Source organism: Amycolatopsis sp. w19 (assembly GCF_051373225.1).
GTDB classification, from domain to species: domain Bacteria; phylum Actinomycetota; class Actinomycetes; order Mycobacteriales; family Pseudonocardiaceae; genus Amycolatopsis; species Amycolatopsis japonica.
The window spans coordinates 56,454-112,854 of sequence record NZ_JBPQFM010000021.1 but is presented as its reverse complement, the minus strand read 5'-3'; the positions used below and the strand labels follow the sequence as shown (position 1 = coordinate 112,854).

At 70.5% G+C, this 56,401-nt stretch carries 53 protein-coding genes and 1 pseudogene (1 of these 54 running past the window's edge); 19 read left to right on the top strand and 35 right to left on the bottom strand.

Translation table 11 applies throughout. The annotated features are described in order from the left end of the window. Positions 1-137: 137 nt before the first annotated feature. Together ACSMFO_RS32250 and ACSMFO_RS32245 are read right to left on the bottom strand one after the other, a co-directional pair. Complete coding sequence (locus ACSMFO_RS32250; protein ID WP_436461599.1) at positions 138-1,823, bottom strand: DUF885 domain-containing protein; 1,686 nt, start codon at positions 1,821-1,823, stop codon at positions 138-140. A gap of 42 nt (positions 1,824-1,865) precedes the next feature. After that, a complete protein-coding gene (locus ACSMFO_RS32245; protein ID WP_436461598.1) occupies positions 1,866-2,750 on the bottom strand; it encodes a methylenetetrahydrofolate reductase in 885 nt (294 codons plus the stop codon). A gap of 137 nt (positions 2,751-2,887) precedes the next feature. Here ACSMFO_RS32245 and merB point away from each other — a divergent pair, with 137 nt between their 5' ends. Continuing rightward, positions 2,888-3,565, top strand: coding sequence for an organomercurial lyase (gene merB, locus ACSMFO_RS32240; protein WP_436461597.1), 678 nt, complete (start codon positions 2,888-2,890; stop codon positions 3,563-3,565). Here the strand turns inward: merB and ACSMFO_RS32235 are convergent. Both ACSMFO_RS32235 and ACSMFO_RS32230 read right to left on the bottom strand, forming a co-directional pair. Further along, a complete protein-coding gene (locus tag ACSMFO_RS32235; protein ID WP_378414728.1) occupies positions 3,562-3,867 on the bottom strand; it encodes an AzlD domain-containing protein in 306 nt (101 codons plus the stop codon). The two genes, merB and ACSMFO_RS32235, sit on opposite strands and share 4 nt — an antisense overlap. Then, entirely contained in the window at positions 3,864-4,541 is a 678-nt protein-coding gene (locus ACSMFO_RS32230; RefSeq protein WP_436461596.1) for an AzlC family ABC transporter permease, read from the bottom strand. Before ACSMFO_RS32230 ends, ACSMFO_RS32235 begins: the two co-directional genes overlap by 4 nt. A 47-nt stretch (positions 4,542-4,588) precedes the next feature. Here ACSMFO_RS32230 and ACSMFO_RS32225 point away from each other — a divergent pair, with 47 nt between their 5' ends. From ACSMFO_RS32225 to ACSMFO_RS32205, 5 genes are all read left to right on the top strand, one after another. Further along, a complete protein-coding gene (locus tag ACSMFO_RS32225; RefSeq protein WP_436461595.1) occupies positions 4,589-5,137 on the top strand; it encodes a CGNR zinc finger domain-containing protein in 549 nt (182 codons plus the stop codon). A gap of 122 nt (positions 5,138-5,259) precedes the next feature. Then, a complete protein-coding gene (locus ACSMFO_RS32220) occupies positions 5,260-6,351 on the top strand; it encodes a polyprenyl synthetase family protein (RefSeq protein ID WP_073846748.1) in 1,092 nt (363 codons plus the stop codon). Further along, positions 6,351-7,826, top strand: coding sequence for a phytoene desaturase family protein (gene crtI / locus ACSMFO_RS32215; RefSeq protein ID WP_436461594.1), 1,476 nt, complete (start codon positions 6,351-6,353; stop codon positions 7,824-7,826). Before ACSMFO_RS32220 ends, crtI begins: the two co-directional genes overlap by 1 nt. Then, on the top strand, positions 7,823-8,752 hold the full coding sequence (locus tag ACSMFO_RS32210; protein ID WP_436461593.1) for a phytoene/squalene synthase family protein: 930 nt from the start codon (positions 7,823-7,825) through the stop codon (positions 8,750-8,752). The genes crtI and ACSMFO_RS32210 overlap by 4 nt, the downstream gene beginning before the upstream one ends. Beyond that, on the top strand, positions 8,749-9,537 hold the full coding sequence (locus ACSMFO_RS32205) for an LLM class F420-dependent oxidoreductase (RefSeq protein WP_436461592.1): 789 nt from the start codon (positions 8,749-8,751) through the stop codon (positions 9,535-9,537). Before ACSMFO_RS32210 ends, ACSMFO_RS32205 begins: the two co-directional genes overlap by 4 nt. A 61-nt stretch (positions 9,538-9,598) precedes the next feature. Here the strand turns inward: ACSMFO_RS32205 and ACSMFO_RS32200 are convergent, their stop codons facing one another. Next, entirely contained in the window at positions 9,599-10,159 is a 561-nt protein-coding gene (locus tag ACSMFO_RS32200; protein WP_436461591.1) for a CGNR zinc finger domain-containing protein, read from the bottom strand. A 22-nt stretch (positions 10,160-10,181) separates the two neighbouring features. Between ACSMFO_RS32200 and ACSMFO_RS32195 the strand changes: the two genes are divergently transcribed. After that, positions 10,182-11,360 (top strand): MFS transporter, encoded by a 1,179-nt coding sequence (locus tag ACSMFO_RS32195; protein ID WP_436461590.1) that lies wholly within the window; start codon positions 10,182-10,184, stop codon positions 11,358-11,360. Here ACSMFO_RS32195 and ACSMFO_RS32190 read toward each other — a convergent pair. Continuing rightward, complete coding sequence (locus ACSMFO_RS32190) at positions 11,329-11,697, bottom strand: Rv2175c family DNA-binding protein (protein WP_038516415.1); 369 nt, start codon at positions 11,695-11,697, stop codon at positions 11,329-11,331. The genes ACSMFO_RS32195 and ACSMFO_RS32190 overlap by 32 nt on opposite strands. A gap of 186 nt (positions 11,698-11,883) precedes the next feature. Here ACSMFO_RS32190 and ACSMFO_RS32185 point away from each other — a divergent pair, with 186 nt between their 5' ends. Together ACSMFO_RS32185 and ACSMFO_RS32180 are read left to right on the top strand one after the other, a co-directional pair. After that, positions 11,884-13,941: a PASTA domain-containing protein gene (locus ACSMFO_RS32185; RefSeq protein WP_436461589.1), complete on the top strand. Its 2,058-nt coding sequence runs from the start codon at positions 11,884-11,886 to the stop codon at positions 13,939-13,941. 123 nt (positions 13,942-14,064) lie between these two features. Then, positions 14,065-14,830: pseudogene (locus tag ACSMFO_RS32180) on the top strand (hypothetical protein). A gap of 375 nt (positions 14,831-15,205) precedes the next feature. Here the strand turns inward: ACSMFO_RS32180 and ACSMFO_RS32175 are convergent. Beyond that, on the bottom strand, positions 15,206-16,039 hold the full coding sequence (locus ACSMFO_RS32175; protein WP_436461588.1) for an NAD(P)H-binding protein: 834 nt from the start codon (positions 16,037-16,039) through the stop codon (positions 15,206-15,208). 94 nt (positions 16,040-16,133) lie between these two features. Between ACSMFO_RS32175 and ACSMFO_RS32170 the strand changes: the two genes are divergently transcribed. Further along, complete coding sequence (locus ACSMFO_RS32170) at positions 16,134-16,883, top strand: TetR/AcrR family transcriptional regulator (RefSeq protein WP_436461587.1); 750 nt, start codon at positions 16,134-16,136, stop codon at positions 16,881-16,883. Between the two features lie 203 nt (positions 16,884-17,086). Here the strand turns inward: ACSMFO_RS32170 and ACSMFO_RS32165 are convergent, their stop codons facing one another. The 20 genes from ACSMFO_RS32165 to ACSMFO_RS32070 form a co-directional block, all read right to left on the bottom strand. Beyond that, positions 17,087-17,923, bottom strand: coding sequence for a cell division protein FtsQ/DivIB (locus ACSMFO_RS32165; protein ID WP_073846742.1), 837 nt, complete (start codon positions 17,921-17,923; stop codon positions 17,087-17,089). A 2-nt stretch (positions 17,924-17,925) separates the two neighbouring features. Next, positions 17,926-19,335 carry a UDP-N-acetylmuramate--L-alanine ligase gene (murC, locus tag ACSMFO_RS32160; RefSeq protein WP_436461586.1) on the bottom strand — a complete coding sequence of 470 codons (1,410 nt, stop codon included), beginning with the start codon at positions 19,333-19,335 and terminating at the stop codon, positions 17,926-17,928. Further along, a complete protein-coding gene (gene murG, locus ACSMFO_RS32155; RefSeq protein ID WP_436461585.1) occupies positions 19,328-20,455 on the bottom strand; it encodes an undecaprenyldiphospho-muramoylpentapeptide beta-N-acetylglucosaminyltransferase in 1,128 nt (375 codons plus the stop codon). Before murG ends, murC begins: the two co-directional genes overlap by 8 nt. Further along, a complete protein-coding gene (gene ftsW, locus ACSMFO_RS32150; RefSeq protein ID WP_037343198.1) occupies positions 20,452-21,930 on the bottom strand; it encodes a putative lipid II flippase FtsW in 1,479 nt (492 codons plus the stop codon). Before ftsW ends, murG begins: the two co-directional genes overlap by 4 nt. Then, positions 21,917-23,320, bottom strand: a complete 1,404-nt coding sequence (murD, locus tag ACSMFO_RS32145; RefSeq protein WP_038516436.1) for a UDP-N-acetylmuramoyl-L-alanine--D-glutamate ligase — start codon at positions 23,318-23,320, stop codon at positions 21,917-21,919. Before murD ends, ftsW begins: the two co-directional genes overlap by 14 nt. 3 nt (positions 23,321-23,323) lie before the next feature. Continuing rightward, positions 23,324-24,409, bottom strand: a complete 1,086-nt coding sequence (gene mraY, locus ACSMFO_RS32140; RefSeq protein ID WP_016332673.1) for a phospho-N-acetylmuramoyl-pentapeptide-transferase — start codon at positions 24,407-24,409, stop codon at positions 23,324-23,326. After that, positions 24,406-25,932, bottom strand: a complete 1,527-nt coding sequence (locus ACSMFO_RS32135; RefSeq protein WP_436461584.1) for a UDP-N-acetylmuramoyl-tripeptide--D-alanyl-D-alanine ligase — start codon at positions 25,930-25,932, stop codon at positions 24,406-24,408. The genes mraY and ACSMFO_RS32135 overlap by 4 nt, the downstream gene beginning before the upstream one ends. After that, positions 25,929-27,434 (bottom strand): UDP-N-acetylmuramoyl-L-alanyl-D-glutamate--2,6-diaminopimelate ligase, encoded by a 1,506-nt coding sequence (locus ACSMFO_RS32130; RefSeq protein ID WP_360133147.1) that lies wholly within the window; start codon positions 27,432-27,434, stop codon positions 25,929-25,931. Before ACSMFO_RS32130 ends, ACSMFO_RS32135 begins: the two co-directional genes overlap by 4 nt. A gap of 571 nt (positions 27,435-28,005) precedes the next feature. Then, positions 28,006-29,934 (bottom strand): peptidoglycan D,D-transpeptidase FtsI family protein, encoded by a 1,929-nt coding sequence (locus tag ACSMFO_RS32125; RefSeq protein ID WP_037343188.1) that lies wholly within the window; start codon positions 29,932-29,934, stop codon positions 28,006-28,008. Continuing rightward, positions 29,934-30,644 carry a hypothetical protein gene (locus ACSMFO_RS32120; protein ID WP_436461583.1) on the bottom strand — a complete coding sequence of 237 codons (711 nt, stop codon included), beginning with the start codon at positions 30,642-30,644 and terminating at the stop codon, positions 29,934-29,936. The genes ACSMFO_RS32125 and ACSMFO_RS32120 overlap by 1 nt, the downstream gene beginning before the upstream one ends. After that, the gene (gene rsmH, locus ACSMFO_RS32115) at positions 30,641-31,600 is read right to left on the bottom strand and encodes a 16S rRNA (cytosine(1402)-N(4))-methyltransferase RsmH (protein ID WP_038516446.1); all 960 of its coding nucleotides are present in this window, start codon (positions 31,598-31,600) and stop codon (positions 30,641-30,643) included. The genes ACSMFO_RS32120 and rsmH overlap by 4 nt, the downstream gene beginning before the upstream one ends. 204 nt (positions 31,601-31,804) lie before the next feature. Continuing rightward, on the bottom strand, positions 31,805-32,236 hold the full coding sequence (gene mraZ, locus ACSMFO_RS32110) for a division/cell wall cluster transcriptional repressor MraZ (protein ID WP_005156436.1): 432 nt from the start codon (positions 32,234-32,236) through the stop codon (positions 31,805-31,807). A gap of 698 nt (positions 32,237-32,934) precedes the next feature. After that, on the bottom strand, positions 32,935-33,528 hold the full coding sequence (locus tag ACSMFO_RS32105) for a hypothetical protein (protein ID WP_436461582.1): 594 nt from the start codon (positions 33,526-33,528) through the stop codon (positions 32,935-32,937). Then, positions 33,521-34,552 (bottom strand): WXG100 family type VII secretion target, encoded by a 1,032-nt coding sequence (locus ACSMFO_RS32100; RefSeq protein ID WP_436461581.1) that lies wholly within the window; start codon positions 34,550-34,552, stop codon positions 33,521-33,523. The genes ACSMFO_RS32105 and ACSMFO_RS32100 overlap by 8 nt, the downstream gene beginning before the upstream one ends. Continuing rightward, the gene (locus tag ACSMFO_RS32095; protein WP_038516452.1) at positions 34,549-34,872 is read right to left on the bottom strand and encodes a type VII secretion target; all 324 of its coding nucleotides are present in this window, start codon (positions 34,870-34,872) and stop codon (positions 34,549-34,551) included. Before ACSMFO_RS32095 ends, ACSMFO_RS32100 begins: the two co-directional genes overlap by 4 nt. Then, on the bottom strand, positions 34,869-35,387 hold the full coding sequence (locus ACSMFO_RS32090; protein WP_436461580.1) for a YbaB/EbfC family nucleoid-associated protein: 519 nt from the start codon (positions 35,385-35,387) through the stop codon (positions 34,869-34,871). Before ACSMFO_RS32090 ends, ACSMFO_RS32095 begins: the two co-directional genes overlap by 4 nt. Before the next feature lie 52 nt (positions 35,388-35,439). Next, positions 35,440-36,192 carry an ESX secretion-associated protein EspG gene (locus ACSMFO_RS32085; RefSeq protein ID WP_436461579.1) on the bottom strand — a complete coding sequence of 251 codons (753 nt, stop codon included), beginning with the start codon at positions 36,190-36,192 and terminating at the stop codon, positions 35,440-35,442. Continuing rightward, positions 36,189-36,767, bottom strand: coding sequence for a PPE domain-containing protein (locus ACSMFO_RS32080; protein WP_436461578.1), 579 nt, complete (start codon positions 36,765-36,767; stop codon positions 36,189-36,191). The genes ACSMFO_RS32085 and ACSMFO_RS32080 overlap by 4 nt, the downstream gene beginning before the upstream one ends. Positions 36,768-36,775: 8 nt before the next feature. After that, positions 36,776-37,312, bottom strand: coding sequence for a DUF3558 family protein (locus ACSMFO_RS32075; protein WP_084098351.1), 537 nt, complete (start codon positions 37,310-37,312; stop codon positions 36,776-36,778). 4 nt (positions 37,313-37,316) lie between these two features. Beyond that, a complete protein-coding gene (locus ACSMFO_RS32070; RefSeq protein WP_037343168.1) occupies positions 37,317-37,670 on the bottom strand; it encodes a hypothetical protein in 354 nt (117 codons plus the stop codon). Between the two features lie 271 nt (positions 37,671-37,941). Between ACSMFO_RS32070 and ACSMFO_RS32065 the strand changes: the two genes are divergently transcribed. The 3 genes from ACSMFO_RS32065 to ACSMFO_RS32055 are packed head-to-tail and all read left to right on the top strand — an operon-like array spanning position 37,942 to position 42,818. Then, entirely contained in the window at positions 37,942-39,018 is a 1,077-nt protein-coding gene (locus ACSMFO_RS32065; protein ID WP_436461577.1) for an AAA family ATPase, read from the top strand. A gap of 18 nt (positions 39,019-39,036) precedes the next feature. Then, the gene (locus ACSMFO_RS32060) at positions 39,037-40,311 is read left to right on the top strand and encodes a DUF58 domain-containing protein (RefSeq protein WP_436461576.1); all 1,275 of its coding nucleotides are present in this window, start codon (positions 39,037-39,039) and stop codon (positions 40,309-40,311) included. Further along, positions 40,308-42,818, top strand: a complete 2,511-nt coding sequence (locus ACSMFO_RS32055; protein WP_436461575.1) for a transglutaminaseTgpA domain-containing protein — start codon at positions 40,308-40,310, stop codon at positions 42,816-42,818. The genes ACSMFO_RS32060 and ACSMFO_RS32055 overlap by 4 nt, the downstream gene beginning before the upstream one ends. A 164-nt stretch (positions 42,819-42,982) precedes the next feature. On the opposite strand, the gene ACSMFO_RS32050 is transcribed toward ACSMFO_RS32055, so the two are convergent. From ACSMFO_RS32050 to ACSMFO_RS32040, 3 genes are all read right to left on the bottom strand, one after another. Then, complete coding sequence (locus ACSMFO_RS32050; protein WP_073846732.1) at positions 42,983-43,399, bottom strand: DUF3040 domain-containing protein; 417 nt, start codon at positions 43,397-43,399, stop codon at positions 42,983-42,985. Positions 43,400-43,596: 197 nt separating this feature from the next. Next, positions 43,597-44,814 (bottom strand): DNA polymerase IV, encoded by a 1,218-nt coding sequence (dinB, locus tag ACSMFO_RS32045; protein WP_436461619.1) that lies wholly within the window; start codon positions 44,812-44,814, stop codon positions 43,597-43,599. Between the two features lie 148 nt (positions 44,815-44,962). Further along, positions 44,963-45,697, bottom strand: a complete 735-nt coding sequence (locus ACSMFO_RS32040; RefSeq protein WP_436461574.1) for a methyltransferase domain-containing protein — start codon at positions 45,695-45,697, stop codon at positions 44,963-44,965. 109 nt (positions 45,698-45,806) lie between these two features. On the opposite strand from ACSMFO_RS32040, the gene ACSMFO_RS32035 reads away from it, so the two are divergent. From ACSMFO_RS32035 to ACSMFO_RS32015, 5 genes are all read left to right on the top strand, one after another. Further along, positions 45,807-46,673 (top strand): ParA family protein, encoded by an 867-nt coding sequence (locus ACSMFO_RS32035; protein WP_436461573.1) that lies wholly within the window; start codon positions 45,807-45,809, stop codon positions 46,671-46,673. 6 nt (positions 46,674-46,679) lie between these two features. After that, a complete protein-coding gene (locus tag ACSMFO_RS32030) occupies positions 46,680-47,483 on the top strand; it encodes a DNA-formamidopyrimidine glycosylase family protein (protein ID WP_436461572.1) in 804 nt (267 codons plus the stop codon). A 123-nt stretch (positions 47,484-47,606) separates the two neighbouring features. Continuing rightward, positions 47,607-48,656 (top strand): adenosine deaminase, encoded by a 1,050-nt coding sequence (gene add, locus ACSMFO_RS32025; RefSeq protein WP_436461571.1) that lies wholly within the window; start codon positions 47,607-47,609, stop codon positions 48,654-48,656. A gap of 355 nt (positions 48,657-49,011) precedes the next feature. Then, positions 49,012-49,572 (top strand): GNAT family N-acetyltransferase, encoded by a 561-nt coding sequence (locus ACSMFO_RS32020; RefSeq protein ID WP_038516475.1) that lies wholly within the window; start codon positions 49,012-49,014, stop codon positions 49,570-49,572. Between the two features lie 23 nt (positions 49,573-49,595). Next, positions 49,596-50,645, top strand: a complete 1,050-nt coding sequence (locus tag ACSMFO_RS32015; protein ID WP_436461570.1) for a quinone-dependent dihydroorotate dehydrogenase — start codon at positions 49,596-49,598, stop codon at positions 50,643-50,645. Here the strand turns inward: ACSMFO_RS32015 and ACSMFO_RS32010 are convergent. The 4 genes from ACSMFO_RS32010 to ACSMFO_RS31995 all read right to left on the bottom strand — a co-directional run bounded on the left by ACSMFO_RS32010 (position 50,605) and on the right by ACSMFO_RS31995 (position 55,610). Continuing rightward, a complete protein-coding gene (locus ACSMFO_RS32010; protein WP_436461569.1) occupies positions 50,605-52,239 on the bottom strand; it encodes an amidase family protein in 1,635 nt (544 codons plus the stop codon). The two genes, ACSMFO_RS32015 and ACSMFO_RS32010, sit on opposite strands and share 41 nt — an antisense overlap. Positions 52,240-52,605: 366 nt before the next feature. After that, positions 52,606-53,589, bottom strand: a complete 984-nt coding sequence (gene pspM / locus ACSMFO_RS32005) for a phage shock envelope stress response protein PspM (RefSeq protein ID WP_436461568.1) — start codon at positions 53,587-53,589, stop codon at positions 52,606-52,608. 73 nt (positions 53,590-53,662) lie between these two features. Beyond that, the gene (locus tag ACSMFO_RS32000) at positions 53,663-54,508 is read right to left on the bottom strand and encodes a PspA/IM30 family protein (protein ID WP_126737591.1); all 846 of its coding nucleotides are present in this window, start codon (positions 54,506-54,508) and stop codon (positions 53,663-53,665) included. 220 nt (positions 54,509-54,728) lie between these two features. Further along, positions 54,729-55,610: an RNA polymerase sigma-70 factor gene (locus ACSMFO_RS31995; protein ID WP_436461567.1), complete on the bottom strand. Its 882-nt coding sequence runs from the start codon at positions 55,608-55,610 to the stop codon at positions 54,729-54,731. Positions 55,611-55,780: 170 nt separating this feature from the next. On the opposite strand from ACSMFO_RS31995, the gene ACSMFO_RS31990 reads away from it, so the two are divergent. Continuing rightward, positions 55,781-56,260 carry a carboxymuconolactone decarboxylase family protein gene (locus ACSMFO_RS31990; protein ID WP_038516488.1) on the top strand — a complete coding sequence of 160 codons (480 nt, stop codon included), beginning with the start codon at positions 55,781-55,783 and terminating at the stop codon, positions 56,258-56,260. Positions 56,261-56,314: 54 nt separating this feature from the next. On the opposite strand, the gene ACSMFO_RS31985 is transcribed toward ACSMFO_RS31990, so the two are convergent. Further along, positions 56,315-56,401, bottom strand: partial view of a helix-turn-helix domain-containing protein gene (locus tag ACSMFO_RS31985; protein ID WP_038516491.1) — the 3' end only. The gene runs 363 nt beyond the window's last position; only the last 87 of its 450 coding nucleotides appear in the window; its start codon lies off the right edge, out of view; its stop codon occupies positions 56,315-56,317.

The following is a 56,401-nucleotide window of genomic DNA, read 5'->3' as shown; positions in this document are numbered from 1 at the left end:
GAGACACCCCGCTCAGGAGGCGGGGGGTGGGGTGACGAGAAAGATCCGGTGCACGAGGGGAACGTATCAAGGCGGGCAAGTGGATAAAGCTGAAGGACGCTTTCCCCGCGTGTGATGCGGGGAAAGCGTCCTTCGGCTCAGTCCAGCGCGGCCAGCATCTCCCGCAGGGTGTCCAGCCCCATCCCGCCGAGCGCCAGCGCCCGCGTGTGGAACTGCTTGATGTCGAACGCGTCGCCCTGCCGCGCGCGGGCCTCCTCGCGGGCGGTGAGCCAGAGCCGTTCGCCGAGCTTGTACGACGGCGCCTGCCCCGGCCAGCCCAGGTAGCGGTCGATCTCGTCGTGCACGTGGGCCGGGTCGGTGACGGTCCGGGTGAGCATGAACTCCAGGCCCAGCTCGGGTGTCCACCGTTCGCCCTCGTGGAAACCGGGGCCCGCCGGGATTTCCAGTTCCAGGTGCATGCCGATGTCGACGATCACCCGTGCGGCGCGGAACAGCTGCTCGGACAGCATGCCGAACAGTTCGCCGTCGTCGGCGAGGAACCCGAGGTCCTCCATGAGCCGCTCGGAGTACAGCGCCCAGCCCTCGGCGTGCCCGGAGGTGAACGCGAGCAGCCGCTGGTACTTGTTCAGCGACTCCGACTGGTCGACCGCGGTCGCGATCTGCAGATGGTGACCCGGCGCGCCCTCGTGGTAGACGGTGCTGACCTCGCGCCAGGTGGTGAACTCGTCCCGGCCCTGCGGCAGCGACCACCACATGCGGCCGGGGCGGGAGAAGTCCTCGCTCGGACCGGTGTAGTACGCGCCGACGGTGCCGCCGGGCGGGGCGATCTTGCACTCCAGCGCCATCACTCGGTCGGAGATGTCGAAGTGCTTGCCGCGCAACGACTTCAGCGCGTTGTCGGACAGGTTCTGCATCCAGGCCTGGAATTCCGCCCGGCCACGCACGGTGTACTTGGGGTCGGCGTCGAGGGCGGCGGCCGCCTCGGCGAGGGAGGCGCCGGGTTTGATCCGGCCGGCGACCTCGCGCATCTCCGTTTCGAGGCGGGTGAACTCGGCCCAGCCCCAGGCGTAGGCCTCGTCCAGGTCGAGGGTGGCTCCGGTGAACACCCGGGACCACAGCTGGTAGACCTCGGCGCCGACGGCGTCCTTGACCGGCGCCAGCGGGGCGAGTTCGGCGCGGAGGAAACCGGCGAACTCCGCGTACGCCTCCTGGGCGGCGTGAGCGGCCTGGCCGAGTGCGGCGCGGAGCTTCTCGTCGATGTCTTTCGCACCGGAGGCGAGGGTCTCGAAGAAACCGGTCTCGTCCTTCAGCCCGGCCCAGGTTTCGGCCTGTTCGGCGACCTTGCCGACCTGCCGCAACGCCGCCACCCGGCCGGCGTCCGCGGCCGCGAGCAGCGAGGTACGGAGACCGTCGAGCGCTTCGGGCACCCTCGCCATCCGGGCGGCGATCGTCGCCCAGTCCTGCGCGGTCTCGGTGGGCATGAAGTCGAAGACCATGCGCAGTTCCTGCACCGGGCTTTCGATCACGTTCAGCGCCGCGATGTCGAGGCCCGCTTCGTGGATTTCGAGGTTCAGCGCGATCCGCTCGCTGAACACGGCCTTGGCCGCGCGCTCACCGTCGTCGACCGGTTCGGCCGCGGCGATGTCGGCCAGTGCGCGCGCGGCGATCGCGGCCCTGGCCGCGTGCCCGGCGGGCGAGTAGTCGGTCAGCTGGTCGTCGTATCCGGAGATACCGAATGTCGTCGCGGCGACCGGGTCGGCCGCGGCGTACTCGTCGACGTACCGGTCACAGATCTCGTGCACACTTCGCGCGGTTGAAGCCATGACCGGCACGCTACCGGGATCGCGGGCGACTTCGGTACGGAGTTACGCCCGGGCGGGGACCAGCCCGAGCCTGCCGACCACCTCACGCGTGGCCTTGGACCGGTTGAACGTGTAGAAGTGCAGGTCGGGGACGCCTTCGGCGATGAGCCGCTCGCCCAGTTCGGTCACCGCGTCGATACCCGCGGCGCGGAAGGCCTTCGGATCGTCGGCCAGCGGCTCCAGCCGGTCCAGCAGCCGCCGCGGCGCGGGCGCGCCGGACAGCTTGATGGACGTGTGCAGCGTCCGCGGCGTGGTCAGCGGCATGATGCCGGGGATGACCAGCGCCTCGCAGCCGGTGGCCGCCACCCGGTCACGCAGGCGGAGGAAGTCCTCCGGTTCGAAGAACAGCTGCGCGATCGCGAAATCCGCGCCCGCGCGCAGCTTGCGCACGAGGTATTCGGTGTCGGCTTCGAGGTTGGCCGAGCGAGGGTGGCCGTACGGGAAGGCCGAGACGCCGACGCAGAAGTCGCCGAGCGAACGCACCAGTTCGACGAGTTCCTCGGCGTAGTTCAGCCCGTCCGGATGCGGGACCCAGTCGCCGTAGACGTCGCCCGGCGGGTCGCCCCGCAGCGCGAGGATGTTCCGCACGCCGACGGCGGCGTACCAGCCGATGACGTTGCGCAGTTCCGCGACCGAGTGGTTCACGGCGGTGAGGTGCGCCATCGGCACCAGCGTGGTTTCGGTCGCGACGCGGGCGATGCTGCGGATCGTGCCGTCCCGGCTGGAGCCGCCGGCGCCGTAGGTGATCGACATGTACGCCGGGTCCAGCGGCTCGAGTTCCCGGATCGACTTCCACAGCACGGCCTCGTCGGCCGCGTCCCGGGGCGGGAAGAACTCGATGGAGAACACGGGTCCATCACCCTGCAACCGCTCGACCACCGACGTCATACGGCCCATGTTAAGGGGGAATGTCCGCTGGCTGGGAGCCCCCTCTCAGGCTATGGACGGGCGACTTCAGCCACGTACGAGCGGTTGCCGACGGGAGCCGACCTGGGGAGACTCGGTGACGAGCACAGGGAGCCGCCATGAGCGCCGAAACCGACACCAGCTGGGATGAGGACGTCCGCGTGGCGGTCTACCGCGCGTTCGCCGAGCACGGGAGGCCGCCGACCGCCCCGGAACTGGCCGACGCCGCCCACGGATCGCTCGCGGTGGCGAAACAGGCACTGCACCGGCTCGCCGAGCGGCGGCATCTCGTCCTCGACGAATGCGAGCACGTCGTGCTGGCGCATCCGTTCGCGGCGATCCCGCTCGGGTTCTCCGTGATGGGCGAGCGCACGTTGTGGTGGGGTGGCTGCGCGTGGGACGCGTTCGCGATCCCGCATCTGGTCAAGGGCGAGCCCGAAGTGCTGGTGTCCACCCGCTGCCGCGGCTGCGGCGAACCCCAGGCGCTGATGGTGAACGACCGGACCCCGCCGAAGGGTGGCCTGGTCGCGCATTTCCTGGTCCCGGTGGCGCGGATGTGGGACGACGTCGTGCACACCTGCGCCAACCAGCGCCTGTTCTGCGCTGAGTCCTGTGTGGACGAATGGCTGGTGGAAACGGGGCAGGACAAGGGTTACGTCATGGATCTGGCGACGCTGTGGCGGCTCGCGGCCGGCTGGTACGACGGCAGGCTCGACCACGGCTACACCCGCCGGGACCCGGCCGCGGCGGCCGCGTACTTCGAGCAGGCCGGGCTGAGCGGACCGTTCTGGCACTAGACGAGGAACCGCAGCACCGCCGTGACGACCACGCCGCAGAGGATCGCGGCGAGCACCGGCACGCGCAGCACGTACGTCACCGCGATCGCGGCCAGACCGGCGCAAAGCGTCCAGTCGAGCCCGGACCAGGCAGGGCCGGCCACGTCCGTGAGCACGAGACCGGCCAGCAACGCGGGCGCGAGCAACGCGATCACCCCCGCGAGCCGCGGCGGCAGCGTCCGGTCGCCGAGCAGGACCGGTCCCGCCGCCTTGAACCCGATGCTGACCAGCGCCACCAGGACGATCGCGAGCCAGAGCGTCATCGCCGAACCCCCAGCCCGACCAGCGCGGCGGCCGAAGCGCCGATCAGCGCGAGCCCGACCGGGACGAACAGCACCAGGATCCCGGCAAGGCAGGCGGCGAGCGCCGCGGTCGGCACCGCCTGGCGCGACCGGCGCAGTTCGTCGATGAGCAGGACCAGGAAGAAGCCGGGGAACATGACGTCGAGCCCGAACCGGGAGACGACGTCCGGCGGCGGCGCGGCCAGCACCCCGAGCACCGTCCCCAGCACCCACGCGGGCAGCTGGACGAGCGTGCAGCCGATGAGTTTCTCGCGGTCGAAGCGTCCTTCGCCGAGGTGGGCGGCGACCCATGAACCGTCGACGACGGCTTGGCCTTCCCACGCACGGCGCAGACGCCCGCCGCGCAGGTCGGAGGCGACGGCGGCGCCCATCGGCAGGAACCGGGCGTTGATCAGGGCCGCCGCGCCGACCGCGACCGCGAGGTTGCCGCCGCCCGCGAGCGCGGTGGCCATCGCGAACTGGGCCGAGCCGGAGAACACCACGATCGAGGCGACGATGGGGGCGGCGATCCCCCAGCCGAGGGTCTGGCTGTACGCGCCGAAGGTGACACCGAGGACGAAGGTCGCGACACCCAGTCCGAGCCCGACACGGGCGCCGGCCAGATAGTTCCGCCGGCGCGTCGACGTCTCTGTCATGGTTCGACCCTAACAAGCTAAACTCGTTTTGACCATTAGGAGGATTCGTGGACGGCCACTGGGACGGGTACGACAGCATCGGCGGGAGCGTGCCGTTGGACCTGGTCAACACCGTTTCCTGGCGGCGCGATCCGGCCCGGCGGGAAGACCGGCTTTCGGCTCCGGAACGGCTGTCCGAGTGGGTCGTCCTGGTCGGCGCGGGCACCGGACGGCTGGAGATCTCCGAAGCCGTCCTGGAGGCGGTGAAGGGCTTCCGCGAGACGCTGTATCGCGTGCTGACGTCGGATCCGCCGGACGTCACGGCGTTGCGCGAGCCGCTGCTGGCGGCGTACCGGCACGCCGAACTCCCGCCGTCCCTGCCGCTGCGGTGGCAGGTGCCGCTGGTGGACGACACCGCGTTGCCGCACTTCCTCGCGCTGGCGGCCGAGGACCTGCTCCGGTCCGGGGAGCTGGAACGGATCCGGGAGTGCGAGGGCCCCGGCTGCGGCTGGATCTTCACCGACCACACGCGCAACCGGTCGCGGCGCTGGTGCAGTTCGTCGGACTGCGGGAACCGGGCGCGGGCGAAGCGGCACTACGACAAGACCCGCAGTTAGTCCTCTGAATGCGGTCCTTGCGCGTGCAACTACCGCATTCAGAGGACGGAATGCGGCGAGTTCCGCCACATTCGAAGGCACCCGACTGGGTCACGACGACGTCCTTCCCGGAGGATGTGCTCATGGACACGTCCGCCTACGACGCCGATCTGCCCGCCCACGTCGAGCGGGCGCTGGCCGGATTCCTCGAGCGCGCCGGTGCCGAAATCCGCCGCACCGAGCCGACGGTCGGGGCCGGGATCGACGCGCTGGCCGGATTCGTGCTGGGCGGCGGCAAACGCCTGCGCCCGACGTTCGCCTGGTGGGGCTGGCGCGGCGCGGGCGGCGACCCGAGCGGGCCGGACGTCGAAGGTGTCCTGCAGGCGGTGGCGAGCCTGGAGCTGATCCAGGCGTGCGCGCTGATCCACGACGACCTCATCGACTCCTCCGATTCGCGCCGCGGTTCGCCGACGGTGCACATCGCGGGCGCCAAACTGCACGCCGACAGCGGCTGGCTGGGTTCGCCGAGCACGTTCGGGCTCGCGACCGCCGTCCTGGTCGGCGACCTCGCGCTGGCCTGGGCCGACGACATGTTCGGCGAGGCCCCGCTCCCGCCCGCGGCCCTCGCGGCGGCGCGGCCGGCGTGGCGCGCGATGCGCACCGAAGTACTCGCCGGGCAGTACCTCGACGTCCGCACCCAGGCCACCGGCGACGCCTCCCCCGAGGCGGCGCTGCACATCTGCAAGCTCAAGACGGCCGCGTACACCGTCCAGCGCCCGCTGCACCTCGGTGCCGCGCTCGGCGGTGCCGACGACGCCCTGATCGCGACGCTGCGCGAGTTCGGCGACGAGGTCGGCGTGGCGTTCCAGCTGCGGGACGACCTGCTCGGCGTGTTCGGCGACCCGTCGGTCACCGGCAAGCCCGCGGGCGACGACCTGCGTGAGGGCAAGCGGACGCTGCTGGTCGCGCTGGGTCTCCAGCGGGCGGCCGAACAGGGCAAGGACGCGGCGGCGAAGGTCATCTCCGACGCCATCGGCGACGCGCACCTGTCCGAAGACGCCGTCGAGACCGTGCGTGAGGCGTTGCAGGACGTCGGCGCCGTCGACGCGGTGGAACGCCGTATCGACGAGCTCACCGACTCCGCGATGGCCGCGCTGGACCGCGCCCACCTGGCCGAACCCGCTCCCGCCGCGCTGACCGGGCTGGTCGTCAAGGCGACCCAGCGGACCTACTGATGCGCACGGTCACCGGTCCGAGTGACCACGTGGTGGTGATCGGTGGCGGGCTCGCCGGGCTGTCGGCGACGCTGCACCTGCTCGGCGCCGGACGCCGGGTGACCCTGCTGGAGCAGGACAAGTCTCCCGGCGGCCGGGCCGGACAGGCGGATTTCGGCGGCAACACCGTCGACACCGGTGCCAGCGTGCTGACCATGCCGGAACTGCTCGACGAAGCCTTCTCCGCCGTCGGTGATTCCCTGGCGGACAACCTCACGCTGACCCGGCTCGACCCCGCGTATCGCGCGCGGTTCGCCGACGGCAGCACGATCGCCGTGCACACCGAGGCGGCGGCGATGGAGGCCGAGATCCGCGAGGCCGCCGGTCCGGCCGAGGCCGAGGGCTACCGGCGGCTGCGCCGCTGGCTGACCGAGCTGTACGCGGTGCAGAAGGACCACTTCATCGGCGCGAACTTCGATTCGCCCTTCGATCTCGTGCGCCCGGAGCTGGCGAAGCTGGCCGCGCTGGGCGGTTTCGGACGGCTCGGCCCGAAGATCGGCGGTTTCCTGCGCGACGACCGGGTGCGCCGGCTGTTCTCCTTCCAGGCGCTCTACGCGGGGCTCGATCCGGCGCGCGCGATCGGCGCGTACGGCGTCATCTCCTACATGGACACCGTCGGCGGGGTCTACTACCCGTCGGGCGGGATGGGCGAGATCGCGCGGGCGATGGCGAACGCGGCCGAACGCGCCGGCGCGGAGCTGCGCTTCGGCACCGAAGCCGCTTGGCTGGAAAGGGTTTCCTCGCGGGTGCGCGCGGTGCGGACCCGCACGGGCGAGCGGATCCCTTGCGACACCGTGGTTCTCGCGACCGAACTAGGCACCGCGTACCGGCTGCTCGGTGCCCGCCCCCGGCGTCCGCTGCCGCTGCGGTACTCGCCGTCGGCCGTCGTGCTGCACGGGCACGCGCCGAAAACGTGGCCGGTTCTGGGCCACCACACCATCTTCTTCGGCCACGCCTGGGAGAAGACGTTCTCGGAGATCATCCGCGAAGGCAAGCTGATGAGCGATCCTTCGCTGCTGGTGACCAGGCCGACGGCGACCGAACCGGCCCTCGCGCCCGGCGGCGACCAGGTGATCTCGGTACTGGCCCCGGCGCCGAACCTCGTCCGCGGCAAGATCGACTGGAACAGGGTCGGGCCCGCGTATCGCGCGGAACTCCTGCGCACGCTGGAAAAACGCGGCCTCACCGGTTTCGCGGACGACTTCTCCGTCGACGAGATGATCACTCCGGCGGGCTGGGCGGAACGCGGGCTCACCGCGGGCACGCCGTTCTCGCTCGCGCACACGTTCGCCCAGACCGGCCCGTTCCGGCCGGGGAACCTGATGCGGGCGGTGGACAACGTCGTGCTGGCCGGCTGCGGGACCACGCCGGGCGTCGGCATCCCGCCGGTGGTGATCTCCGGCAGGCTCGCGGCGGGAAGGGTCACCGGCCGATGAGCGAACTCGACGCCGCGGGCATCACCGAACCGGCGTTGCGGGCCGCGTACACCGCATGCCGCCGCATCAACGCGCACTACGGCCGCACCTTCTTCCTCGCGACCCGGCTGCTGCCGCCGCGGACGCGGCCGTTCGCGCACGCGCTGTACGGCTTCGCGCGCATGGCGGACGAGGTGGTCGACAATCCCGCGCCCGGCACCGATCCGGCGGTCGCGCTGGACGAGGTCGCCACCCTGGTCGCGCGGGTCTTCGACGGTGACACACCCGCCGATCCGGTGCTGACGGCGCTCGCCGACACGGTGCGGCGCCACGACCTCGACCGCGACCTGTTCGACGCGTTCCTGCGGTCCATGGCGATGGACCTCAAGATCACCGAATACGCGACCTACGCCGATCTCCGGGAGTACATCCACGGTTCGGCCGAGGTGATCGGCCTGCAGATGCTGCCGATCTTCGGCACCGTCGTCCCGGTCGAGGAAGCCGTGCCCGGCGCCGCCGCGCTGGGCGAGGCGTTCCAGCTGACCAATTTCCTGCGCGACGTCGGCGAGGACCTGGACCGGGGACGCCTGTACCTGCCGACCGAGGAACTGGCCGCGTTCGGCGTCGACCGCGAGCTGCTCGAATTCTCCCGCGCTCGCGGACTGCCCGACCGGCGGGTGCGGCGCGCGCTCGCCGTCGCGGTGGCACGCAACCGGGCCGTGTACCGCCGCGCCGAAGCGGGCATCCCGTTGCTGCGCGAGGAATCCCGTGACTGCGTGCGGACCGCGCTCGTGCTCTACGAAGGCATCCTCGACGAGATCGTGGCCCTCGGGTACGACGTGTTGAACACGCGCGCGGTCGTGCCCCGCCGCCGCCGTCTGGGTGTCGCGCTGCCGAGGCTGCTGACGAGCACGTGGAGCAACTCCAGGCTTAGGCTGCGATCATGACCTCTGCTTCGAACAGGAAGATCCGGATCGGCGTCCAGCTTCAGCCCCAGCACGCCGAGTACAAGGCGATCCGCCGGGCGGCTTCGGAGGCCGAAGAGCTCGGTGTGGACATCGTCTTCAACTGGGACCACTTCTACCCGCTCTACGGCGAGCCCGAAGGGCTGCACTACGAGTGCTGGACGATGCTGGGCGCTTGGGCGGAGTCGACGTCGCGGGTCGAGATCGGCGCGCTGGTGACGTGCAACAGCTACCGCAACCCCGAACTGCTCGCCGACATGGCCCGCACCGTCGACCACATCTCCGACGGACGGCTGATCCTCGGCATCGGCTCCGGCTGGTTCGAAAAGGACTACGACGAGTACGGCTACGAGTTCGGCACCGCGGGCGGGCGGCTCGACGACCTGGCCGAGGCCCTCCCCCGCATCGAGAGCCGGTTCGGCAAGCTGAACCCGGCGCCGACCCGCAAGATCCCGGTGCTGATCGGCGGTGGCGGCGAGAAGAAGACGCTTCGCCTGGTCGCGAAGCACGCCGACATCTGGCACGGCTTCGGCGACCCGGAGGTGGTGGAGCGCAAGGTCAAGATCCTCGACCAGCACTGCGCCGACGTCGGGCGCGACCCGAAGGAGATCGAGCGTTCGGTCGCCGTCGACGGTGAGCCCGAGGAACTCGGCCCCAAGCTGCTGGACCTGGGTGTCTCGCTGTTCACCGTGGCGACCGGCGGACCCGACTACAACCTCGACAAGCTGCGGTCCTGGATCGAGTGGCGGGACAAGCAGCAGTCCTGACCCGCTCCTTCACGCGCCATGAAAGGTCCTTTCCTTGCAAATTTTGCAAGGAAAGGACCTTTCATGGCGTTCGGGACCGATCGCGCCGGTGAGCCGCCACCCGCTCCCGGGTAGCGCACCGCGCCGAGCAGTACCGCCGCGGGCTCCCGCCACCCAAGTGCGCGAAGGGCTTCCCACAGCCCGAAGCGGCACACAGCCCGCCCGGCGGCGCCTGACGGTCCGACAGCAGCACGGCCAGCGCCAGCGCGGACGACGTCACCAGCCACGCGCCCCACGGCCCGTCGTCGTCGGCGTCCACGTGGAGATGCCAGCCGAACCCGTCCGCGTGATCGGTCAGCCGCGGCGGATGCGCGTACCGGGCCAGCAGCCGGTTGAGCACGCCGGCCGCCTCCGCGGCATCCCGCGCCGCGAACACCTCCCGCAGTTCCTCGGCCGCCTCCCGCAACGACGCGACGTCCGACGGCGCCAACTCGACCGACGTTTCGCCGTGCGCTTCCAAGACGGAACGAACCGAGGAAGCCGACGGATCCGGCGCCAGCAGCACGACCATCAGATCCACCGCCCGCTGCGCCGCCGCCCGTGCCGACCGGCCGGGCAGGAAATCCCGCTGCGCTGAAGTCATCCCTCACTGTAACGTCTCATCCATGAGAAGCCGTTACAGGCTCGCCGTCTACCTGACCGGGGCGACGGTCGCCAGGACCGGCGACGAACTGTCCGGGCCTGCGTTGCTCCTGCTGGGACTGAGCGTCGACGGCTCGGCCGCGACCGGGTCCGCGCTGCTCGCGGGCCTGACGATCTCCGCGGCGGCGGGCGGGCCGCTGCTCGGCGCCCTGCTCGACCGCAGTCCCCGGCCGGGACGGCTGCTGGCGTGGGCGCTGCTCGCGTACGCGGGCGGGCTCGGCGCGGTACTCGCGTTGGTCGAACTCCCCGCGGCGATCGTGGTGGCCGTCGCGGCGGGGCTGCTCAACCCCGCGTTGGCGGGCGGCTGGACGGCGCAGCTGCCGCAGGTCCGCGGCGGGACACCGCTGGAGCGGGCGAGCACGCTGGACGCGATGACGTTCACCGCCGCGAGCCTCGCCGGGCCGGGACTCGCCGGGCTCGTCGCCGCGTACGCCGGCGCCCCGGCCGCCGTGGCGCTCGCGATCACGCTGGTCGCGGCCGCGTTCCCCGCCGCATGGTCGCTGCCCGCCACCGAGGCGAAGCCCACGAGACCGATCCGCCGTCAGCTCGCCGACGGGTTCGCGGTCCTCTTCCGCAACCGCGCGCTGCTGCGGGCCACCGCGACGTCCACCGTGTCCTTCGTCGGCATCGGGATCGCCGTGGTCTGCTATCCGCTGCTCGGCGCCCAGCGACTGGGGAATCCGGGGTTCGGCGCGCTCCTGCTCACCGTGCTGGCCGCCGCGTCCCTGGTCGCGAACGCCGTGTTGGCCCGCAAACCACCGCCGCCGGATCGCACCGTGTTCGCCAGCACCCTCCTGCTGGGCGCGAGCTTCCTGCTCGCGGCGGCAGGCCACGGCATGATGCTCCTGCTGGCCGCCGCCGTACTCGCCGGATTCGCGGAAGGACCCCAGCTTTCGGCGCTGTTCGCCATCCGGCATCGCGAGGCGCCCGCGGCGGTGCGGGCTCAGGTTTTCACGACGGCGGCGAGCGTGAAGATCACCGGCCTCGCGGTCGGAGCCGCGGTCGCAGGACCGTTGAGCGCACTCTCCGTAACCGCCGCGCTGGGTGCCGCGGCGGGATTCCAGCTCCTCGCGGCTGCGACGTATGTACTGGTCGGAACGTCCGGGCGGACTAGAACGCCATCGCCTGCGCGCGCCGCTTGACCTCGGTGCCGTGGCTGGTGCGGAGCGCGTTGACCGGGGTGGTCCCGGGCAGGGTCTCGTCCTCGGCGAAGAGCCAGCGCAGCATCTCCGTCCGGCTGAACCCGGAGTCCGCGAGCACGGTGATGGTGCCCGCCAGGCCCTTGACCACGCCGTCCTTCACCAGGAACGCGACCGGGACGTACAACTCACCCTTGCGCCGGACGGCGATCAGGTGGCCGTCGCGCAGCATCTGGCGGACCTTGTTGGCCGAAACGCCCAACGCGGTCGCGACCTCCGGAAGAGGGAGAACGGCCACATCGGCATCGAGAACGTCGTCGGCGACGGGAATACCACTCACAGGTGACACTGTGCCACATTCCGTCTCCCCCTCCGTTAGTGCGCATGGGTGACGGCCACGAGCCATGACGGACAGTGCCCGCATGGTCACGGATACCGCCGATTCGACGAAATGTCGAGAATCGTGATCCCCGGCGACCCAGGTCCCGTACACCAGAACATGGGTACTTCCGTACGATCCATAGCCGTGACACGCACGGACCCCACGCTGGTGGGCACTCTGCTCGAGGGCCGCTACCGGGTGGACAAGCTGCTCGCACGCGGTGGGATGTCGTCGGTGTACCGCGGCGTCGACACCCGCCTGGACCGCCAGGTCGCCATCAAGATCATGGACCCGCGGTTCGCCGACGACAGGTCCTTCGTCGAACGCTTCGAACGGGAAGCCCGTTCGGCGGCCCGGCTGCACCACCCGCACGTGGTGGCGGTGCACGACCAGGGCTTCGACACCCCCGGCGGCGAGGAGTCCGGCCGCGCGTTCCTGGTGATGGAGCTCGTCGACGGCGGCACCCTGCGCGAACTGCTCGCCGAACGCGGTCCGCTCGACGTCGCGCTCGCGCTGAGCATCACCGAACCGGTCCTCTCCGCGCTGGCCGCCGCGCACGCCGCCGGTCTGGTGCATCGCGACGTCAAACCGGAGAACGTCCTCATCGGCCGCGGGGGGACCGCGCTGTCGGGCGGCGTGGTCAAGGTGGGCGACTTCGGGCTGGTCCGCGCGGTCGCGAGCGCGGGCACCACGAGTTCGAGCGTCATCCTCGGCACCGTCGCCTACGTCTCGCCCGAGCAGGTCGCGACCGGCGCGACCACCTCGCGCGGCGACGTCTACTCGGCCGGGATCCTGCTCTACGAAATGCTCACCGGACGCCCGCCGTACACCGGCGACACCGCGCTCTCGGTGGCGTACCGGCACGTCAACGACGACGTCCCGCGCCCGAGCGAGCTGCGGCCGGGTATCCCGCCGCAGCTGGACGAGCTGATCCTGCGCGCCACGCGCCGCGACCCCGAGCAGCGACCGGCCGACGCCGCGGCGTTCCTCGCCGAGCTGAACCATCTGCGCACCGTCCTCGGCGTCCCGGCGGTCCCGGTGCCCGTCCCGCTGCCCGCCGACGCCGACCGCGAGACCGACGCCGAGCGCACCACCCCCGGTATCCCCGCCGTCCCCGCGGTGGCTCCGGCCGTGGCCGCGACGACAGTGCTGCCCCCGATCGCCGAGGCGACCCTTCCGGTCACCGGGCCGCGCGGAACGCAGGCGCTGCACCGCGAGCCGCAGATCCCGGCCGCGCAGCCGCCCCGCACGCCTCCCCCACGGCCCAAGCCGGCCGCGGACGACGAACAGCCGGGGTCGCGCAAGCGGCTCTACCTGATGATCGCGGCCGCGGTACTGGTGCTCGGCGGCCTGATCGGCGCGTTCGCCTTCATCCTCAACGACTCCGGCCCGACGTCGTCGTCGGTGCCGAAGCTGACCGGGATGAACCAGGCCGCCGCCGGTGACGCGCTCCGGTCGGCGAAGCTGACCCCGGCCTACACCGAGGAGTACAGCGACACCGCCGCCCAGCACACGGTGATCCGCTCCGACCCCGCGGAGGGCACGTCGCTCGCGCCGGGCGCCACGGTCAACGTCGTGCTGTCGAAGGGCCGTCCGATCGTGCCGGACATCCAGGCCGGGACGAGCCAGCAGGACGCGGAGACGGCGATCAAGGCCGCGCAGCTGACGCCGGTCCAGGGCGAGCAGGAGTACAGCGACGTCGCCAAGAACAAGGTGGTCCGCGTCGACCCGGGCCCCGGTTCGCAGCTGAACATCGGCGGGCAGGTCACGATCATCCTGTCCAAGGGCCCCGAGCCGCTGCCGCCGGTCCCGGACGTCACGGGCCAGAGCAAGGACGCCGCGTTCCAGATCCTGCAGCAGGCGGGCTTCCAGCCGTTCCAGGCCGGCGAGGAGTTCTCCGACCAGTTCGCCGCCGGTCAGGTGATCCGCACCGACCCGAAGGGCGGCGGCAAGGCGAGCAACCGCCGGATCGGCGTGTTCGTTTCGAACGCCGTCGAAGTACCGAACGTGACCTTCAAGCGGATGGAGGAGGCGACCCAGATCCTGAAACAGGCGGGTCTGGAGCCGGACCGTCAGGGTCGCGGAAACGGGAACGGTCACGGCGGCGGAAACGGTGGTTTCGACTTCGTCCTGGAGCAGGATCCGCAGCCGGGCACCAAGGTGCCGAAGGGCACGAAGGTGAAGATCAAGGGCTTCGGGTGACGCGAAAGGTGCTTTGAAACCGTTCAGTACCGGCATGGTCATCGGCTACCGTGAGCGCATGGTGGTAGTCGACGGCGTGAACGGCAGGTCGGACAGCTTCACCCCGCGTTCCGCCGCGCCACGATGAGCTTCTTCACGGACGGTCCGCGCAGCCGCCCCCTGTTCCCGGTGCCGGAACAGGAGCTGTTCGGCTACAACGGCCGCCCCTGGGTGGAGACGCCGCACGAGTACATCGTCCCGGCGATCCTGCCCTGGTCGATGCCGCTGGGCCGCGCCGAACGGACCATCGTGGCGCTGCGTGGCATCGAGGTCTGGCCGGAGTCGGTGTCCTTCCAGCTGTCGGTGTACTCGCGGGATCTCCTGCTCGACGAACCCGGCGAAGGCCTGATCGACCACCGCCGGGTCCCGGACTACAACGCGCTGCTGGTCGGGGTGCTGTTCCCCGACGGCAGGCGGGCCAGTTCGGAGACCATCTCCGTGCCGTCGGCCACCAAACCGGATCAGCCGGTGCTGCGCGCGCAGGGGCTGGGCGGTTCGGCGTTCCACGTCGACCACGAGATCTTCCTGTGGCCGCTGCCGCCCGACGGGCCGCTGGAGTTCATCGTCCAGTGGCTCGACCGCGACATCGAGGAGTCGCGCACCTCGCTCGACGGCACCGCCATCCGCGACGCCGCCAAGGAGGCGGGCGAGATCTGGCCCGGCCTGCCCGCCCAGAAGTCGCACGGGCTGCCCGTCCGCCGGGTCGGGGCCCAGGCGATGATCACCCCGGCCTGGCCGCGCGAATCGCAGGCCCCGCCCCCGCTGCCCCAGCCATCGTCCCCGCCCCCCCGCTTCGGACCAGCCGCGGGGCGCCCCGCTGCCGACCCGCCTCCCCCGCCGGGCCCGCTGAGGGGCCGGGACGGCTTAACCAAGGGTGGCTCGGCTACCTACCGGCTTAGGCTCACGGGTCCGTGGAGGTTGTGGAGGCGTGTCGCGAAAGCCACTTTCGGGACATCAGACGTCTCGAAAGTGGCTTTCGCGACATGATCGCCAGGGGTGGTACCGGGCCCTGCCACAGCCGACGTTGCGAAAGTGGCTTTCGCAACGTTGAAGGTTGCGAAAGTGGCTTTCGCAACCCCCCTCCGGTCAGGTTCGGCACCCAGCACAACCACGGCGAGCAAGGAACGCCGCCACAGAGTGGGGCGTGCACGTATGGCGTCCCACCGGTCACGCGAAACCACCCGACCGTAGGTACCTAAGACAACTTTGGCTCCAACCGTCCTGCTCAGCGGAACGCTTCGACGTTCGCCACCGCCCACTCCGCGTAGGTGACACCGGGCCGCCCGGTGAGTTCCTGGACGACGCCGGTCGGCTTGTCGGGGTTCTCGGTGAAGTACGCGAAACCGTCGAGCAGCCACTCGGCGATCTCGGCCGGGACCCCGGCGGCGGCCCACTGCTTGTTCGCCTCTTCCCTGGTGAGTTCCTGGAAGACCACCTCTTCGCCGAGCGCGGCCGAGATGGCGGCGACCTGTTCGCGCTGGCTGATCGCCGTCGGCCCGCTCAGCGTGTGCTTCTTGCCGACGTGCCCCTCGGTCAGGATGACGTGGGCCGCGACGGCGGCGATGTCCGCGAGGTCGATCGGCGTCATCCGCGACTCGGGGTAGGCCTCGCGGACCACCCGCTCGGCCTTGATCGTCTCCGCCCAGCCGAGGGTGTTGTTCATGAACGCGCCCGGCCGCAGGAACGTCCAGTCGAACTCCGCCTCCCGGACGGCCTTCTCGATGATCGCGTAGTCCACGCCGCTCGAGTTCTCCACCGGGTCGTCGGCGTTGCTGCCCGACAGCGCCACCACGCGGCGCACCCCGGCCTCCTTCGCCAGCTTCACGAAGTCGTCCACCTTCGCCGCGAGCGGCGCCAAGTACACGGTCTCGATGCCTTCGAGGGCTTCCGGCAGCGTCTCCGGTTTGCCCAGGTAGCCCTTGGCGACCTCCACCTGCTCGGGCAGCGCCGCCTTCGCCGGGTTGACGGTCAGCGCCCGCACCGGCGCGCCGGCCTCCACCAGTTCGTCGACGAGCAGCCTGCCGACGCTTCCGGTCGCACCGGTCACCAGGATCGTCACGATTCCCCACTCCTTTTCGTACGCCCTACGGATCAGATTAACCGTACCTCATACGAGAATGTAGAATCCAGCTTCACGGCCGAGTGGAGTGTGGATGGACTTCGAGCGCAGCCTCGATCTGTTGTGGCGTGACCGCGGCGAAGCCCGGCAGCCGACCAGGGGACGAAAGCCCAAACTGACCCTCGACCAGGTGATCGCCACCGCCGTCGCGCTCGCCGACCGCGTGGGCGAGGCGACCGTGTCGATGAGCCAGATCGCCAAGGAACTCGGCGCCGGCACGATGACGCTCTACACCTACGTCCCCGGCAAGACGGAACTGCTCGATCTCATGGTCGACTTCGTGCTCGCCGAACGGAACCTCCCCGGCCCCGGCGATCCGCGGCCGGACGGCTGGCGCGAGCAGGTGCGGCTCTACGCCGAGCGCACGCTGGCCGTGTTCCGGGCGCATCCGTGGCTGCGTTCGACGTCCATGGTGCGGCCGGTGCTCGGCCCCGGGCTGATGGCGGGCCAGGAGTACGTGATCGCGGCGGTGTCGAACATCGGGCTGGAACCGCGCAAGGCGGCCGCGGCCGCGAACAGCATCGAGATCTACGTGCAGGCCAACGCGACGCTTTTCGCCGAGACGGCGCAGGTCGAGCAGGAGACCGGGGAGTCGACGGACGCCTGGTGGGGGCAGCGGTCGGTGTTCTGGGAGAAGTACTTCGACGTGACGCGGCATCCGGCGATGACGCGGATCTGGGAGAGCGGCGGCTACGACGCGGACACCTGCGAAGCCGCCGACGAGACCTTCGCGTTCGGCCTGGAACGGATGCTGGACGGCATCGAAGCCCTCGTCACCCGCTGAACGCCCCGCGTTTCGTCCTCTGGATGCGGTAGTCGGCGATACGAACTACCGCATCCAGAGGACGAATTGCAGGCTCGAGTGTTCGTGCCCGATTCAGGTGTTTCTCGCTGGGGTCGTGAGTGGTAAGTAGCGTTCTAACGCTACTTACCACTCACGAGCCCCAGTGCCACGTCGGGGGCACCGCATCCGGAGGACGAAACGCGTCAGGAGACGGTGGGCAGGTCGGGGGCCGACACGTCGAAGACCTTGCCCTCGCGGGTGAGCAGCGCGGCCAGGACCTTCGCCTTGCGTTCGGTGTCGGCCGAGGTCCCCCACCGCACGGTCTTCCCGTCGGCCAGCGCGAACTCGACGCTGCCGGGGGTCTTCGCCGTCGCGGTGGTGACCTGCTTGAGCAACTGCTGCGGGATCACGCCGAGGACACCGGTCACCGCGCGGGTCACCGGATCGTCGGCCGAGACCAGCGGAAGTTTGAGCTCGGGCAGCCCGGCGGGCCGTTCCTTGACGGTCTTGAACACCACTCCCCCGCCGTCGACGAGGTGCACGCCGTCGCCGCCGGGCCCGCTGTCGAAGAACGCGATCGCGGTCCGTTCGGTCACGGTGATCTCGAGGGTGCTCGGCCACGACCGGGAGACGTCGACGGTCGCGATACCGGGCATCTGCGCCACCTTGTCGCGGATCTCGTCGGTGTCCAGGCGCAGCATCGGCTTCTGGTCCGGCACCGCAGCCGCGGCGCGGATCTGGTCCGCGGGCACGGAGCTCGCTCCGACGACGTCGACCTGCTGCACCCCCAGCATCGAGCTGAACCACAGCAGGTAGACGAGGGCGACGGCGGTCAGCACCGAAAGCAGCGCGACCCAGCGCCGCCGCAGCTCCTTGTGCCGGGTCGGCCGGGCGGAACGGCGGCGGTCGTCCGCCGACCGCCTGCCGCGCCGCTGCTTCAGCCGTTGAGTCCGTTCGGCCCGTGGGGTCCGCTTGACCCGTTCGGAGCGCGGACGCCGACCGGGTTCGGCCGGGCGGCGCCGTTCCCCGGTCTGTGTCATGACTACTCCGCCCGCCGGTCCAGTTCGGCCAGGATCTCCGGGCCGAGCTGCGTGACGTCGCCGGCGCCCATGGTCACCAGCAGGTCGCCGGGTTCGACCAGATCCGCCGCGAGCTTCGCCGCGACGTCGAACGCGGGCTGGTAGTGCACGGGGACACCGGAGATCTGGTCGGCGATGAGCGCGCCGCTCACCCCGGGTTCCGGCTTCTCGCGCGCCCCGAAGACGTCCAGCACGACGACCTCGTCGGCCAGCGACAACGCGGCCGCGAACTCCTTCGAGAACGCCTTCGTGCGCGAGTACAGATGCGGCTGGAAGACCACGACGACCCGGCCCTGGCCCGCGGCCGTCCGCACCGCGCGCAGCTGCGCGTCGACCTCGGTCGGGTGGTGCGCGTAGTCGTCGTACACGCGGACGTCGCCCGCGCGGCCCTTGAACTCGAACCGCCGCCGGACGCCGCCGAACGCGGCCAGCCCTTCGGCCAGTCCTTCGATCGGCGCGCCGAGCTCGATCCCGGCCAGCAGCGCGGCGATCGCGTTCAGCGCCATGTGCTCACCCGGCACCGCGACCCGGAGGACGATCTCCTCGCCCCGCAACGAGATCCGGACGACGCCGCCGTCCGGCGCGGGGGCGTAGTCGAGCACCTTCGCGTCGTCCGCGCCGGTGACCGACCGCCCGTAGCGGCGGACGCGGATGCCCCGCTCCGCGGCCAGTGCGCCCAGCTTCCCGGCACCCTCGTCGTCACCGCAGACGATGAGCAGCCCGCCCGGCACGATCCGGCCGAGGAAGTCGGCGAACACCGAGACGTACGCCTCGGCCGTGCCGTGGTGGTCCAGGTGGTCCGGCTCGACGTTGGTCACCACGGCGACCGACGGCGAGTACGCCAGGAACGATCCGTCGCTCTCGTCGGCCTCGGCGACGAAGACCCCGCCCTCGCCGTGGTGCGCGTTCGCGCCCGACTCGTTGAGGTCGCCGCCGATGGCGAACGAAGGGTCGAGACGGCACTGCTGCAGCGCGACGGTCAGCATCGACGTCGTCGACGTCTTGCCGTGCGTCCCGGCGATGCAGGCGACGCGGTGTCCCTCCATCAGCCCGGCCAGCGCCTGCGCGCGGTGCAGCACGGTGATCCCGCGTTCCCGCGCGGCCACCAGTTCCGGGTTGTCGTCCTTGATCGCGGTCGACACGATCACCGAGGACGGGCCTTCGGGGAACGCGTCGAGGTTCTCGGCGCGCTGGCCGACGGCGATCTCGGCGCCCTGGGCGCGCAGCGAAAGGAACGCGCGCGACTCCTTGGCGTCGGAGCCGGACACCTGGACACCGCGGGCCAGCAGGATACGGGCGATGCCGCTCATCCCGGCACCGCCGATCCCGATCAGGTGGGCACGCGTGAGCGTGTCGGGGAGTTGATCAGGCACCTGCGGCCTCCAGCACGATCTTGGCAAGGGTCTCGTCGGCCTCACGGTGACCGAGGCCGACCGCGGCCGCGCTCATCTTCGCGATCCGGTCGGCGTCGGACACCAGCGGGATCACCAGCTCCGCGACCTTGGCGGGGGTGAGGTCGGCGTCGTCGACCATCAGTCCGGCACCGGCGTCGACCGCGGGCCGGGCGTTGACCGCCTGTTCGCCGTTGCCGTAGGGCAGCGGGACGAACACCGCGGGCAGGCCGACCGCGGACACCTCGGCGACGGTCATCGCGCCGGAGCGGCACAGCACCGCGTCGGCGGCGGCGTACGCGAGGTCCATACGCTCCAGGTACGGCACCGGGACGTACGCGGGCCGTCCGGGGAACTCCTGGACGACCAGCGTGTTCTTCGGCCCGTGGGCGTGCAGGACACCGACGCCGGCGTCCGCGAACTCCTTGGCCGCGCCGGAGACGGCGCCGTTGATCGACACCGCGCCCTGCGAACCGCCGAAGACCAGCAGGGTCGGGGCGTCGGGGTCGAGCCCGAAGAACTCGCGGGCTTCGGCGCGCAGCGCGGCCCTGTCGAGCGACGTGATGGAGCGGCGCAGCGGGATGCCGATGACCTCGGCCTTCGCCAGCGGCGTCCCCGGGACGGCGACGGCGACGCGGACGGCGAACCGCGCGCCGACCTTGTTCGCCAGGCCCGGTTTCTCGTTGGCCTCGTGCACCACGATCGGCGTGCGGCCGCGCGCGGCGAGGTACGCCGGGAGCGCGACGTACCCGCCGAAGCCGACGACGACGTCCGCGCCGACCCGGTCCAGGACCTCGCGGGTGCGCTTGACCGCGTCGCGGACCTTCAGCGGCATCTTCAGCAGTTCGGGTGTCGGTTTGCGGGGCATCGGCACCGGCGGGATCAGCTCCAGCGGGTAGCCCCGCGCCGGGACGAGCTTGTTCTCCAGCCCGCGCTCGGTCCCGAGCGCGATGACCTTCGCGTCGGGGCGCAGGCGCATCACCGCGTCGGCGAGGGCGAGTGCTGGTTCGATATGCCCTGCGGTACCACCGCCGGCGACCACGACCACCGGCGCTTTGCCGGCGATCTCGCCTGAAGCGCCACCTCTGACGGGGTTGTTCACCTATGACCTCTCCGGTTTGCGGTACCCCGTTTCGCGGTACCGCGGTTCACCGCCGTTCGCGCGGCCGTCCTCCTGCCGGGCTCCCGTACCGAACGGCGCCGCTCCTGTGCGGGCGAAGGCCTCGCCGTCCTCGGCGCGGGCCTCGCCGCCTTGGCGGCGCCTCCCCTGGCCGCGCCGCCCTTGCGCTTGGCTGGCGGGCGGTACGGCTCGGGCGCGGGAAGCCTCAGCAGGCGTCCGAATTTACCTGGCCCCTGCGAGCGCAGTGCGGCCACCGCCTCCGGTTCGTGCCGGGCGGCGTTGGCCAGGATCCCCATGATGAGCATGGTGATCACCAGCGACGTCCCGCCGTAGGAGATCAACGGCAGCGTGACCCCGGTGACCGGCAGCAGGCCGACGACGTAGCCGATGTTGATGCCGGCCTGCGCGACCAGGAAGACGGTCAGCGTGCCGGACACGATGCGGATCCACGGGTCGAGGTTGCGGGTGGCGATCCGCAGGCCGACGACGGCGACCCCGGCGAACAGCCCGAGCACCACCGCGCAGCCGATGAAGCCGAGTTCCTCGCCGATCAGGGCGAAGATGAAGTCGTTCTGAACGTTGGGCAGGTAGCCCCAGTTGGACTGGCCCTGGCCGAGGCCTTTGCCGAGGAACCCGCCGTCGGCGAGCGCGAGTTTCGCCTGGTTGGCCTGGAAACCGTCCGCGCTGGTGTCCGGGTCGCCGGAGACGAACGACATGACCCGCGCCAGCCGGTACGGCGCGATGATCGCCAGCACCAGGATCCCGGCCAGGCCACCCGCGAGGATGACCCCGAACAACCGTTTCGGCGCGCCCGCGAACCACAGCAGGGCCATCAGCACCACCGCGAGGGTGATCGTGCCGCCGAGGTCGGGCTGCATCATGACCAGCGCGAACATCAGCAGCGCGATCGGCACGACCGGGACGAGCAGATGCCGCCACTGGTTGATGATGTTGTACTTGATCACCAGGATGTGCGCGCCCCAGAAGGCCAGCGCGACCTTCGCCGCCTCGACCGGCTGGAAGGCGAACCCCCCGAGCCGGAACCAGCCCTGCGAGCCGTTGACCGTGGACCCGAGCGGGGTCAGCACCAGCACGAGCAGCCCGAGGCACACCACCGTCGCCGTCGCAGACAGCCGCCGGACGCGTTCCAGCGGCACCCGCAGCCCGATCCAGAACACCACGGCGCCGATCGCGACGAACATGAGGTGCTTGCTGAACTGGGCGTACACGCCGGTGCCGGTCTTGGGGTTGTACGAGGCGACCGAGGACGCGGACAGCACCATCACGATGCCGATCACGGTCAGCACGCCGGTGAGCGCCAGGACCAGGTGGAACGAAGCGAGCGGCCGCGAAAGCCAGGCCGTCAGCGCGGTGCGGAAGGCGACGAACGGGCTTTCCTTGCGTTCACGGCGCTTGCGCTGCGCGGGCTCGCGCTTTCTTTCCTCAACCGCCGTCACTGGTCTCCCCCGCACCGTCGCGCAGGACACGGACCGCGCTCGCGAACGCGTCGCCGCGTGCGCCATAGCTCGAGTACATGTCCAACGACGCCGCGGCGGGGGCCAGCAGCACCACATCTCCAGGGCGCGCCAGGGCGCGGGCCGCCTTCACCGCCGCAGTCATGGTGTCATCGTCACCCGAAGGGAGGCTGTTCACCGGGACATCCGGCGCGTGTCGCGCGACAGCGGCGGCGATCACGGGTGAATCCACGCCGAACAGCACGACTCCGCGCAGCCTTCCGGCGATCGAGCCGACGAGTTCGTCCACGGAAGCGCCCTTGAGCTGGCCACCGGCGATCCAGACGACGTTCAGATGCGCGCGCAGCGAACCGCTCGCCGCGTGCGGGTTGGTCGCCTTGGAGTCGTTGATGTAGCGGACGCCGTCGATCTCGCCGATCTCCTCGGCCCGGTGCGGGGCGGGCCGGTACTCGCGCAGACCCTTGGCGACGTCCTCGCCGGTGACGCCGTACGCGCGGGCCAGCGCCGCCGCGGCGAGCGCGTTGGAGACGTTGTGCGGACCGGCGGGACGCACGTCGGCCAGCGTGCCGAGTTCGTCGGCGCTGGTCGCCGGATCGGCCACGAAGGCGCGGTCGACCAGCAGGTCTTCCACGATCCCGAGTTCGCCGGGCCGCGGGGTGTCCATGCCGAACGCGACGCGGCGGGCGTCGGCGGGCGCGTGTTCGTCGGCGAGCCGGGCGGACCACTCCTCGTGGAGGTTGTGCACGACGTTCCGGGAGTGGGTGTGGACCCGGCCCTTCGCGGCCGCGTACTCCTCCATCGAGCCGTGCCAGTCGAGGTGGTCCTCGGCCAGGTTCAGCACCACCGACGCGAGCGGGGCCAGCGTCGACGACCAGTGCAGCTGGAAGCTCGACAGCTCCACGGCCAGCACCTCGTGTCCCGCACGCACCGCGTCGAGCACCGCGAAACCGACGTTCCCGCAGGCCACGGCGTCGACCCCGGCGGTACGCAGGATCGACTCCAGCATCCCGACCGTGGTGGTCTTGCCGTTGGTGCCGGTGATCGCGAGCCACACCGGCGGCTTGTCGCGCAGCTGCCCGACGCGCCACGCCAGCTCGACGTCGCCGATCACTTCGACACCGGCTTCGGCCGCCGCCACCAGCAACGGCGACGTCGGCTTCCAGCCGGGGCTGGTGACGACCAGCTCGACGTCTCCGGGCGGCTCGGTCAGGCCCGGCACCAGCTCGGCGCCGAGCCCTTCGAGCTCCGCCAGCCGTTCGGCGTTGCCGTCGGTGACGGTGATCCGCGCGCCCAGCTCCGCCAGGACGGGGACGATCGACTTGCCGGTGACCCCGGCTCCGGCGACGAGGACGTGACGCCCGGCCAGCTCCACCGCTTAACCCCCGAGACCGAGCTGTTCGCTGTAGAACAGGCCGAGACCGAACATGCAGCAGATGGCCGAAAGCAGCCAGAACCGGATGATGACGGTGGTTTCGGCCCAGCCCGCGAGCTCGAAGTGGTGATGGAACGGGGCCATCCGGAACAGCCGTCGCCTGGTCGTGCGGAACACGGCGATCTGCGCGACCACCGAGATCATCTCGACCATGAACAGACCGCCGATGACGATGGCGAGCAGTTCGGTGCGGGTGGTCATCGACAGTCCGGCGACGAGGCCACCGAGGGCCAGCGAACCGGTGTCGCCCATGAAGATCTTCGCCGGTGCGGCGTTCCACCACAGGAAGCCGACACAGGCGCCGGTGGCCGCGGCGGCGACCACCGCCAGGTCCAGCGGGTCACGGACGTCGTAGCAGGCGGCCTGCGGGGTGACCGCGCACGAGAGGCGGGTCTGCCAGAAGGCGATGACGACGTAGGTCGCCAGCACCATCGCCGCGGTACCGCCGGCGAGACCGTCGAGGCCGTCGGTGAAGTTCACCGCGTTCGACCAGCCCGAGATGACGATGTAGCAGAAGATCACGAAGAACACCGACGGGAAGGTGATCAGCGCGAGGTCCCGCACGTAGGACAGGCTTTCCGACGCCGGGGTGAGCCCGCGCTCGTCGGCGAACTGCAGCGCCAGGATCGCGAAGGCGATCGTGACCACGAGCTGGCCGACCAGTTTCGCGGTCTTGTTCAGCCCGAGGTTGCGCTGTTTGCGGATCTTGATGAAGTCGTCGAGGAACCCGACGAGCCCGAGGCCGACGGCCAGCAGGAGGACCAGCAGCCCCGAGGCGGACGGGCCGCCGGTGCCGTTGCCGCCGCTGAGCGCGCTGATCAGATGCGCCACGAAATACCCGACGACCATCGCGACGATGATCGCGACACCACCCATCGTCGGGGTACCGCGTTTGGATTTGTGTCCCTGCGGTCCTTCCTCCCGGATCTCCTGGCCGAAGCCCTGCCGGGAGAACACCCGGATCAGATAGGGAGTGAGGAGGATGGAGACCAGCAGGCCCGCCGCGGCCGCGATCAGGATGCTGATCACGCGTCACCACCGTTCGAGCGTTCGTGAGAGGGGGAAGGGGCTACTACAGGGGATTCGGTTGCGGGAGCGGCGAGCACGGCGTCGGCCACCCGCCACAGGGCGGCGGCCTTGGACGCCTTCACCAGCACCACGTCTCCCGCGCGGAGCTGATCATGCAGCAGGGCGATGGCGGCCTCGACGTCGGGTACCAGTACCGACTCCTCGCCCCAGGAACCCTCGTGCTGGGCGCCCTGATGCGTGGCCGCGGCGGCCTGGCCGATGACCACGAGCTTGTCGATGTTGAGCCGGACGACGAGCCTGCCGATGCCGTCGTGCGCGGCGACCGAGTTCTCGCCGAGGTCGCCCATCACGCCGAGCACGGCCCAGGAGCGGCGGTTCGCGCTCATCGACGCGAGCGCCTTGAGCGCGGCCCGCATCGACTCGGGGCTGGCGTTGAAGGAGTCGTTGAGGACCGTGACGCCGTCGGCGCGGGTGGTGACCTCCATACGGCGCTCGGAGCGCCGCTCCAGGCTCGACAGGCGGGCCGCGACCTCCTCGACCGTCGAGCCCATCTCCAGGGCCACAGCGGCCGCGCTGAGCGCGTTGCCGACCTGGTGCTCGCCGTAGAGCGGCAGCTTCACCGGCGCCTCGCCGTCCGGGGTGACCAGGCGGAACGACGCGCGCGCCTCGTCGTCGAGGGTGATGTCCACGGCGCGGACCTGCGCGGACTCGCTCTCGCCGACGAACACGACCCGGGCCTTCGTCCGGCTCGCCATGGCCGCGACGTACGGGTCGTCGAGGTTCAGGACCGCGACACCGCCGTCCTCGGCGCTCGGCAGTGCCTCCACGAGTTCGCCCTTGCCCTTGGCGATGCCCTCGCGCGAGCCGAACTCGCCGACGTGCGCGGTGCCGACGTTGAGCACGACCCCGATCCGCGGCGGCGCGATGGCCGCCAGTTCGGCGATGTGGCCGGGCCCGCGGGCGGAGAGCTCCAGCACGAGCTGCCGCGTCGAGTCGTCGGCCCGCAGCGCCGTCCAGGGGTGGCCCAGCTCGTTGTTGAACGAGCCCGGCGGCGCCACCGTCGGGCCGAGCGGCTCCAGCAGCTGGGCGATGATGTCCTTGGTGGAGGTCTTGCCCGCCGAACCGGTCACCCCGACGACGGTCAGATGGTCACCCGCGAGCTTCTGGATCACGTGCCGGGCGAGTTTGGCGAGCGCGGCCAGCACCGCGGCACCCGCCCCGTCCTTGTCCGAGACCAGCGCGAACGCCCGCTCGTGCCCCTCGCCGGCCGCCAGCGGCGGCACGATCACGGCCGGTGCGTCGACCTCGCGGGCCGCGAGCACCGCGACGGCGCCCGACTCGACCGCCCGCGCGGCGAAGTCGTGGCCGTCGACCTTCGCGCCGGGCAGCGCGATGAACAAACCTCCGGGGGTGACCTCACGGGTGTCGAATTCGACGCTTCCGGTGACCTCGGCGGTCCCGTCGGTCCGATGCAGCCGCCCGCCGACGATGGCGGCGATCTCGGCCAGGCTGAGCACGATCACACTGTCTCCAGACGTCTGCGGATGGCGGCGGCCAGCTCTTCCCGGTCGGAGAACGGGTGCACGACACCCTGGACCTCCTGGCCGGTCTCGTGGCCCTTGCCCGCGATGAGCACGATGTCGCCGGGCCGGGCCAGCTCGACCGCGTGGACGATGGCCTCCCGGCGGTCGGCGATCTCGAGGATCTCGCCGCCCAAGGCCGGTCCGGCGTTGCGGGCACCGGCCAGCATCGCCGCCCGGATCGCGGCCGGATCCTCCGACCGCGGGTTGTCGTCGGTCACGATCAGCACCTCGCTGCGGCGGACCGCCGCCTCGCCCATGACCGGGCGCTTGGCGGTGTCGCGGTCCCCGCCGCAGCCGAGGACGGTGATGATCCGGCCCTCGGTGCGGGCACGCAGCGCGTCGAGCCCCTGCGCCACCGCGGCGGGCTTGTGCGCGTAGTCGACCACCGCGGTGAACGGCTGGCCGAGATAGACCCGCTCCATCCGGCCAGGCACCTCGACCGAGGCGAGCCCGGCGACGATGGCGTCGAGCGGGACACCGGCGGTGTTGAGGATCGCGGCCGCGAGCACGGCGTTGGCCACGTTGAACTCACCCGGCAGCGGGATCTTGGCCGCGGCGGTGAGGCCCTCGGGGCCGTGGAGGGTGAAGGTCTGCTCCCCCGCCGGGGTGGGAGTGAGGTCGGTGGCGCGCCAGAGCGCCTCCGTTCCCGGCTCGGTGGACACGGTCACCGTGTGCGGGGTGAGGAGTGCCTGGCCCCAGGCGCTGTCGACGACGACCACCTCGGCGGTGGACCGGCCGTCGAACAGCAGCGACTTGGCGGCGAAGTACTCCTCCATGTCCTTGTGGAAGTCCAGGTGGTCCTGGGAGAGGTTGGTGAAGGCCCCGACCGCGAAGCGGGTGCCGTTGACCCGGCCCAGCGACAGCGCGTGGCTGGAGACCTCCATCGGGACGTGCGTGACGCCGCGCTCCACCATCACCGCGAACAGGGCCTGCAGATCCGGCGCCTCGGGGGTGGTGAACCCGCTGGCGAGGCGCTCCCCCGCGATCCGGGTCTCGACCGTGCCGATCAGCCCGGTGGTGAGCCCGGCCGCCTTGAGCCCGGCGTCGACCAGGTACGACGTCGTGGTCTTGCCGGACGTCCCGGTGATGCCGAGGACGGACAGCTCCAGCGACGGCTCCCCGTAGATCCAGGCGGCGATCTCGCCGAGGGCGGCCCGCGGGTCCGGGTGCACCAGGATCGGCACACCGGCGTCGCGCAGCACCGGACGCTCGGCACCGGCCTCGTCGGTGAGCACGGCGGCCGCGCCGGCCGCGATGGCCTGGTCGCTGAAGTCCGCGCCGTGGGCGCGAGCACCGGGGAGCGCGGCGAAGAGGTCACCGGGGAGGACGTGCTGGGCGCGGAGCGTGCTGCCCGTGACCGTCAGCTCGGCCGCGGCCGGGTAGTCGTCGCCACCCACCACGAGCCGGGCGCCCGCCCTGGCGAGCAGCGTGCCCAGCGGCATCGGCTCGATCCTGGCCGGACGAGGGGGTGCGGCGACGGCCTTGACCGGGCTGTCCGGGACCTGGGCAGCCGTCGCGCCGGACCCGCTTTCGACGGCGGGACCGCTGCGGGGATCTGAAGTAGGCACCGACACAGCCAAGGAGGTTACCGGCGCGGCATTCGGGTGACTGAAGCGGTGCGGGGTGTGAGCGCGGCGATCATGCTCGTGGTAATGGGTTTCGCGGGCTCTCCTTGGCACGCAAGGGCTTCCGACTGTCGCTTGAGGACTTCGAACGCGCCGGGACCGGTGATTCCGGACGGCGCCCGGCGCGGAGGCCCGTTCACGCACAGCGACGATCACGTTCCGACGCGGTGCCCGATGACGCGAAAGCCACTTTCGCAACGTTCAAGGTTGCGAAAGTGGCTTTCGCAACGCGGGTACTGAGGCCGCTCGACCGGCGTGCCCAACGTCGGAACTCACGTGCCCGGAGCCGGATCTCCTGTGTCTGAAGCCGGATCTCGCGTGTCTCGGGACGGATGATCGAGTTCCGCCTTCAAGCACGCGAGTTCCGGCTCCAAACACGCGTGTCACGTCAGGAAAGCACCAGCGGCACCTGAGGCGACGGACCGTCCGACAGCGGGATCTGGAACCGCTGCGCCAGGTACGCGGCCACCGAGTGGAACAGCGGCGCGGCCGAGAGTCCTTGCTGCAGGGTGGCGTCCGGCGCGTCGAGCCGGATGCCGACCACGAAGCGCGGGTTGTCGGCGGGCAGGATCCCGGCGAAGGTGATGTTGTACAGATGGTTGCTGTACGTCTTCGTCTGCGGGTCGACCTGCTGGCCGGTGCCCGTCTTGCCCGAGATCTGGTAGCCCTCCAGCGCCGCCTTCGGCCCGGTGCCGCTCTGCTGCCCGCGGCCCTTCTGCGTCACCGCGCGCATCATCTCGCGTACGGTCTTCGCCGCCTGCGGGCTGATGACCTGGACGGTCTTCGGCGCCGGCTCCGGGACGAGGGTCCCGTCCGGGTTGACCTTCGCCTTGACCACCCGGGGTTCCACCCGCAGGCCGTCGTTCGCGATGGCCTGGTACATCCCGGCCATCTGCACGACGGTCATCGAAAGTCCCTGCCCGATCGGCAGGTTTCCGAAGGTCGTGGCCGACCACTGGTTGCGCGGCGGCACGACACCCGGGCTCTCACCGGGGAGGCCGAGCCCGGTCCGCTGGCCGAGACCGAACTTCTTCAGCAGATCCGCGTACCGGTCCTCGCCGAGTTTCTGCGCCAGCAACAGGGTGCCGACGTTCGACGACTTCGCGAAGATGCCGGTGGTGGTGAACTGCTGGGTGCCGTGGTGCCAGGCGTCCTTGACGATCTTGTCCGCGACCTGCAACGAACCCGGCACCGGCAGGGACGCCTCCGGCGTGGTGATCCCCGCGTCGATCGCGCCCGCGGCGGTGACGATCTTGTTCACCGAACCGGGTTCGAACGGCGTGGTCACCGCGCGGTTGTTCAGGTTCTCCGTCTCGCTGCGCGAAGCGGGGTCGTTGAGGTTGACGGTCTTGTCGTTGGCCAGCGCGTAGACCTCGCCGGTCTTCGAGTCCAGGATGACCGCCTGGCCGCCCTTGGCCTTCGACTTGGCGACGTAATCGCTCAGCTGCCGCTGCAGTTCGTACTGCAGGTCGGTGTCGATCGTGAGCTGCAGGTCCGAACCGGGGACGGCGTTCTGGATGTCCCGTTCGGTGCCCGGGATGACGAGATTGTCGTTGCCGTTCCGGGTGTTGACGATCTTGCGGCCCGGTGTTCCGGCGAGATCGTTGTCCCGCGAGGCTTCGAGACCGTAGCCACCGTGCAGGTTGTGCTTGGAGACGTCCTTGTCGTCGGTGCGCCAGTTCGCGTAGCCGACGATGTTCGCGCCGACCGAGTCACCGGGATACTCCCGCTTCGAACGCTTCTCGACGCTGATCCACGGGTATTCCTTGACGATCGCCTCGGCGACCGAAGGTTCGATGTCGTGGACCAGGTAGGTGAAGCCGTCCGGCTTGTGGAACTTGTCCAGCAGTTCCTGCTCGGTGATCACCCCGGGCAGCTTGGCCGCGATCAGCTTCGCCGCGCCCGCCACCTCGGACTCGAAGTTCTTGCCCTTGGTCGGGTTCTTCGCGGCGAAGTCGTCCATCGTCTTGTGGAGCCAGTTCAGGCTCACCGCGAGCGTCCGCACCTCGACGCTGAACGCGATCTTCGTCCCGTTGCGGTCCAGAATGGAGCCACGCTGCGCGGGACTTTCGATCACCGACGTCCGCTGCCGTTCCGCCGCCTCGGACAGCGCACCGGCCTCGAACCACTGCACCTGCACCAGTTTGAGGCCGGCGAGCACCATCACGACGATCAGCAGGATCCGGACACCGGTGAACCGGCTCCGGTTCCCGCCGTTGCCCCGGCGGGCGGTGGCACGACGGGTCCCGGCGGCGTAGGTCCGCCGCGCGCTTCCCGCCGACCGGGCCCTGGCCTGAGCCGGGCGGCCGGGCGACATCACTGACCTCCCTGCGCCGGGGTCGCCGCGTTCTCCTGCGGCACCGCGGGCTGGTCGCCCTCGTACGGGGTGCCCTGCTGCGTTCCCTCGGCGGGCGGGGGCGCCGTCGATTCGGTCGAGGCGGCGGGCGCCTCCCCTTCGGCCTTCTTCGGCTCACCGACCACAGTGGACTGTCCATCCGGGTCGACCACGATATGCGCGGGGTCGCCGCCGGGCACCATGCCCAGTTCCCTGGCCTTGGGCGCCAGCGACGCGGGCGACTCGGCCTTCGCGACCTCGCGCTGCAGCCGTTCCTTCGCCTCGGCGAGCCCGGCGTTGGTCGTGCGGAGCTGTTCGAGCCGGTACGAATCGGCGATGGCCTGCGTGGTCAGCCACAACGTGCACGCCACACCGACGGCCAGCATGCCCATCATCATCAGCACGAACGACGCGCGCGAACGCGGCCAGCGCAGCTTGAGCTTCTTCTTCGGCTCTTCCTTGCCCGCGCCGCCTTCCGCGTCGGGACGGTTGCGCTGCTGGTCTCGCTGCAGCAGGTCGGCGCGCTGGGCACGGCGGGCGTAGGCACGCTCGGCCGCCGACGTCCGGCCACGGGAGGCGCGGGACGTCGTGGTCTCGGTGGTGTCGGTCGCCTGGTCGGCGGTGGCGGTCGCGCGGGCACGCCGTCCGGGCGGCGGTGTCCGGCGGCCGCGGGACTTCGCGGGAGCGGTCATCGTGCTCGGTCTCCGATCCGTTCGGCGGCCCGTAGCCGCACGGAGGCGGCCCGCGTGTTCTGTTCGGTCTCCGCCTCGCCGGCCTTCTCGGCCCCTCTGGTGAGCAGTTTCAGTTCCGGGCCGTGGCCCGGCAGTTCCACCGGAAGCCCTTCCGGCGTCCGGGATTTCGCCAGTTCCGCGAAGGCCTGTTTGACCAGCCTGTCTTCGAGGGACTGATAGGACTCCACGACGATGCGGCCGCCGACGGCCAAGCAGGACAGCGCCCTCGGCATCGCCCGCCGCAGCACCTCCAGTTCGCCGTTGACCTCGATCCGCAACGCCTGGAAAGTGCGCTTCGCCGGATGCCCGCCGGTGCGCCTGCTCGCGGCGGGGACCGCGTCGTACAGCAGTTCCACCAGCCGTCCGCTGCGCGTGAAGGGTTCCTTCTCCCGTTCCGCCACAACGGCTTTGACGATCCGCTGGGCGAAACGTTCCTCGCCGTAGTCGCGCAGGATCCGGATCAGCTCGCCGGGGGCGTAGGTGTTGAGCACGTCGGCCGCGGTGAACCCGGTGGTCGGGTCCATGCGCATGTCGAGGGGGGAATCCTTGGAATAGGCGAAACCGCGCTCGGCCCGGTCGAGCTGCATCGAGGAGACCCCGAGGTCGAACAGGATCCCGTCCACTCTGGACAGTCCGAGACCCTGCAGCGCGGACGGCATCTCGTCGTAGACCGCGTGCACGAAGTCGACACGATCACCGTGCCGCGCAAGCCGTTTCGCGGAAAGCTCCAGCGCGTTGGGGTCACGGTCGAGGGCGACCAGGCGCAGCCGGGGGAACGCGGTGAGCAGCGCGTCGGAATGACCGCCGAGCCCGACGGTCGCGTCGACCAGCACGGCCTCGCGGTCGGAGAAGACCGGCGCGAACAGTTCGACGATGCGGTCGAGCAGCACCGGAACGTGCTCGTGTTCGTCTGCCATGTCTTCCCCCCTTTCCTGTAGTGCCGGGGAAGATGCCGGATGCCGTCAGGTCCCTGTCCGCCCGCCTGCTGACCTGGTACCGGGGAAGGTGTACCAGGGCCACTGAGCGGACAGAGGCCTCACGGCATCCGTGTGGACGGTTCCCGGCGTGTCCGAAGCGTGAACCCGCGCCCCCCGACGGCGTGGGTGCTTCCTCGGTCACGTCTAGAAGACGCCCGGCAGAACTTCCTCTCGAGCCTTCGCGTAGCTGTCCTCGTGTTCGTCCAGGTAGCCCTGCCACGCTTGGGCGTCCCAGATCTCCAGCCTGGTGATCGCCCCGATCACCACGCACTCCTTGTTCAGCCCGGCATAGCGTCGGAGCTCGGACGCGATCGCGATACGTCCTTGCCCGTCCGGGCGTTGTTCGTCCGTCCCGGCGAAGAGATAACGCTGATAGGCCCGGACCGCCTCGTTCGTGAACGGGGCGTCGGCGACCTTCCTCGCCATCTGCTCGAACTCGGCCCGGGGAAAGACGAAGAGACAGTGATCCTGTCCCTTGGTGACCATCAGCCCACCGGCGAGCGCGTCGCGGAACTTCGCGGGCAGCGTGAGCCGCCCCTTGTCATCCAGTTTCGGGGTGTGGGTGCCGAGGAACACCGGCTCCACCTCCCTACCGATCTCGGCTGCGAACAACCAAGCCCGGCCACGGGGCTCCCTTCTGCCCCACTGCGCACCACCGTACCCCACTTTTCACCACAGTCAACGCGGCAAAAGCCGCGACCACTCCGTCGTGTCAGACGTTTTCGCTGGTCAGCCAGGTGGGGCCTGGTGGGGGCTCGGTGGGGGACGGTGGCCAAGATCCCCCTGGGCGGGTATCGAAGCAACCTCATCCATGCCTGACACGTCCGGATATCGGCCGCCGGAACCCTGCTGTGGCGCGAAGTGGGGGTGAAAGTGGGGAATCCGGTGGGGCCGGCGGGGACGGCCGAGGACACAGTGGAGGGTGGCGTCGGGTCATCCCATGACCCCGGGTCGACAAAGGACTCCGTCCCGTCCTAGTGACGGTTCCTGCCGAGGGTGTCCTGGTTCGTGAAGGTTCGGGGAGGCGTGTCGCGAAAGCCACTTTCGGGACATCAGACGTCGCGAAAGTGGCTTTCGCGACGTGATCGCCAGGGTGGTACGGGCACGGCAACGGCTGACGTTGCGAAAGCCACTTTCGCAACCTTCAACGTTGCGAAAGTGGCTTTCACAACACCGGTCAACGCCGGCACCCCGCAAGACCACGGCGAGTAAGAAACGCCGGTACAGAGTTGGTCGCGCGAGGACGGTTCTAACCGTCCTCACCACTCACGAGGTCAGCCGCGGTTGCGCTTGCGACGGCGTCCGTTCATCCCGGGTATGGCGCGACGGCTCACGCCGCGCCAGTCCTTGGGCTTCTCCTTCGGTTCCGGCAGGAGCCGGTCGATGCCCTTGCCCACGAACCAGCCGGCGACATACCCGGGGATCAGGCTCACGAAGGTGAAGAACATCCACCATCCATAGGAAAACGGAGCCCGCGGCCGGTCCACCGGGAGTGTGGCGTAGTGAAGCGCCCCATGCCGCCCCGCCCATCTATAGGACACGACCTCCACGACACCGGAAAGATCGGTGGACGATCCGATCGTCGTGGACGAGACCCGCGGTTTGCCCAGCAGCTCTCGATCCCATTTGACCTCCGCCTCGCAGACATGGGTCATCCAGAGCGCCATCGGGGTGCGATGACACCCCTTGACCTGCGCCGTGCCGAACCTGTCGACGTCGTGCACCTGGCTGATTTCCAACGCGGAACCCAGCGAAGCCATGAACCACACACCCAGCACCGCGAAGACGACACCGGTGACCATCTTCAAGCCGGACCGGCCTCGACGCTTCCTGGTCGGTGGCTCCCCGACTTCGACCGGCTCAGCCATCGTCGTCGAGCGATCCGCTGATCCGGCCGGATTTGGCCGACCCACCGTCGTATTGCTCCCGGTTCTCGGCAGCCGCCTTGCCCGCTTCCTTGCCGATCTTCAGACCCGTGTTGTCGGCGATCTTTCCCCTGACGGTGGTCTCCATCCGTTCCTTCGCGGTACGGAGGTACTTGAGGTTGTCACCCTTGAGCGCGTCCAGCGTCTCGTCGCTCGCCTTGATCGCCCTGTTCGCTTCACGCCCCAGTTCGGACGACTTCCGCCCGAGCGCCCGCGCCGCTTCTCCGGCCCGGTCGCTCGATCCTTCGAACCTCTTCACGAACTTTTGGATGGCGCTCAGCAGCTTGCCCAGCTTCTTCTGGATCTTCGCCATGACCGTGACCGCATCGGCGAAGACACTCGCGGTGAAAGCGGCGACCGAGCCGCCCAAGGTGAACCACGACGACGCGAGCGCGAGCAGCGCCCGGGTGATCACATCACTGATGAAGGTGGCGATGATGTCGAAGATCAGCGCCCGCGCGGTCGCCACCACCATCCCCCCGGTGGTGATCCACCGCGCCGATTCCTTCGCTTCCGCGGCGACATCGCGGAGCGACTGGGTGTACTGCAGCGCGACGCGCCGGTAGGCGATGGCCGCGTCACCGTCCCATCCGGATGTCGTGCTCAATGAACCTTCGTAGTCACCCGCGACGGCTTCGAGTTCGACGGCGATATTGTTCCAGGTCTGCGCCGCTCGCTGGACCAGGTCAGGGTCGCCAGTGAGGATCTCCAGTGGTTCTCGGATGAAGTCGAGGTTCTCCATCAGCCAGCCGACACCGGCCTTGACCAGTTCTCCGAGCGGATTCAAGACCATCGACAGGGCGTCCAGCCCGACGGAGACCCCGTCCATCGCGAGCGCGAACGCGTCGATGTCTTCGTCGGGCTTCGGGTTGAGGGTGCCCACCAAGCCTTCGATGCTGTCGCCGAGACCGGAGCCCTTGAAGTACTTCTTGTCGTCTTCCTTCTTCGCGATCAGGTCTTCGCTCACAGCTTCTTCCCCAGGTCCCGGCCGAGCTGCGCCGCGTCGTCGTCGATCTTCGTGTAGTCCGTGGCCGCCTTCCTCAGCGCATCGGACAACGCGTCGCCGAGATTCGCCGCGCTGGTCATCAGCTCGTCCGCGTCACCCTGGGCCAGCTGAAGGACCCCGCCGACGGGCACCGCGCACAGCAGGCCATAGCCCTGGAAGCCGCCCATCCCGACCTGGTTCGCCGCCGAGGCCGCGCCGCGGATGCGGTCGGCGAGGTCGGTGACCTGGTCCGCGTGCGCTTTGAGGCGTTCCGGCGAGACGCCGTATCCCGGCCCGCTCACGAGCGGCCGGTCCAGTCGACGTGCTGGAAGTCCTCGCCGTCGTCCTCATCGGACACGGGACGGGGCGGCCGGGGTTTAGCGGGCGGCGGTTCGGCCGGGACGCCGAAGCGTGCGGAGTCGTCCGGTTCCGGAGCGGGCTGCGTTCCTTCCCTCGGCGGCAGGGTGCTTTTGATGAAGTCCACCGCGTCGGAGTCTTCGCCGGTCAGCCCGGCCATGATCTCCAGCGTCCGGTCCGCCGCGCGCGTCGTCGCCTTGCGGTAGGTGCTCATGATCAGCGACGCGAGCTGGGCGGGCGGACGCTCCTGTGCCTGTGGGGACAGCGAGAGCGACGTCAGTCCCCCACCGGGGTTGACCGTCACGGTGACCAGCCGATCCGGGCTGCTCAGCGTGACGACGTTGTTCTCCAGATCGGCCTTCGCCTGTTCCGCCTTGGCGAGCAGAGCGGCGCTGCACCGCTCCTGTTCCCGCATCCACTCCTGCGGATCCCGCACTCGGCCACCGAATGGCACGCTCATTCCGAAACCCCCACTTCCCGAAGGCCCCCTCAGGCTTTCGACTCGTCACAACTTAGCGGTCCGGGTCGAGCAGCGAGGCCAGTCGCGCGGCCAGCCGGGGACCGTCCACAGGGGACACGTTCACCCACGTCTGCCCGCCGCGGCCCTCGGTGCGTGCCGCGCAGTACGCGCCGACGTCGGTGTCGAACCAGGTCAGCCCGCCCGCCCGGTGCGCCCGGCCGTCGCGGTCGCGGGTCCGGACGGTGAACTGGCCCGCGCTGTAGACGGGCCGCGCCTGGATCGCGAGCACCTCGCGCAGCTGACCGTCCGAAGCCGACGATCGCCCGCCGTCGCCGAACACCGGATCCTCCAGGGCGTCGCCGAAGCGCGCCGCGGGCAGGCTGATGCCGTAACCGGGGCCGGGCCGCAGTTCGGGCAGGACGTCGACGATCGCGCCGAACACCTCGCCGTCGCCGATCCCGGAGAGCGCGATGGTCTGCTCGGGTTGCGTGGCCAGCACGCCGTGCCGCCCCCGCGCGGCCGCGACCGCGCGGAAAGGTGCCGGAGCCGTCATGTCGGCCAACGCCTCGCATTCGACGTAGACCTCGGCGCGCGCGAGCAGGTCCAGCCGCGCTTCCAGGGCGGCGTCGAGCCGGTCCCCGTCATAGAGGCCCCGTTCGGCGAGGTTGTCGTAGACCGCGCCGCGGATCTCGGCGCGTTCCGCTTCCGTGGTGCCGACGCTGCGCACGGACAGCGGCCATGGCGGGGCCGCGTGTCCCAGATCGGTCCAGAGGACGTCGAACGCCGACGCGGAAACGCGGATCAAGACCGCCCCAGCTCGGGCGGTTTCCCGAAGGAGACCCGCGGGGTCAGCGAACGCAGTGAGGCATCGCGGGTGTTCATGACGTCGACGGCCTTGCGTCGGGCCTCTTCGGCTTCCGCGTGCTTGGCCTCCATCGCGTCGGCGAGCGCGGCCAGGAGCGCGAGGTTCCCGCCCGCCGCGGCACCGCGGATCATCGCGCCGGGGTCGTAGTCCACCGGCGGCGGCATGTCGGCGCGGGCCCGCGCGGCCGCCTCGGCCTGTCCGGACACGGCCTTCCCGAGCGAGGACGAGAGGTCCGCGGACCAGGCCAGCCAGCCGGACGCCGTCGCCAGCACCTCGCGGAGCGCGTCGCCCGCTTCCCCGCGCCAGTTCTCCTCACTGCTGCCGACCAGCCCGGCCAGTTCCGACGTCGCGTCCTGCATGCGCCGCGCGAGCGCGTCCCAGCCGGCGCCGATACCGCCCGCGGCCTCGGGGTCGTTGCCCGCTTCGACTTCGGCGGCCAGCGCTTCGTGGCTGTACGCCTCGTATCGCGTGGCCGCGACCGGGACCTCTCGTCCCGGCGTCTCTCCTTCAGGCACTGTCACTCCTACGGCAGTTTGGGTTCGGCCAATCCCGCCACCGTCACCGCGCGCTCGCAGGCGAGCGGGGTGTCGGTGAAGTTCGTGTTGCTCACGTCGATCTGGACGCTCGCCTTCTCCCCCATGCCGAGCAGGACCGCACAGGTCCCGTCGGCGGCCTTCTTGTCGGCGACCTTCAGCGCGTTCCGGCCGCCGACCTTGGTCTTGGTGGCGGTCTTGCGCGCGACCTCGAGATCCGCCAGGCCGTTCTTCTCGTCCACGGTGATGGTGACGCCGAACGTGGCGGGCACGGTCCAGTCGCAGGCGCGGGCGCCGTTGATCTCCTTCGCGACGCCGAGCACGTTGATCCCGGCGGTCGACCTGTCCTTCGGGTCGAGCAGCGTGCACGGATCCACGCCACGATCCGGCGCGGGCGCCGAGGACGAAGGCGCGGGAGCCGGGGCACCGTCGGCCGCCGGAACCGGCGCCTGGCCTGCGGCCCCCTGCCCGCAGGCGGACACCGTGAGGACGACCAGGACGCCGAGCGCGGAAAGACCGGACTTCATGGGGTCAGCCGCCGACACAATCCACATCCGCCGCCGCTTGTTCATCCTGTCGGGTGTACTTCGCCAGGGCCTTCTCGATCCGGTTCTTGAGCGCCTCGAGTTCCTTGCCGAACGCGGTGAGCGCCTCGACCGCGGAGCCTTCGGCGCCGATCCCGTACTGCGCCATGAACTTGCCGACCTCGTCCGCGTATCCCCCGCCGAGGGGAACCGTGCGGCCGAGCACCTTGGCCTCGCGGACCATCTGGCCGACCACGTCTTGCAGGGCGGAGATCTTCACGTGGGCGTCGGCGGCCAGCTCCGGCGCGACCGCGAACCCGCTCAGATCGAACCGGGGTTTGGCGGTACTCACCTCGCTCATATGCGATTACGCCTCTCCGTAGCCGAGCGACCTCGCACCGGAGCATACGACAAAACAAGGTGTCAGCGGGAGCACCCGAAAACGCGCTCACCTCACCCGATCGAGGTAAGGTCTCTGGTTGCACAGAGTCATCGACTGGGGTTGGCGGGGTTCCCCCCACGAGTTCGCCCGAGTTTGACACACTTCGTGGGAGGCTGACCGCTGCCCGGGGGACTGAACGGTCCGGCAGAGGACCCAGCGGAAATCCAGCCACGCGGCATCAGGAGGTCGAGTGACGTCGAGAATCCAGTCTGCGACGCCCGGCGAACACCAGGGCGAGCAGGCAACCGGGCAAGCCCCGTACCCCACGGGCGCCGGCTCGGTAAGCGGTCGGCAGAACGGCCGTGAAGCCCCAGCGTCGCTGGACGAACTGCACGAGACCGCGCGGCGGATCGCCGCCAACGTGGAGCGGGTACTGGTCGGCAAACCCGACGTCATCCGCATCGCGCTCGTGACCCTGCTCGCCGAAGGCCACCTCCTCGTCGAAGACGTCCCCGGGGTCGGCAAGACCTCGCTGGCGAAGGCGCTGGCCCGCTCGATCGACTGCACCGTCAGCCGGATCCAGTTCACCCCCGACCTGCTGCCCAGCGACGTCACCGGGGTGTCCATCTACAACCGGCAGAGCGGCGAGTTCGAGTTCCGTCCCGGTCCGGTGTTCGCGAACATCGTGGTCGGCGACGAGATCAACCGCGCCTCGCCGAAGACGCAGTCGGCCCTGCTCGAATGCATGGAAGAGCACCAGGTCACCGTCGACACCTCGACCTACCACCTCGAAGAGCCGTTCATGGTGATCGCCACCCAGAACCCCATCGAGATGGAGGGCACCTACGCGCTGCCCGAGGCCCAGCGGGACCGGTTCACCGCGCGGGTGTCCATCGGCTACCCCGACCAGCAGGCCGAGCTGGCCATGGTCGACGAGCACGCCGGGCACAACCCGCTGGCCGACCTCGAGCCCGTCTCCGACCGCGAGTCGGTGCAGCGGCTGATCGAGACGGTGCGCTCGGTGCACATGTCGCCGGAGATCCGCCGGTACGCCGTCGACCTGGTGGCCGCGACCCGTCAGGTGCCGGAGATCCGCCTCGGCGCCTCGCCGCGGGCGACCCTGCAGCTGGTCCGCGCCGCCCGCGCGCAGGCCGCGCTCTCCGGCCGCGAGTTCGTCGTCCCGGACGACCTGCACACGGTCGCGGTCCCGGTGCTGGCCCACCGCATGGTGCTCACCACCGAGGCGCACGCCGCCCGCCGGTCGGCCACCGACGTGGTCCGCGCGATCCTGCACCGCGTTCCCGTTCCGCAGGGCTCGAACCGCTGACACACGAGGAATAGCGCCATGCTGCGTGCTCTGTCCGGCCTGACCACACGCGGCCGCTGCCTCCTCGCCGCCGGCGTCGCCGCGGCGGCGTGCTCGTTCGTGCTCAACGAACGGGATCTGCTGCGGGTCGCGGTGTTCGTGATCGCCCTGCCGCTGCTGGTCGCCTTCTTCATCTCGGCGACCCGGCTGCGGCTGGGCGCGGCCCGCTCGCTGCGCCCGGAGCGGGTCTCGGTCGGCTCGCCGGGCGAGGTCCAGCTCGAACTCTGGCGCAACGGCAGGCTCCCGGCCGGTGAGGTGCTGCTCGAAGACGGCGTGCCCTACGCGCTCGGTTCGCGGCCACGGTTCGTCGTCGAACGCCTCCCCCACGACCGCCGGGTCGCGCTGCGGTATCCGCTGCAGCCGGTGCTGCGCGGGATCCAGCAGGTCGGCCCGCTGCGGGCGACGATCACCGACCCGTTCGGGCTGTGCGAGTTCGAACGTGAGCTGATCGCGCATTCCCGGCTGGTCGTCGTGCCGAAGGTGGTCGGCCTGTGGGGTCTGCCCAGCGGCGCCGGGATCGGCGCGGGCGACGACGGCAGCATCCGCCTGCACGCCGGGCAGGGCGAGTCGGACGTGATCGTCCGGCAGTACCGCCAAGGCGACGACCTGCGGAAGGTCCACTGGCGCTCGACCGCCCGCCGCGACGAGATCATGGTCCGCGTCGAGGAACGGCCGTGGCGCGGCGGCACCACGGTGCTGCTGGACCACCGCGCGGCCGCGCACCACGGCACCGGCCCCGCGGCGAGCCTCGAATGGGCCGTCTCGTTCGCCGCTTCCGTGGCGCTGCACCTGCGGCGTTCCGGGCACCGGGTCCGCCTGATCACCGAACACGGCCTGACCCTGGCCGACACCCCCGGCGAGGGTGGCGAGCACTACGACAACATCGTGCTCGACGTGCTCGCCGCGCTCCAGCCCGCGCACCAGCGCGACATCACCCTCGGCCACGACCCGGCCGAGGGACAGGAACTCATCGCGGTGCTCGGCACCGTCAGCAACGAATCCGTGCACGAGCTGTCCCGGTACCGCCCGCGCGGGATCCGGAGCCTCGCCGTGCTGCTCGACACCCCTGGCTGGTCGTCCGGCGTCAACCGGCCCGAAAACCGTGCCGCCGCCACCGAGGAATCGGTGGCGCTGCTGCGAGCCGCGGGCTGGGGCGTCGTCGTCGCCGGTCCCGGATCGCCCATGCCGCAGGTCTGGGCCGAGCTCTGCCAGACGGCCACCCGCCGGGGCACGCTGATCGGAGGCGGCCTGTGACCGCGACCGCGCCGCCCCTGCAGCACACCCCCAAACCGCGGCCCTCCGCTCCGCCGCCCGTCTGGACGAGCAGCGTGCTCGCGCCGGTCGCCGCCGGGCTCGCCACGTTGTTCGCCTCGACCTCGCTCACCGGCGTGGTCTCCGGCTGGGCGTGGTTCGGCTACCTGCTGGTCGCCGTCGTGCTGATCGCCTCGACCGGCCTCGCCCTGCGCTCGCTGCGCGCGCCGACCATCGTCGTCGGCCTGGCGCAGCTGCTGGTGCTGCTGCTCCTGATCACCGGGGCGTTCACCACCAGCGGGATCCTGAAGATCTTCCCCGGCCCGGACGCCCTCGAAGAACTGCGCGGTGTCCTCGCCGCCGCGGCCGAGCAGATCCGCGTCGGCCTGCCCCCGGTCGAGGGCACCCCGCCGATCCTCTGCCTGATCACCATCGCGATCGGCCTGGTCGCGGTCCTGGTCGACACGCTGGCCGTGGCCGCCGCCGCGCCCGCCGCGACCGGACTGGTCCTGCTGTGCGTGTACGCCGTCCCGGCCGCGCTGGCAGAGGACATGCTGCCGTGGTGGACGTTCCTGCTCGGCGCGGCCGCGTTCGCCGGCCTGCTCGCCGTCGACGGCAACCACCGGCATCGCCGCTGGCGCAACCGGGACGCGCCCGGGCTGGGCAATTCGGCGAGCACGTTGTCGGCGCCCGTCGGCGTGGTGGCCGCCGCGATCGCGATGGGCCTGGTGATCGGCACCGCCGTCACCGGGGTCGGCACCGTCGGCAGCCTTCCCGGGGGCCAGGGTTCGGGCCGCGGTGGCGCGGGCGGTTTCGGCGTCGAGCCCTTCACCCAGCTGCGTGGCCTGCTCGACCAGGGCGAGAACGTGGAGCTGTTCAAGGTCTACGGGCTGGGCGCGGACAAGCGGCTGCTGCGCGCGTTCACGTTGGACACCTACACCCCGAACAAGGGCTGGGGGCTGGCGCAGAACGGCCGTGCCCAGCAGGGCGTGCAGGCCAACAAGGGGCTTCCGCCCGCTCCGGGTGACGACGGCGCCGGGCCCGGACGCGAGATCCGGATCGAGCCGACGAACTGGGTCGACAACTGGCTGCCGATCTACGGCGCGCCGAGGGCGCTCAACGGGCTGGCCGACAACTGGCTGTACGACCCGGTCGGCGGCGCCGTGTTCACCACGACCAAGCAGAACGCGCCCGCCTACACCGAGACCGCGTCCATCAAGGAACCGTCGAAGGACGAACTCCGGCTCGACGACGCCCGCCTGGCCGAGGTGCCACCGCAGTTCACCCAGGTCGACCGCGTCGATCCCCGCGTGGTCGCGAAGGCCAAGCAGCTGACGGAAAACGAGTCGAACAACTTCGACAAGGCGCAGGCGCTCTGGTCGTTCTTCACCGCGCAGAACGGTTTCGTGTACGACACCAAGACCGCCGACGCCACCGACTCCGACGCGCTCGCCGACTTCATCCTCAACGGCAAACGCGGGTTCTGCGAGCAGTACGCGTCCGCGATGGCCGTGATGCTGCGGGCGGTCGGCATCCCGTCGCGGGTCGCCATCGGCTTCACCTCCGGGACGCCGAAGGGCGATCACGTCTCGATCAGCTCCGAGGACGCGCACGCCTGGGTCGAGGTCTACTTCCAGACGAAGGGCTGGGTCAGCTTCGACCCGACCCCGCTGCTCGACGGCCGCGCGGTCGTCCCGCCGTACCTGCAGAACGACGCCGGCAGCTCCACGACCAACGACACGCAGGAAGTGCCGAGCGCGCCCGCGTCCAGCGCCCCCGCCACCGGCACCCCCCGCGACCAGGGCGAGGACCTCGGTGCCGACGGCGGCACGGGCCAGCAGGAGGAAGAGCCGCTGTGGCCCGCGATCCTCGCCGGGATCCTCGGCGGGCTGGCGGCCGCGCTGACCGTGGTCGCGATCGTGCGGTCACGGTTGAGATACCGGGCGCTGATGCGGCCGTCGTCCTCCCCGGACTCGCCGGAACCGGAACACGGGTTCCTCGACAACCAGAACGTGACGAACTGGCTGCCGCTGATCGCGATCGCGCTGTGGGTGGCGGCGTTCGCGTTCCTGGCGGCGTGGGTGTCGTGGTGGTTCGCGCTGGCGCTGGTGGTCGTCCTCGGCGGGCTCGGGACGCCGACGGCGATCCGGGAGATCAAGCGGCGGCTGCGGCTGCAGAAGATCGCGTCCCGCTCCCCCGCCGCGGCCGACGCGGCGTGGCGCGAGCTGATGGACGAGTGCGCCGACCGCGGCCTGCCGCTGTCCGGCGGCGACACGGTGCGCGTGGCGGGCCGGAAGGTCGTCGAGAAGCACCGGCTGGACGAGGAGGGCCGCTCCGGGCTGCGGACGGTCATCGGCGTCGTGGAGCGATCGTGGTACTCGGACAAGCCGGCCGACGACCAGACGCTGGGCCCGGCCTTCGACGAGGTGCGCAAGAGCCTGAAGCGGAACGCGCCGATGTCGTGGAAGGGCCGCCTGTTCCCGCGCTCACTGCGGCGGCGGGACAAGTAGCCGACTGGGGCTGAAGGGCGCTTTCCCCGCATCTCATGCAGGGAAAGCGCCCTTCGCCGCGTCTCATGCGGGGAAGGCGTCCTTCAGCCCCCGCCTGCCGGGGCATGACAACGCGAACATGCCGACAAGGCGTCGCCCTGTCGGCATGTTCGCGTGTGTGAGAGCTATTGCTCCTCGAAGCGCTGGCGGAAGCGCTCTTCCATGCGCTGGGTGAACGAGCTCCGGCGCGTGGACGACTTGCCGCCGCCACCTCCGCCGCCACCCGGGCCACCGCTGTCCTTACCGCCCTCCGTTTCGGCTCCTTGCCGAATCGATGTGACGGCCATCATGACTCCGAAGAACATCACGAGGAACCCGAGCACGCTGATCACTGGGATCTCGGCCACCCGGATGTTGACCACCACGCCGAGCACCAACAGTGCGACGCCCACTACGAACAGGGCGATGCCCTGCAAACGCCGTCGGCGGGCGGGGCGGCGCAACCGGGTGCCTCGCACCGTGGATGCGAACTTGGGGTCCTCGGCATAGAGCTCGCGCTCGATCTGATCGAGCAGCCGCTGCTCATGCTCGGAGAGTGGCATCTTTCCTCCTCCGGCACAGCTGTCGCGGGCGCCGGGCCGCGCAACGTCATGGACCCAACAGACAACCCCAGGCGGGGTGTCTCTGTCCAGGATACGAGCCCCGCGCTCGTCCGACTACCCGATCCCGTATCCAGAAGGGATCGAATTGGGCGAAACCACCCGACTCGGCTCTCCCGAAGGCGACCGAGCAGGCGATGTCACTGGTCACGGGGGGTCAGCAGTGACGCGGGCCGCACCGCGGCGGCGCCGAACTTCGACCTCGCGACGTCGGCCGCGACTTCCGCATCCCGCCAACGGGGTTCGGATGATGCAAAAAGCAGCTGTTCTCCACTACTCTCCGTGTCCAATCCCTCGACCCTTACGCCGATCAGGCGGACTGCGCCCGTCGGCGCGTGCTCGGCGAGGAGCTCGACGGCCGTGCGGTGGATGTCGCGGGCCACATCCACCGGGACGGCGGTTGTCCTGGCGCGCGTGATGGTCTTGAAGTCCGCGAACCGGACCTTGATCGACACCGTCCGCCCGCGAAGGCCCCGGCGGCGCAAGGTGGCGGCGACGCGTTCCGACAGCCGGAGCAGTTCCAGCCCGAGCGCCGAGCGGTCGTGGAGGTCGACGTCGAAGGTCACCTCGGCGCCGATCGACTTGTCCGGCGACTCCGGGATGACCTTGCGGTCGTCATGCCCGTTCGCGAGGGCGTACAGATGCTCCCCCAGCGCCCGCCCGAGCGACCGCCTCAGCCTGGACGGCGGGGCGGCGGCGACGTCGGCGACGGTGTCGAGCCCCTGCTGCCGCAAGTGCTCCTCGGTGCGCTTGCCGACGCCCCAGAGCGCCGACACGGGCAGCGGGTGCAGGAACGCGAGCGTCTCGGCCGCCGGGACGACGACCATGCCGTCCGGTTTCGCCATCCCGGACGCCAGTTTCGCGACGAACTTGACCTTCGCGACGCCGACCGAGCAGCTGATCCCGAAGTCGGCGGCCACCCGCTCCCGGATCCAGGCCCCGAGCCGCGCGGGCGAGGAGTCCAGCCGTTTGAGCGCCCCGCTGACGTCCAGGAAGGCCTCGTCCAGGCTCAGCGGCTCCACCAGTGGCGTCAGCTCGCGGAAGATCCCCATGACGCCCTGGGACACCTCGCCGTAGAGCCCGGGTGTCGGGGTGATGCAGATCAGCTGTGGGCAGAGCCGTTTGGCCGTCGAGAACGGCATGGCCGACCGGACGCCGAACTCGCGCGCCGCGTAGCTCGCGGCCGCGACGACCGACCTCGGGCCGCCACCGGAGACGACCACCGGCTTGCCCGTCAGCTCCGGGCGGGTGCGCAGCTCACAGGACACGAAGAAGGCGTCCATGTCGACGTGCAGCAGGCCGCAGCCGGTGTCGTCGGGCCAGGCGGTGGCCCCGGTCGTCACGCGGTAGCGGGCCATCCCTCCGGGCAGTTCAGCGTTTCGTCCCACGGGCAGACGCTAGCCCGGACCACCGACAGTTCCCCGCTTCGAGTGTCATGAAGGGGTCGTTCAGGACATTTTCGTCCTGAACGACCCTTTCATGACATCCGGAAGGGCTCCGCGACGATCAGGCCGGGCGGCGGGCCAGCAGGTGCAGCCGGCTGGCGATGTCCCGCAACGGCGCAACCGACGCCGCCGCCAGCTCGAACCCGGCCAGGTCCTCTTCCCGCACCCCGCCGGGCACGAAGTCCGCCACGACGCCGTCGCCCTGCAGCGAGGTCACCTCGAGGCCCACCTCGATCAGCTGGGCGCGCAGGGCCTCGGCGTCGAACCGCCGCAGCACGGTCTCGCGGCCGCCGCCGAGCACGCCGCTTTCGGCCGCGAGCAGTTCCCGCGCCTCGCCGAGGCGTCCGGCCAGCGCGCGCTGCAGGATCGCGGCGTGCCGGTTCGCCACCAGCACCGAGACCGCGCCGCCGGGTTTGACCGCGGCGGCCAGCGCGGCGAGCACGAGCGCCGGGTCGTCGACGACCTCCAGCAGGCCGTGCGCGAGGACGAGGTCGGCCGATCCGTCGGCGACGTGGGCTCCGAGCGCGTCGGAGTCGTCGGCGATCACCGTGATGCTCCCGGAGACGCCCTCTTCTTCCGCGCGGCGGCGCAGGGTCGCCAGCGCGTTGGGGTTCGGTTCGACCACGGTCACCAGGCAGCCCGCCGACGCCAGCGGCACCGCCCAGCCGCCGCTGCCGCCGCCGACGTCGACGACGTGCGGCTGTTGTGCGCCTCGCGCCCGTGCGGCCCGGAGTTCTGCTTCGAGAACCCGGCGAACCGCCCCCGATCCCCGCGTGGCCACGGTGTCCGTCTTCATAAACGCACAGGGTAATGCCCGCCTTCGCCGGCCCGTCGGGTGTAGTCCGATGCGGTGTTCGACACCTTGCCAAGGGGCCACCCTGCGGACTGCCCGTAGGCTGTATCGAGTGCACACGGTCGCTGTTCTCAGCCTGAAGGGTGGCGTCGGTAAAACGACGGTCGCCCTCGGTGTCGCGTCCGCCGCGCTGCGTAGGGGCGCCCGGACCCTCGTGGCCGACCTCGACCCGCAAGGCAACGCCACCACCTCGCTGGACCCGCCCTTCACCGATCGCACGCTGGCCGACGTCCTCGAGACGCCGGTGCGCTCGGTGCTCGAACGCGCGATCGCGCCCAGCGTGTGGAGCGACCAGATCGACGTCCTCGTCGGCGCAGAAGAGCTGGAGATGCTCAACGAGCCCGACGCCGACAGCCGCCGTCTGGAGAACCTCTCGCGCGCGCTCGACGAGCTGCACACGAACCCGCTGCGCGAGGAACCCTACGAACTGGTGATCCTCGACTGCCCGCCGTCGCTGGGCAGGCTGACCCGCTCCGCGCTGGTGGCCGCGGACAGCGCGCTGATCGTCACCGAGCCGACGATGTACGCCGTCTCCGGCGCGCGCCGCGCCCTCGACGCGATCGAGAAGATCCGCGAGGAGCAGAACCCGGGGCTGCGGCCGATCGGCGTCGTGGTCAACAAGCTCCGCGTGCGCTCCTACGAGCACCAGTTCCGCGTGGCCGAGCTGCGGGAGAACTTCGGCCCGCTGGTGATGCCGACGGCCATCCCGGACCGGCTCGCCGTGCAGCAGGCGCAGGGCGCGTGCAGCCCGATCCACGAATGGCACTCCCCCGGCGCGCAGGAGATCGCGCTCACCTTCAACATGGTGCTGGCGAAGGTCCTGCGGTCGAGCCGGGCCGGACGGCATCGCGTCCGCGGCGGGGAAGAGCCCGAGACCACCGAGGCGCCCGCCAAGCTGAGCGACACCGGCACGGGATAGCCGCCGATGCCCGAAGGAGACACCGTCTTCCTCGCCGGCAAGGTCCTCGACAAGGCGTTGGCGGGCAAGACCTTGCTGCGCGGCGAGTTCAGGGTCCCCCAGCTGGCCACGACGGATCTCGCCGGACGGGACGTGCTCGGCGTCGGCACGGTCGGCAAACATCTGCTGACCCGTCTCTCCGGCGATCTCACCCTGCACAGCCATCTGCGGATGGACGGCAAGTGGGACGTCTACCGGGCGGGCGCGCGCTGGCGGCATCCGGCGCATCAGGCGCGGGTCATCCTGGCCACCGAAGAGCTGCAGGCGATCGGGTTCCGCGTGCACGACCTCGAACTCGTGCCCACGGACGAGGAAGACCGCCTGGTCGGCCACCTCGGCCCGGATCTCCTCGATCCACAATGGACGGACGAGCTGGCGGAGCGGGCGGCGGCCGCGCTCGCCGCGGACCCGGACCGCGAACTGGGCGACGCCCTGCTGGATCAGCGGATCATGGCCGGGATCGGGAACATGTACAAGGTCGAGATGTGCTTCCTGCTCGGTGTCACCCCGTGGACACCGGTGTCCGAAGTGGACACGGCGAAAGCGGTCGCGCTCGGCCGCAAACTGCTGAAGAGCAACGCCTGGCGCACGTCGCAGACCACCACCGGCGATCTGCGGCGCGGCCGCGAGCACTGGGTCTACGAACGGACCAAACAAGGCTGCTTCCGGTGCGGAGGACGGCTTAAGGTCGCGCCCCAGGGCGACGGCTACCAGGCGAGGCCGACCTGGTTCTGCCCGCAATGCCAGTCCGGGCCCGCTCCCGGCGGCTAAGCTGGACCCGTGACGCCGTTCAAGCTCCCGCTCTACGGGGCCGACACCGAACGCGGCGACCTCGCTCCCTGAGCCGCCCGCTCCTCCGCACGTCACCTTTCACTTCTCCCAGGGAGCTTTGTCATGCCCGGAATCCTCACGGGCGAGGCGCTGCGCGCGTTCGTGCACGCCCTGCCCAAGGTCGAACTGCACGTCCACCTCGTCGGCTCGGCGAGCCTGCCCACGGTGCTGGAACTGGCCCGCCGCCGCCCTTCCGCGGGCGTGCCCACCGAACCCGCGGCGCTCGCCGAGTTCTTCACCTTCCGCGATTTCCCGCATTTCCTCCGCAACTACCTGGCGGTGACGTCGCTCGTGCGCGACGCCCGCGACATCCACACCCTCGTCACCGGGCTGGCGGCCGACCTGGCCACGCAGAACGCCCGCTACGCCGAGGTGACCGTGACGCCGTACAACCACGTTCTCGACGGGATGTCGACCGACGATCTCCTCACCGGGCTCGCCACCGGACGGGCCGCGGCACGGGCCGACCACGGGGTGGAACTGGCCTGGTGCTTCGACATTCCCGGCGAGAAAGGGGTCGTCGCCGGCCGCGAGACGGTCGTGTTCGCGCTCCGCGAACGCCCCGAAGGGCTGGTGTCCTTCGGATTGGGAGGCCCCGAGGTCGGTGTCGGCCGCGCGCAGTTCGCCCCGTTCTTCACCACGGCGAGGGAGGCGGGACTGCACAGCGTCCCGCACGCGGGCGAGACCACCGGGCCCGCCACGGTCTGGTCGGCGGTACACGATCTCGGCGCCGAACGGATCGGGCACGGCGTGGGCGCGCACACCGATCCGGCGCTGCTGGAATACCTTGCCGTGCAACGGATCCCGCTGGAGGTCTGCCCCACGTCGAATCTGCGGACCGGGCAATTCTCGTCGATCGCGGCGCACCCGGTGCGGCGGCTGCTCGACCACGGGGTGACGGTCACGCTCAACATCGACGACCCGCCGATGTTCGGTGCCACCCTCGACGGCGAGTACGTGGCGGTGGCCGAGACCCTCGGGCTGACGGCGGCCGAAATCGCCCTGTTCGCGAAGAACGCCGTGGCAGCCTCTTTTCTGCCCTCGGCGGACAAGACCGCCCTGCTGCGGGAGATCGACGAAATCTTGTTGCAGGACCCCGAACTCCTCGCATAGCGTGGCGGTACACGAGAGAGGAGGTGGTCCAAAGTTGTATTCCAACAGGACTCGTGAGGTGGCTGTCCGCTAGCGGACCCCACGCGTAGGACTCAGAGCAGCGATACAACGCAAGTTGGAGCCACCTTCGGCTCGTCGTCTCTGCTTCGCGTGATGCCTGATAGCGAATACCAGGCAGTCACCGGGCCCCCGAGGTTCCCGAGCACCGGTCCGGCTCGGGCCCGGACGCCGATTCCCGGCGTCCGGGAGCCGCCTCGGGGGTACCCCTATTTCTGGGGTGCCATCCGGCGCTCCAGAAGACCGTCCGCCGCAGTTCCGCCCCCGGGAACCCTGTCGACTCCGATAGCCTGACGCCATGCTGAGGCCCGATTTCCCGATCATCACCCAGCGACTGACCCTCCGCGCCTTCACCTCCGCGGATCTCGACGAACTCAACTCCTTCCAGTCCCGCGCCGACGTCGCCCGCTACCTCTACTGGGGCCCGCGCAGCCGGGCCGAATCCGCCGCCGCGCTCGCGAAACGGGTGCACAGCAGCAGCCTGTCGAAGGAAGGCCAGCTCCTCGCGGTGGCCGTCGAGCTGACCGAGACCGGGCAGCTGATCGGCGACCTGAACCTCGAGTACCTCAGCAGCGAGCACCGTCAGGGCGAGATCGGGTTCGTCTTCCATCCCGATCACCACGGCAAGGGGTTCGCCGCGGAGGCCGCCACCGAACTGCTGCGCCTCGGCTTCGAAGAGCTGGGCCTGCACCGGATCATCGGCCGCTGTGACGGACGCAACACCGCGTCGGCCGCGCTGATGGAACGCCTCGGCATGCGCAAGGAGGCCCATCTGCGCGAGAACGAGGTCGTCAAGGGTGAATGGACCGACGAACTCGTCTTCGCGATGCTCGAAGACGAGTGGAAGGCGAAGCACTAAAGCTCACCAGGCATGATGGGGCCGTGCTCTTCGACAAGATCGTCCGCCCCGCTCTCTACCGGGTCTCCGGCAGCGACCCCGAAACCGTGCACGAACGCACCATCGGCTCGCTCGCCACGCTGAGCCGGGTCTCCCCCGCGCTCGCCGCGCTCGGCCGCGTCTACCGGACGGACGATCCGGTCACCTTCCTCGGCCTGCGCTTCCCGAACCGGGTCGGGCTCGCCGCCGGGATGGACAAGAACGGCCGCGCGCTGCACGCGTGGCCCGCGCTCGGTTTCGGTTTCGTCGAGGTCGGCACGGTCACCCGGCATCCGCAGCCGGGCAACGACAAACCGCGGCTGTTCACCCTCGCCCAGACCGACGCGGTGATCAACCGGATGGGCTTCAACAACGAAGGCGCCGAAGCGCTCGCCGCCCGCCTCGCCGCGACCGGGAAGCCGCCGGTGCCGCTCGGCGTCAGCATCGGCAAGTCCAAGGTGACCCCGCTCGACGAAGCCGTCGAGGACTACCGCTTCTCGCTGCGGGCCTTGTACCCCTACGCCGACTACTTCGCGATCAACGTCAGCTCCCCGAACACCCCGGGGCTGCGCGCGCTGCAGGACAAGTCCGCGCTCGCCGAACTGCTCGCCGAGCTGCGCGAGACCTCGGCCGAGCTCGCCGGCGACGCGAAGCCGACGCCGGTGCTGGTGAAGGTCGCCCCCGACCTCACCGACGAAGCGCTCGCGGAACTGCTGGAGGTCTGCCTCGACCACGGGGTCGCCGGGCTGATCGCGACCAACACGACGCTGTCACGCGAGGGGATCGCCCCGCCCGAAGCCGCCGTCGGCGAGCAGGCGGGCGGATTGTCCGGCCGTCCGCTCACCGCGCGCTCGGTCGAGGTGGTGCGATTCGTGCACGACGAAACCGGCGGCAAGCTGCCGATCATCGGCGTCGGCGGGATCTTCGACGCCGGCGCCGCCGCACGGATGCTCGACGCCGGCGCCGGTCTCGTCCAGCTCTACACCGGTTTCGCCCTGCACGGTCCCGGTCTGGTCAAGCGGGTCGCCCGAGGTCTCGCGGCCCGGCCGTACTGACGAACCTGAGGTAGGCACGCCAGCACTGGTACCGCGTCAGCTCCGTCGCCGTCGCGGTGGCGGCCTGGTCGCACAGGACGGCCAGCGGCGTTTCCCCGTTCTCCAGCCGGATCCGGCCCAGGACGAACGGCGCGGGCAGCGTGGCGGCGAAGGCGCCGAGAGCGGCGGGCGAGAGCCGCCAGCGTTCACCCGAAAGCATCGTGTGCTCGCCCGTGGCGCTCACCGGCACCACCCCCGGCTGGGGCGGATCGGTGGGCAGCAACAACATCCGGTAGCCCTCGCCGGTCTGGACCAGCCCGGTGAACCGCGCCCCGGCGCGGACCAGGCTTCCGTTCAGGGGCTGTCCGCGCAGGTGCGCGCCGAACACCACGAGATCCGCACCCGGTGCGGGATAAGGGAAATCGGCCTGTTCGTCGGTGAGCACGGCGGCCAGGTCGATGGCGACCTGGTCGTCGAACGGCCGCACCACCACCGACACCCCGTACGGCCCGAGGTCCGACGGCGACGCCGGAACCGTGACGGCGGCGAGGTCGAGCAGGTTGACGAACGCCGTGAAGCGCTCCAGCCGCTTCGAGACACCGTCCGGATCGGACAACGCCTCTGAGACCTCGGGATGGTCCGCGACGGTCGGGAGCACGAGGGCGTCGTACTCGGACAGCATCCGGAGCGCGAGCATCCCGGCCTCGGCGACCCGGTGCCTGTCGGCGGTGAAGCCGTCGTCGTGGATCAGCTCGCCGACTTTCAGCAGTGCCGAGACCTCCACGGTCTCCACGAGAGCACCGGACGCCCTCAGCGCCGAAACCGCGCCGAGGAAGGCGGATCGGGACTGCAGCGAAAGACCGGTGAGCGTGTCGGAGCCCGGGATCGCCACCCGCGGCCGGTCGCCCGCCGACAGCCGGACGTCCGGCGCCCAGTCGCGGGCGAGCGGGTCGATCCCGTCGGGACCGGTCATCAGTCCCAGCGCGCGCTGCCCCAAGGTGAGACTGCGCGCGAACAGGGCGATCCCGCCGCACGGCGCGGCGCCGGTCTTCGGCACGAGACCCAGCGTCGGCTTCAGCCCGACGATCCCGTTGAGCGAAGCGGGAACGCGGCCCGCGCCCGCCGTGTCCGTGCCGACCGCGAGATCGACGAGGCCGAGCGCGACGGCGACGGCCGCGCCGCTGCTCGCGCTCCCGGAGACCCGGGCGGTGTTCAGCGCCGCGCTCACGGCGCCGTAGGGGCTGCGCGTGTGCTCGAGGTCGCTGCCGAACCGGTCGCAGTTGGTCTTGCCGATCACGACCGCCCCGGCCGCGGTGAGCCGGGACACCGAGGTGGCGCCGGTACAGCAGACGTCCTCGCCCGCCGTGGGAAAACCGGCGACGTCGACCACGTCCGCGACCGCCACCAAGGTGCCCGCGAGCGGCAGGGCGGCGCCCGCGCGCAGCCGTTCATCGACGGCTTTCGCGTCCACGAGGGCGTCTTCCACCGGGCGGAGGGTGATCCAGACGTCGGGGCGGTCGACTTCGGCTATCCGGTCGTAGGCGGCTATGACGCGCTGGTAGGAGCTGGGAGGCGGGACGGGGGTCGGCTCTGGTTCCGGGGGGAGCGTCGTCACTGGGCGTCCTTTCCTCGGTGGGGACGAGAAAGACCACTGCGCGAGATCCACTGTGTCCGGTCCGCCACCCTGGGACGCCCGCTCACGCGGGCTGGGTTCAGGCCCGGGCTGGGATGAGCACTGCGTGCATGTAGGAAACGTTAGGCATCGCGGGTTGCCGTCACCAGCGGATTCGGGTCACGCGAGCGTTTCGGTACCACACAGTGAGCAGGTCGTTACGCAATGGAGTATTAGCGACGACGAATGAGACGATGGTCCAGGAAAGCGCCTGCTCAGACCCTACCCGTTTCCGGAACTCGCGTGATCAGAAGGCGATCTCGCGTGATTGAACAGCGATCTCGCGTGATCAGACGGACATCACCGAGATCAGGAGAGTTCGCGCAGGGCCATCGCGAGGCCGGCGAGCTTGTCGGTCGCGTCGGAGAGGGATTCCTTGGACGACGTCATGCCGTCCGAGCTCGCGGCGACGGTGTGCCCGGCGGCCGCGACGAGACCGCCGTAGCCATCGAGACCGTCGTCGAGCTGGTCTCGCAGTTGCCTGATGGCGGCGTCGAGAGCGCCGCGTTCCCGCTCGGGCGCGGCGTCACGGCCGCGCTCGATGGCCTGGATCCGGCCAGCGAGGCCACGCAGGGCCTGTGCCGCCTCGGCGGCGGTGGTGCGAGCGTCCGCGACGGCGATCTCCGAGACCGGCATGGTGCCGAGCGACGTCGGCTGCGAAAGCTGGCGAAGCAGCTCCGCCAGCGAAGCCTCGCTCTCGGCGAGGCGCTCCATCGGCTCACGCGCGACCGACCGCGCCGGGGGCAGCGGCGGCGGAGCGGCGGGGGCGGCGGGCAGCACGGTGCGGTTGAGCGTCCGCAGCCGCAGGCCCGACTTGACCCCGAAAGTCCCGAAGATGACGGCGAAGGCGCCGCCCGCGATGGCCTGGAGGACGTCCGCCTCACCGTTCTTCAACAGGCCAGTGCCCGCGACGACCGCGAACAGTCCACAAAGGAAGGTGAGGAGGATCCAGAACGTCAGCGCCCGCGAGGCACGGCGTTTGCGTCGCTCCAGTTTGGCGGCGGGTTCGTTCCAGCGCGCCCATTTGGCCTTCGCGTCGGCCACGACCGGGATCTGCCCGGCGGCCATCGACGTCAGCTGCTGCGAGATCTTCGGCATGGCCGGCATCTGCGGCATCTGGGGGCGCGGCCGGGGCGGCGCCGGCCGAGCGGGCCGCGAGGAACCCTGCTCGGAGGGCGGGATGTAGCGCTGCAGCTTCTCCTGCGCGCGCTGGGCGTAGTCGGGCAGCTTTTCGATGTGCTTCTCAAGCTTGGCGGTGAACTCCCCGAAGTCCTTGCGCCTGCCCTGCCCCATGCCCTCTCCCCTGTCTTCTGGTGAGACCGGTCCCGTACCCGCGCGGGGTGCGGGACCGGCTCCAGTTGGTGTGTCAGGCGGGGTTCTTGCCCTGTTCGGCCTGAACCCGTGCCTGGATCTCACGCTGGATGTCCGCGGAGCTCGACCCCTTCGCCGGTGCGGCGGCGGTCTTGCCGTCGGTCACTTGGGCGACGGAGTCACCCTTCATGGACGCGCGGATCTGCTCCAGCCGCGAGTGCCCCGCGAGCTGCGTCGTGGAGGCCTGGACCTCCATCATCCGGCCCTGGACGGAGTTCTGTGCGAGTTCGGCCGAGCCCAGCGCGGTGGTGTAGCGCTTCTCGATCTTGTCGCGAACGTCTTCCAGCGACGGGGTGTTGCCCGGCGCGGCCAGCTGGCTCATCTGGTTCAGCGAAGCGGAGACCTGCTCCTGCATCTTCGCCTGCTCCAGCTGCGAGAGCAGCTTGGTGCGCTCGGCCAGCTTCTGCTGCAGCATGGTCGCGTTGCGCTCGACGGCCTTCTTCGCCTGCTCCGCAGCCTGAAGCGACTGGTCGTGCAGGGTCTTGAGGTCTTCGATGCTCTGCTCGGCGGTGACGAGCTGCGCGGCGAAGCTCTCCGCCGCGTTCTCGAACTCGGTCGCCTTCTGCTCGTCGCCCTTGGCACGCGCCTCGTCGGCGAGCACCAGCGCCTGGCGGGTCGAAGCCTGCAGCTTCTCCACGTCGCCGAGCTGGCGGTTCAGCTTCATCTCCAGCTGACGCTGGTTACCGATCACCGAGGCGGCCTGCTGGGTCAGCGCCTGGTGGTTGCGCTGCGCCTCCTCGATGGCCTGCTGGATCTGTACCTTCGGGTCGGCGTGCTCGTCGATCTTCGACGAGAACGCCGCCATCATGTACTTCCAGAACTTCACGAACGGGTTGGCCATCTCCTCCGCCTGCCTTCTCGCATCCCACGGGCTGTTACCTCGAGGTGGGGCGTCCCCTCTGTGATGTTGCAACGTCCCGACCCCGGCGTTGAGTTCCATCGTGTCAGGTCGGCGTCCCGCGTTCCAGGCGACCCCGACGGAATTCAGGGATCCCCCTGACTGTGACGTCCACGACCTTTCGGGTTCACCTGCCGGTGACGGTGGGTGAGAACGGCCGGAGTCAGCGCCCCAGGACGGTCTCCTGGTCCATGCGTGACAACTTCTCGGGGTTGCGCACCGCGTAGAGGCCGGTGACGAGACCGTCCTCGACACGCAGCGCGACGACCGTGTCGACCTCCCCGCAGAGCCGGAGTATCAGCGCGGGATGGCCGTTGACCTGCGCCGTGGCCATCGTCGCCGCCTCGTCGCGGGCCGGACGGCTCGCGGCCAGCAGCGGCGCGACCAGCGCGGCGCCGACCACGGGCTCCAGCACGGCCTGCACCACTCCGCCGCCGTCGCCGAGGAAGACGACGTCCGGGGACAGCACGTCGAGCAGTCCCTGCAGGTCACCGGTCCGGACCGCACGGTGGAACGCGTCGAGCACGTCCTTGGTCTCCCCGGGGGACGCGGCACCGCGCGGCCGCCGGGCGGCGACGTGCGCCCGCGCCCGGTGGGCGATCTGGTGGACCGCGGCCTGGGTCTTGCCGACGGCTTCGGCGATCTCGCCGTAGGGCACGTCGAACACCTCGCGCAGCACGAACACCGCGCGCTCGGTCGGCGTGAGCGTCTCCAGCACCAGCAGCATCGCCATCGAGACGCTGTCGGCCAGCTCGACGTCGTCGGCCACGTCTGGGCTGGTCAGCAGGGGTTCGGGCAGCCACGGACCGACGTAGGACTCCTTGCGACGGCCGAGCGTGCGCAGCCTCCCGAGGGCCTGCCTGGTGGTGACGCGGACCAGGTACGCCCGCGGGTTCTCCACGGTGCCGAGGTCGACGCCCGACCAGCGCAGCCACGTCTCCTGCAGGACGTCCTCCGCGTCGGCGGCCGAACCGAGCATCTCGTAGGCGACGGTGAACAGCAGGTTCCGGTGGGCGACGAACACCTCCGTGGCGGTGTCGGACATGGACTCGCTCCTGTTCTCGGCGACGGTTTCCCACCGGACGCCGCGTCCCCTCGATTTCTGACACCCCGGAGCCGTGGCGCTCGTCACGCCCCGCTCCTGTCAGCGCGGCCGGGCCGACGGCATCTGGTGGTCGTCCGGTTCGGCACACGACCACGAAAGAGGACGAGATCATGGATTCCCGTTTCGACCTGAACGGCACCGAGCTCGGCGCCAAGCTCGGCAAGCGCTTCGCGAACGTCAGTGTCGGCATCAAAGGTTCATCCCTGCCCAAGGTCACCCAGGAACTGGTGTCGTTGCGGGCCAGCCAGCTCAACGGCTGCGGGTTCTGCGTCGACGCCCACGCCAAGGACCTGGCGGCCGCCGGGGAACCCGCGGTCCGCGTCAACCTGGTCGCCGCCTGGCGCGAATCGACGGTGTTCACCGAAGCCGAGCAGGCCGCGCTGGCGCTCGCGGAGGAGGGCAGCCGGATCGTCGACGCGCACCAGGGCGTCTCCGACGAGACCTGGGCCCTGGTGCGGAAGCACTACGACGACGATCAGGTCGCCGCGCTGGTCTACCTGGTCGCGATGATCAACGCCGCCAACCGGCTGCTCGTGATCACGCACACCAAGGGTGGCTCCTACCAGGCGGGCACGTTCGACGCGAACTGACGCCGAAGAGGCCCCAGGCGGACTGCCTGGGGCCTCTCCCGTTCACGACCTTGGCTAGGCGGCGACCATCTTCGGTGCGGAGATCGTCGTCCGCAGCGCGGGGCTCATCCGCGGCGGCGGCGAGATCCGCAGGTCGGCCAG

Excerpts from the sequence above, each read along its gene's own strand:
- ACSMFO_RS32250 (WP_436461599.1), bottom strand. The coding sequence starts at position 1,823 with ATGGCTTCAACCGCGCGAAGTGTGCACGAGATCTGTGACCGGTACGTC.
- ACSMFO_RS32245 (WP_436461598.1), bottom strand. The coding sequence starts at position 2,750 with ATGACGTCGGTGGTCGAGCGGTTGCAGGGTGATGGACCCGTGTTCTCC.
- merB (WP_436461597.1), top strand. The coding sequence starts at position 2,888 with ATGAGCGCCGAAACCGACACCAGCTGGGATGAGGACGTCCGCGTGGCG.
- ACSMFO_RS32235 (WP_378414728.1), bottom strand. The coding sequence starts at position 3,867 with ATGACGCTCTGGCTCGCGATCGTCCTGGTGGCGCTGGTCAGCATCGGG.
- ACSMFO_RS32230 (WP_436461596.1), bottom strand. The coding sequence starts at position 4,541 with ATGACAGAGACGTCGACGCGCCGGCGGAACTATCTGGCCGGCGCCCGT.
- ACSMFO_RS32220 (WP_073846748.1), top strand. The coding sequence starts at position 5,260 with ATGGACACGTCCGCCTACGACGCCGATCTGCCCGCCCACGTCGAGCGG.
- crtI (WP_436461594.1), top strand. The coding sequence starts at position 6,351 with ATGCGCACGGTCACCGGTCCGAGTGACCACGTGGTGGTGATCGGTGGC.
- ACSMFO_RS32210 (WP_436461593.1), top strand. The coding sequence starts at position 7,823 with ATGAGCGAACTCGACGCCGCGGGCATCACCGAACCGGCGTTGCGGGCC.
- ACSMFO_RS32205 (WP_436461592.1), top strand. The coding sequence starts at position 8,749 with ATGACCTCTGCTTCGAACAGGAAGATCCGGATCGGCGTCCAGCTTCAG.
- ACSMFO_RS32200 (WP_436461591.1), bottom strand. The coding sequence starts at position 10,159 with ATGACTTCAGCGCAGCGGGATTTCCTGCCCGGCCGGTCGGCACGGGCG.
- ACSMFO_RS32195 (WP_436461590.1), top strand. The coding sequence starts at position 10,182 with ATGAGAAGCCGTTACAGGCTCGCCGTCTACCTGACCGGGGCGACGGTC.
- ACSMFO_RS32170 (WP_436461587.1), top strand. The coding sequence starts at position 16,134 with ATGGACTTCGAGCGCAGCCTCGATCTGTTGTGGCGTGACCGCGGCGAA.
- ACSMFO_RS32165 (WP_073846742.1), bottom strand. The coding sequence starts at position 17,923 with ATGACACAGACCGGGGAACGGCGCCGCCCGGCCGAACCCGGTCGGCGT.
- ACSMFO_RS32130 (WP_360133147.1), bottom strand. The coding sequence starts at position 27,434 with ATGCCGCTGGGCACGCTGCTCGCCAGGGCGGGCGCCCGGCTCGTGGTG.
- ACSMFO_RS32125 (WP_037343188.1), bottom strand. The coding sequence starts at position 29,934 with ATGTCGCCCGGCCGCCCGGCTCAGGCCAGGGCCCGGTCGGCGGGAAGC.
- ACSMFO_RS32120 (WP_436461583.1), bottom strand. The coding sequence starts at position 30,644 with ATGACCGCTCCCGCGAAGTCCCGCGGCCGCCGGACACCGCCGCCCGGA.
- rsmH (WP_038516446.1), bottom strand. The coding sequence starts at position 31,600 with ATGGCAGACGAACACGAGCACGTTCCGGTGCTGCTCGACCGCATCGTC.
- ACSMFO_RS32105 (WP_436461582.1), bottom strand. The coding sequence starts at position 33,528 with ATGGCTGAGCCGGTCGAAGTCGGGGAGCCACCGACCAGGAAGCGTCGA.
- ACSMFO_RS32090 (WP_436461580.1), bottom strand. The coding sequence starts at position 35,387 with ATGAGCGTGCCATTCGGTGGCCGAGTGCGGGATCCGCAGGAGTGGATG.
- ACSMFO_RS32075 (WP_084098351.1), bottom strand. The coding sequence starts at position 37,312 with ATGAAGTCCGGTCTTTCCGCGCTCGGCGTCCTGGTCGTCCTCACGGTG.
- ACSMFO_RS32070 (WP_037343168.1), bottom strand. The coding sequence starts at position 37,670 with ATGAGCGAGGTGAGTACCGCCAAACCCCGGTTCGATCTGAGCGGGTTC.
- ACSMFO_RS32060 (WP_436461576.1), top strand. The coding sequence starts at position 39,037 with ATGCTGCGTGCTCTGTCCGGCCTGACCACACGCGGCCGCTGCCTCCTC.
- ACSMFO_RS32050 (WP_073846732.1), bottom strand. The coding sequence starts at position 43,399 with ATGCCACTCTCCGAGCATGAGCAGCGGCTGCTCGATCAGATCGAGCGC.
- dinB (WP_436461619.1), bottom strand. The coding sequence starts at position 44,814 with ATGGCCCGCTACCGCGTGACGACCGGGGCCACCGCCTGGCCCGACGAC.
- ACSMFO_RS32040 (WP_436461574.1), bottom strand. The coding sequence starts at position 45,697 with ATGAAGACGGACACCGTGGCCACGCGGGGATCGGGGGCGGTTCGCCGG.
- ACSMFO_RS32030 (WP_436461572.1), top strand. The coding sequence starts at position 46,680 with ATGCCCGAAGGAGACACCGTCTTCCTCGCCGGCAAGGTCCTCGACAAG.
- add (WP_436461571.1), top strand. The coding sequence starts at position 47,607 with ATGCCCGGAATCCTCACGGGCGAGGCGCTGCGCGCGTTCGTGCACGCC.
- ACSMFO_RS32020 (WP_038516475.1), top strand. The coding sequence starts at position 49,012 with ATGCTGAGGCCCGATTTCCCGATCATCACCCAGCGACTGACCCTCCGC.
- pspM (WP_436461568.1), bottom strand. The coding sequence starts at position 53,589 with ATGGGGCAGGGCAGGCGCAAGGACTTCGGGGAGTTCACCGCCAAGCTT.
- ACSMFO_RS32000 (WP_126737591.1), bottom strand. The coding sequence starts at position 54,508 with ATGGCCAACCCGTTCGTGAAGTTCTGGAAGTACATGATGGCGGCGTTC.
- ACSMFO_RS31995 (WP_436461567.1), bottom strand. The coding sequence starts at position 55,610 with ATGTCCGACACCGCCACGGAGGTGTTCGTCGCCCACCGGAACCTGCTG.
- ACSMFO_RS31990 (WP_038516488.1), top strand. The coding sequence starts at position 55,781 with ATGGATTCCCGTTTCGACCTGAACGGCACCGAGCTCGGCGCCAAGCTC.